The following is a 42,804-nucleotide window of genomic DNA, read 5'->3' as shown; positions in this document are numbered from 1 at the left end:
CTTAAATTGACAACTCAACATGTCCAAAACGTGCTGATGACGATATAAAAGCAAGTATTGAATGAAAAGTCGACAGACTATAAACGGAGGTATATCTCATGGAAAACAACCAAAGTAATATTACTAATCAAGCAATTGATAAAGTAAGGTATATTGATATTCCTACACATACAAAAGAAGATAATAAATTTATACAAGAACAACATAAAGCACTTCTAAAAGATGCCGAAGAAAACAATGATAGCAATGAAGTTGCATATTTATTAAAAGATGGCAAAGTTATAAAAGTATTTGGCAATGAAAATAGTGTTTCATTTTTGCCAGGTGAAAAGTCAACAGAATTATTGATTAATAGTAAACCTAGTTCAATAACTATGTTACATAATCATCCAGGCCAGTCAGGTTTTTCTTTGCATGATTTAACTATGTTTATAAAATTCGATTCTATTAAAACCATGACTATAGTGCCTAATGGCGGACAAATAAAATGTCTATCTAAAAGTAATGGTTACTCTAAAATAAAAATCTTTAAAATTTTTAAGGAAACATTCTTAAATATGGAAGAGGTTAAATTAGAAAAGAGAGATATTGATATTTTTTAAAAAAATATATATAATTTAGGCATCTTAAGCAAAAGGTAGTGGTAATTTATGGTAGTATACCAACTTGATGGACAAGGAACAGTTGATGAAATAATAAAAGATATTGAAAATGATATTAAATTAAAAGAAAAAAATTAGTAGCATCCTTTCCACCCATATAAATAGAAAGTGGTGCTATTTTTATACACTTTTTTAACCTTCTAAGGAAGGTTATTTTTTATGTCCAAAACGTGCTGATGACGTTATAAAAGCAAGTATGGAATGTAAAGTCGACAGACTAAAAACGGAGGTATATCTCGTGGAAGACAATCAAAGTAATATTACTGAAGAAGTAAAAAGCAATGAGAATTTAGAAACACCTAATGAACAAGCCCAACATAATGAGAAAACATATTCCCAAGAAGAAGTATCTCAAATAATTAAAGACCGTCTAGCTAGAGAAAGAAGAAAATCTGATGCAGTCTGGGACATAAATAATATAATAATGCTATCTAGCAAATTCGCAGTAGCTGACTGAACTGAGAAGGCGCTTAAATCAAGCTTTTCTCAGTTCTAGTCATCATTGCGGAGGTGGGCGGGGCCCCAACACAAAAAATCACGAAAGTGATTTTACAAGCTAAGCAAGTTGGGGTTACGACGAATTTAAAAGAATTCTGTCTCACTCCCATTCAAAAAGCTGAAAAACTGGCCAAGATGAATAAAGAGAAAAAAGTCAATATGAGATAGAAAAACTTTTGAAAGAGAATGAAGCATTAAAAGCTGAAAAGGCATTATCTCAAATGAGAAATGATACGCGTACAATGCTTAGTGAATCGGGTGTAGAAAATTTTGATGATCAAATCATTAATGTATTAGTGAACTCTGATGCTGAAACAACAAAGAAAAATGTTGAATCATTTACTAACTTACTGAATCAAATGGTTTAAAGTAACGTTGAGAAAGCATTACGATAAAATGCACCAATTAATACTCAAACAACTGGTATGACAAAGCAAGATAATTTGTCAATTAAAGACGATGTACAAAGGCAAAAGGCAATTGCACAAAATATAAATTTATTTTCTTAACTAAATGGAGGTTAAAAATATGGTAGCAGAAGAAAATGTGATTTTAAAAGAACAAGATATAATACTATTGCACCATGAGGCTCTTGAACATTACTTGACGAACAAGTACAATTATAGTTACGATATTACTCATTATAAAGTTAACTCCAAATATAACTATGAAACATTTATAAAAAGGAGTCTTAAAATGTTAAGTCTACATAAAGTTTTTGAAAACAAAGATTTTATAAAATACGAATATATTCCAGAATGCTTGATTGAAAATGGAACAGGTGAAATTGTTGTAAAAAAAACTAATAGTAAAGTTGAAAGTTTTAAATTATCTAACTTAGAATTAAAATTTAATAGCTTAAATTATCGTAATAAAGCTTTTATAGCTATTAAAGATTTTATTAAAGAAGATGATTTTCCTACTAATTATAAAATAGCTTGGTATTAATTTAGCATCCTTTCTACTTATATAAATAGAAAGTGGTGCTATTTTCATGCACTTTTTTAACCTTCTAAGGAAGGTTATTTTTTATGTCCAAAACGTGCTGATGACGTTATAAAGCAAGTATGGAATGAAAAGTCGACAGACTATAAACGGAGGTGTATCTCATGGAAAACAACCAAAGTAATATTACTGAAGAAGCAAAAAGCAATGAGAAATTAGAAACACCTAATGAACAAGCCCAACAAAATGAGAAAACATTTTCCCAAGAAGAAGTATCTCAAATGAATAAAGACCGTCTAGCTAGAGAAAGAAGAAAATCTGATGAGCGTATTAAAGACGCTAGTCAAGAAGCTGAAAAACTGGCCAAGATGAATAAAGACCAAAAAAGCCAATATGAGATAGAAAAACTTTTGAAAGAGAATGAAGCATTAAAAGCTGAAAAGGCATTATCTCAAATGAGAAATGAAACGCGTTCAATGCTTAGTGAATCAGGTGTAGAAAATTTTGATGATCAAATCATTAATGCATTAGTGAACTCTGATGCTGAAACAACAAAGAAAAATGTTGAATCATTTACTAACTTACTGAATCAGCACGTGTGCAGGCTGAATCACAGAAGCTAACTTATCTAAAAGAATTAGGTGAAGATGGCGAATATAAATATGTGGCCAAAATAGACAAAAAAACATCTAAAATATGTCACTCTTTAAATGGCAAAGTATTTAAAGTTAAAGATATAATACCTGGCATAAATGCTCCACCAATGTCCCTTGGTGCAGAAGTACTACAGTACCACATGTGGAAAACTGGTGGGATAAATTCTTTACTGAGCGTAAAGATAAGCATAAGATAGAAGATAAACAGAGTTTAATACGAAATACAGGAGCCTTAAACGACATCAATGACCCTTATCATTCAAAAAGAGATCAGCATGCAATAAATTATTATAAGTCAGTGTTAAATAGAAATAAAAAAAGAGAAATTGAAGTAATATCAAATAATACTGGATATAATCAAAAATTAATAGAAAGAGTTTATGAACATTTATTTGAAAACGTGTATGAATTAGGAAATAAAAGAGATAAATTTTTCCCGGACTTTAATATAGCTTTAAGTTGGCAACGTTTAAGGGAAGGAAAGAATATAAAAGAGCAGGATTTAATATTATTACGTCATGAAGCTCTTGAACACTATTTGATGAATAAGTAAAATTATTCATATACAAAAGCACATAATTATGTTGGGAAAAAGTATGATTATGCAAGTTTTATTAGTAAATGAGGTAAAACCTATGTTGATACTTAATAAAATAAATGAAGATGAGCGAATAATTAGTTATGAATATTTGCCACAAGATGATTTAAAAAAGGGGAAGGGAATAGTAACTTTGAATAAAAACAATTCAGAGGTTATTGATTTTATATTATCTAAAGATGAAATAAAAAATGATTATATGATATATAGAAACAAAGCATTTCAAGCAATTAGATATTTTATAAGCATAAATGAATTTCCAAGTGAATATTTAGTTGCATGGTATTGAAAATAGCATCCTTTCTACCAATATAAATAGAAAGTGGTGCTATTTTTATACATTTTTTTAACCTTTTACGGAAGGTTTTTTTTATGTCCAAAACGTGCTGATGATGTTATAAAAACAAGTATGGAATGAAAAGTCGACAGACTATAAACGGAGGTGTATCTCATGGAAAACAACCAAAGTAATATTATTTAAGAAACAAAAGCAATGAGAATTTAGAAAATAATGATGAACAAGTACAACAAAATGAGAAAACATTTTCCCAAGAAGAAGTATCTCAAATAAGAAATGAAACACGTTCATTGCTTTGTGAATCAAGTGGAGAAAATTTTGATGATCAAACCATAGACATTGTAAAAAACCTAATTTAATTGCTGAACTAAAATGTGCTTCAATATCTTGCAATAAAATTCAAATTACACTTATTTAATTATATTATAAAATTAATATAATATAATTAAATAAAAAAGTTGGTCTCGAAGTCTGAGAACTATCGACTCAAGTAAGACGTATGAAATAGTTAATAATTTATAAGGAGATGAATTTTATGAGTAGAGATATGAGAAGAAAGTTAACTTTTTATATTAATGTAGTTACTTTATTGTTAGCTATGGTTAATTTTTTTAAGAAATAAAAGGAGTGTTTAACAACATGAAATTCAACAGGGAGCAAATATCTCTATATTTAACTATAGGTATATTTATATTAGTATTACTGACTTTAATAACCAGCTTAATAAATTAACTTAAAACAATGAGTAATTTAAAATAGATGGAGTGAACAGTATGAGTAATATAACAATCCATATTGACGAAGATTTTATGCATAAATTGATTGAAGAGAACCTAGATAATATATTGCAAAATTATAAGAGACAATATGCTTCAGTAGGAATTAAAGATTTAGTAACTTTAACTGGATTAAGTAAATCAACGCTTCAAAATAAAATAGTCTGTGAACCTGAAATTGTCGAAGTAACTCGCCGGGTTGGATCTAGAGTAATTTATCTTTATCCACAAGTGCTTGAAGCTTATCAAAAAGTTATTAATAGAATAAGCGTATGATAAAGGGCAGTACTCTAAACTATAGGTGACTAATATAATAAAACAAGAGTCCGGGACAAAAATAATATAATGAAGCTATTTTGCAAATTCGCAGTAGCTGACTGAACTGAGAAGGCGCTTTAACAAAGCTTTTCTCAGTTCTAGTCATCCTTGCGGAGGTGGGACGACGAATTCAAAAGAATTCTGTCCCGCTCCCACTTAAAATTCAATGTTAACGTGGTAGTGAATGAGATTAACATGATTGCTTAAACTTTTATAAGGAGAATAAAAAGTGGAATTTAATATTAAAGTCACTATAGAAAAACGAGAACCATCTAAAAAAGAAAAAATTATAGCACTCTTTGGATTAATTGTAATTATAGCCGGTATTTATTATAAATTTCATTAAAAACAGGATTTCCTTTTAGGAAGTCCTGTTTCTCTATTATCAAATTAACTCTAATAACTTATCTACATTTTCTTCGGTAGTAGCCCAACTTGTCGCAAATCTAACAACACGATGATTATCGTCATATTTCTCCCAAATCGCGAACTTCACTTTTTGTTTCAACGCATTAATCTTTTCTTCACTAAGCACGAAGAATTGTTGATTGGTAGGTGAATCGAAGTAGAGTTGATAGCCTTTTTCAAGGAATCCTTTTTTCATTTTATTAGCCATATTGATGGCATGGCGGCTAATATCTAAGTATAAATTATTAGTGAATAATTCTAGAAATTGTACGCCTACTAAGCGACCTTTAGCAAGTAATGCACCATGTTGTTTGATTCGAGTGGTAAAGTGTTTTGGCTCATTATTTTTAGTAAATACGATGGCTTCACCACATAGCGCACCTATTTTAGTACCACCTATATAAAAGATGTCGCAATATTTAGCAATATCTTCAAATTTTATATCACTTTGATCACTCATTAAACCATAGCCTAAACGCGCACCATCCATAAATAAAGGTACATTATGTTCTTTACACACGTCAGCAAGATTTTTCAATTCCTCTTTAGTATATAAAGTACCGTATTCTGTAGGGTGTGAAATGTAGACCATTCCAGGAAAGACCATGTGTTCACGTTTGAAATCATTGTAAAATGTATCTAAATATTCATTCACTTCTTTTGGTCTGATTTTACCTTCATGTGATGGTATCGCTAACACTTTATGACCACTAAATTCAATCGCACCTCCCTCGTGTACGGCGACGTGACCAGTGTCGGCTGAAATTACACCTTCATACGGCTTTAATACTGAATTAATCACAACTTGATTGGTTTGTGTACCGCCAACTAAGAAACGTACAGTCGCTTCTGGACACTTAATGGCTGATTTAATTTTTTCTGCTGCTTGCTTTGAAAATTGATCATCACCATAACCAGAGGCCTGGATTAAATTGGTATCAAGTAATCGTTGTAATACGTTTTCATGTGCACCTTCAAGGTAGTCATTTTCAAAAGAAATCATATAATACCCCACAATCTAAATAGTTTAATTATTCTGAAAATTTAATAGAATGACTTTAGTATACAATAATTTAGCACTTATGTGAATTTAATATTTTAAATATAAAATTGTAAGCGTTTCAATTAAAAAGGTGAAGTCTAAATTTATTTGCGATTTAAATGTAAAAAGACTATGATTTAAACAAATAAGTTGAAATGGAGTGTTATAAAATGAACAAAATCAAATTTAAAAAAATTCAAGAAAAAACTTTGGATGAGCTAGAAAAAGAGATTAATATATTTCTTGAAAGTGATGAAGGTAGCCAATATGAAGTTTTGAATATTTCGATTGATAAAGTAGAAGAACGTAAATTCCCCAATAATGAAGAAGTACTTAACGCAATTATAATATTAAATGCCAAGTAATAAATTGATTGAATAGATAAATCCAAATTATGGAATTAAATAGGAGTATTATATTATGAAATTTATGTTCGGCCCAGATTTGGGGACGTTTTTTACGATTATATTAGCACTAGGGTTTGTGATAAATCTAATATTAGCGTTTATTATCATTTTTTTAGAAAGAAATAGACGTAGTGCATCATCAACATGGGCATGGCTCTTTGTATTATTTGTCTTACCATTAATCGGGTTTATACTCTATTTATTTTTTGGAAGAACAGTTTCAAAAAGGAAAATGGAGAAAAATAATGGTAAAGAATTGGATACATTTAAAGGTGTAGTAGATGAACAAGTTAAACAATTCGATGCATATCGTTATCAAACTCATAATCAGCAAGTATTGAAACATAGGGATCTTATTAGAATGTTATTAAACAAGCAAGATGCATTTCTAACAGAAGATAATCATATTGATTTATTTACGGATGGCCACAAGCTTTACGACAAAGTGATTGAAGATATTTATAATGCGAAAGACTACATTCATTTAGAATATTATACATTTGAACTTGATGGCTTAGGTCATCGTATAATAGATGCATTAGAAACAAAACTTAAAGAAGGTTTGGAAGTTAAAATATTATATGATGATGTGGGTTCTAAGAAAGTAAGAATGTCAAAATTTCATCATTTCCAATCACTAGGTGGCGAAGTTGAAGCCTTTTTTGCTTCTAAGTTTCCACTTATCAATTTTAGAATGAATAACCGGAATCATAGAAAGATTATAATTATTGATGGACAAGTAGGATACATCGGAGGATTTAATATTGGTGATGATTATTTAGGACTTGGTAAGTTAGGTTACTGGAGAGATACGCATATTCGTGTTGAAGGTAATGCCATCGATGCATTACAAATACGTTTCATTTTAGATTGGAATTCACAAGCGCATCGACCACAATTTGAATATGATGAGAAATATTTCCCTGCAAAGAATCAGCATAAAGGTAAATCAGCTATACAAATTGCTTCAAGTGGACCTGCTTTTGAGTTACATCAAATAGAGTACGGCTATACTAAAATGATTATGAGCGCCAAAAAATCTATCTATATGCAAAGTCCTTACTTTATTCCAGATCAATCCTATATCAATGCACTGAAAATGGCAGCGAATGCTGGCGTAGATGTACATTTAATGATTCCATGTAAACCAGATCATCCATTCGTATATTGGGCGACGTTTTCAAATGCTGCTGAACTATTAAATAGTGGTGTGAAAATTTATACGTATCAAAATGGTTTTATCCACTCTAAAGTTATGATAATTGATGATGAAATATGCAGTGTTGGTTCCGCTAACATGGACTATCGTAGTTTCGCATTAAATTTTGAAGTGAATGCATTTATCTATGATGAAAATATCGCCAAACAAATTAGAAATGCTTATGAAGAAGATATTAAAAAATCTAAATTATTAACATTAGACGCATATAATAAACGTTCACTTTCAATTAAAATAAAAGAAGATATAGCAAAATTAGTATCACCAATTTTATAGTATTCAGAATAAGAACATACACAAACTAATCTAATAAGATTACTTGTCGGTCATTGCCGGTTAAATGGAGAAGACATTTTGCTTCTCTATTAAATCTAATGGATTAAGTTATTTATGAGATTAAGCGACACTGAGTTGCTTAATCTTTTTTGCTATTTTGTCATCATTTTACTATGACAAATGTCATAGTAAAGTCATGACATTATGAACTAATTTCAGCTTCGATAAAAGAATAAGATAGATGTATAAATGATAAGGATGTGAGTTCGTAATGATAAATATCAACCAATTGAATAAATCGTTTGGCCTGAAGACTATATTAGATAACATTACTTTAAATATCGAAGAAGGAAAATGTACAGCTTTAATCGGGAAGAATGGCGCAGGCAAGTCAACATTAATAGATATACTAATTGGTCATAAACATGCGAATAGTGGATCAATTGAGGATACCTCAAACCTAATTTCGTCGAAGAATATGGGGATATTATTTCAAACTACACATTTGCCTAAGCTCATTAAAGTGAAAGAGTTATATCATTTATATGCACAATTATATCCAAATCCCATGACATTTGAAACGTTTCAAAGATTAACGCATTTTTCGGATGTCCAAATGAATCAATATGCTAATAAATTATCAGGAGGGCAAAGAAGAATATTAGATTTTGTACTCATTTTAATAGGAAAGCCTCAATTCTTAATATTAGATGAACCCACCACTTCAATGGATATTGAAACGAGAGAACATTTTTGGAATTTGATTAGTCATCTCAAACAAGATGGAATGACCATATTGTATACGTCTCATTATATTGAAGAAGTCGAAAGGATGGCTGACAAAGTTGTATATTTAGAGCACGGTAAGGTTAAACTTAATGATACACCGCATAATATCTTGTTTAGTCAAAATAATTCTATTATTGAAGTCATGAAATATACAGAAGACCAATATCATCAACTTTCAGAAATATACCATATAGATATTATGAATAATAATTTAAAAATACATTCAGAAAATGTTGAGTCAGTCATTATGAACTTAATTAAAATCCAAATAGATTTAAACCAAATTACAATTTATAAGAAATCTTTACTGGAACATATGTTTTCAAATGAATAAAGTGTGGTGCAATAGCTTATGTTAAAGACAATGACTTTACTCAATTTTGAATATAAATTATTGTTGCGACGTAAATTTTCGTCATTTATGGCATTTGTTTTTCCGCTTGCGTTCTACTTACTATTTACATCTTTAATTGATATGCCAGAAGATGCAAAAAAAGTTTTTTATAAAGAATATATGTATAGTATGACTGTATTTAGTTTAATGGGCTTCTGTTTAATGCAATTTCCATTAGAAATTATAGATGAAAGGAACAATGGATGGTATAAAAAAATAATATCTACACCCATCACTGTACTAAATTATTATTTAGCTAAAATACTTAAAACAATGACTTTATTTTTTATTTCAATTGTACTTTTATATAGTGTGGCCCATTTCTATAAAGGTGTATCACTTAAACCAAGTGAATGGCTCTTATCTGGTGTAACACTATGGTTAGGTGCTAGCATGTTTCTAACTTTAGGTTTAATTATTACGCAATTTAATGAAACACAGAAAGCGAGTAGTATAGCAAATTTACTTAATATTGTTTTAGCGATTATTGGCGGTTTATGGTTCCCAGTAAGTACGTTTCCAGATTGGATGCAAACCATTACTAAGTTAACACCAACGTATCATTTACGTCATTTGGCACTTGAACTAGGTAAAGGTCACGGCTTTAATCTTCAATCGTTCCTTATTTTAGGTATTTATAGCATTATTTTTTTAGGTATTGCATTATTAATTAATAAGAAGAAAGAGGTGGATTAAATGAAACGTAGTTTAGGCGCTAAAATGGGAGAAATTTCATCTTTAATTTACTTAATATTTCCTTATTATGGTTTATATTTAACGTGGAGACATGAAAGCTTTTTCATTAATCTTTGTATAGTCATCATTTTTACGATTGCATATGCAGGGTTAATTCTATTTCATGAAACATTGAGCCACCGAATGAACTTAATTTTGTTCATTATTCACTTTTTAGCGATTATCTATTTTGTATATGCATACAATCCGTCATTGAGCTTATTTTTCTTCTTCAGTGCTTTTGCAATACCATTTTTATTTAAAAAAGGGATTAAATCAATCGAATTTGTTTTATTAATAAGTTCAATGATTGCTTGTATCATCATCACAACTTTACATTCCAATCACTTATATGTTGTGAGTATTATTATATATTATATTGTTATTTTAGCGATATTGTTTGGTAATTTTAAAATTGTGAAAGAAAGACAATATCGTCAACAAATTGAGGAAAAGAATAAATATATTAATATTTTAATTGCTGAGAAAGAACGCAACAGAATCGGTCAAGATTTGCATGATACATTAGGTCATGTATTTGCAAGTTTAAGTGTGAAATCAGAGTTAGCAGCGAAACTGATTGATAAAGATCCTCAAGCCGCTAAGAAAGAAATTTTAAATATAAATGAAATGTCGAAAGAAACATTGGAGAAAGTAAGGCACATTATCGAAAATTTAAAAGTACAAAGTTTTGAAGAGGAAATTCAATCAATAGCGCAAATATTACAGGATGCGAATATTCACTTTCATTTTGAAAATAAAAGAGGCGCGAGTTCTCTTAATCCAACTAAACAAACCATATTATCTATGATACTTAGAGAAGCAGTTAACAATGTGATTAAGCATGCACAAGCCACTGAAATTAACGGGAAAATAGAAAGTAATGACATAGGTATTCAATTCACCATCAGTGATAATGGTATAGGTTTGAAACAACCTAATAAAGTGAATTTAAAAAGTATTAATGATAGGGTAGCGTTATTAAACGGTACTATTCATATCACTTCTAAACAGGGTACGACCATCGATATAATGATTCCGAGAGAAGGTATACAATGATTTCAATCGTGATTGCAGAAGATCAAAATATGTTACGTAAAGCAATGATACAATTAATTGAATTTCATGATGATTTAAAAGTAATCAATGATTTTGATAATGGTGTTGATGCATTGGAATGCATTACGCATAATCAGCCCGACATCGCTATTCTCGATATTGAAATACCAGGGATGACAGGCTTAGAGGTATTGTCGCAATTAAGAGAACACAAAGTTAAAACAAAGGTAATTATTGTTACGACTTTCAAAAGGCCTGGTTATTTCGAAAGAGCAGTTGCGAATGATGTCGACGCATATGTCTTAAAAGAACGCTCAGTCGACGATTTAGTTACCACCATTCACAAAGTTTTAAATGGCGAAAAAGAATATAGTACATCTTTAATGACATCTTTATTTAAAGAGGCCAATCCTCTAACGCATAAAGAGCAAGTAGTACTACGTGAGATTGGAGAAGGGTTAAGTAATAAAGAAATTGCAGATAAGCTTTATCTTTCAAATGGGACAGTAAGAAATTATATGTCTAACATTATTGATAAGCTCGAAGCGGAGAATCGTTTTGATGCTTGGAAAAAAGCGAACGATAAAGGTTGGATATAGTATTGGATTAATTTCATCAAATAGACTGCATAAAAGTGCAGAACATAAAACTTTGTTTAGGTTACTATACTTCAGTAACCGAAAACAGATGATTTTATGTTCTGCATTTTGTTTACAAATAATCGCGTACGTTGAAGTTGAGCGCGACATTTTAAATATATTACTTATTCTTTTCTTGCTCTTCTAAATTGTCGACATGAGTAGCTAATAAACGTAACACTTGCGCTACTTTATCTGGAGGGGTGTCTTTTGACAAGGTATGTTCGAATACATTGCCATTTTGTGTTTGAACTTTATATATTAGACCGTGATGATCTATAATGACGTCTATAATTTCCATAATGACACCTCGCTAATTGATTTGATGATGAGGCTTTTGTAGCTACTTGAAAATCCATCCATTTTTATAATTAATTTTATACAATTAAGGTATTTCTTATACATACCACTAATTTTAAAAATTAACCTTAAATATAAAAAAATTTGGGAGTTAGACAGAATTTAATTTGAATTCATAGTCTCGCTCCCAATTAGCTTTACTTCTAAAATGTTTCATGCAATTCTTTGTTGTGCCATGCTCGAAATGATAACTAAAGTTGAGAAAAACGAATATAATAGCTTTCTCAATTTAATTAGCCATTTCAAATATGATACGTCGCCTTAAAAATAATAGTGTTGTCATTGTTGTTATTATTTGTTTTTTCTTTTACGTACGATCGATTGAATAATATAAGCAATAAATCCTACTAACACGCCTAATAATATTGCTACTACGACAGATACAATAATAGGTAATTTATAGACGATTTGAAGAATCACACCGACAATAATAGCTATAATAACAGCTATAACTGTCACTAAATTTTCATTTTTCTCAGACATCTATGTCACTCCTAACGCATTTATTATAGCATGGTATGACTCAACAATTCACTTATTGCGTGTAAGATTGAGTCTAACTTTGTTCAATAAAATTAAGAAGCCATTGACGATTAATTTTAATTTATATATGATATTTATTATTGAAATTAAAAGTGTAGGTGACAACTGTGAATTCGAAAAAATCCCTTAGCATCATAGTATTAGCAGTTTTAGTAATAGGCGTTTTAGCTTTTCAATTTATTAATCATACAGGTCCATTTAAAAATAGTGGCACGCAATCTTCATCAACTTCTACTAATATAAAAGATAAAGAAAAAGTACATGTAGAACGTGTGGTAGATGGTGATACCTTTGTGGCAACTAATGAAGACGGCAAAGAAATTAAAGTTAGGCTTATAGGAGTAGATACACCAGAAACAGTAAAACCTAACACACCAGTTCAACCTTATGGTAAAGAAGCGTCAAATTATAGTAAACAACATCTAAACGGAAAAGATGTATACTTAGAATATGATAAAGAAAAAGAGGATCGTTATGGACGAACACTGGCGTATGTGTGGTTGAATGACAACACGATGTACAACGAAGAATTAGTAAAAAAAGGATTAGCACGTGAAAAGTACTTCTCACCAAATGGCAAATATCGTCATATATTCGAACAAGGCGAACAACAAGCTAAAAAAGATAAAGTGAATTTATGGAGTTAAAAATTTAAGCGATTGACACGTGTATCTGTAAAAAGATGGAATGTCAATCGCTTGTTTAATGCATTAATTATTAAAGCTATTTACAATTTTAGTCACTTGTTCTTCAGAAAGCGGATGCTTAGATAAATCAATTGCATTTTTGATTACCGCTTCAAGAGATGACTTAGTCGAAACAGTATCCACATATTGAGCTCTTTCATCTGAACCTTCAATGATATTGACACTACCATCACTAAAGTAAACGACACCGATACTTTGTACTTTATGGTTAAAGTGATTTTCAATACCGTCTTTTAGAATTTTAGAATTAATTGCTGCCTGTTCATATGGATCATGATCATAAAATTCATAAATGACACGGTTACTTTGGATTTTTTCGATGAAAGTATAAATCTCACTTCGTGGTGAATCGAACTGACTATGATATTGTTTGCTAACATAATGACCAACAATTTGATTGACATCAGTTGTGTCGATTTGCATATCATCGTCAACTGGTGCATCAAAGTGATAAAATGTCTTTTGTTTCCAGTTTTTGACATCAATATTGATTAAACCAACATCTGAAACGACGATATAATCAAACGTTCTAGCATATTCGAAGAAAGGATGCTTAGTAGCTAAATTACTTGTCGTTATAATATCATAGAATTTTAACTTTCCTTCGTCTTTATACTTATCAAGAATGCCAGTTAAAACGTGCTTTGCGTTTCGTTTAGCATGTGAGCTTACGTCATTATTAGAACTAAGCATTTGATTTTTGAGTTCTAAATTTTCATTACTAAGCGACGCATTCTTTGTTACCATCTGATTTCTCGCGTAAACTTCTGTATCAACTCTATCTTGCATATATCGTTGATTTAAGATGAACGCTAAAATAAGAATAACGATGATAACAACCAAGATAATTGTTAATGTCATAATTCATCACCTATGTTCGAATTTTTCATTTTATATCACTCATTTATTGTAATCTTAAAGATGTGAGTGATATGAAATAACATATAAATTATATCTATTATATTTGCGTAGTTCAACAAAATATAAATTAAGTTAAATTGTTAAATTAATAAAAATAATCTAATTATTAGTCATATCAATCATTTTTTTAACATCAATTTTAACGATACTTCACAATTCGTAAATTGAAAACTCAAATCAGTATATGTATAATTAGTGTATGAAAGCGTTTCCTTTGGAGGTAGTAATATGGAACATCAACAACATGTAGAAGAGCTAGTTAAAATATTAAAAAATAAATGTCGTACTTCATTCAAATTTCACGGGGAAGTCGCAATGCAGTTATTTTTAAGTGATAATTTTATTCTACCTTCTAGAGTCGACATTTGTGTAGAGCGCAAGCAACTCGTCGAAGTACTAAAAGTAATTCCTTCCACATATCAATTAAATTATTATGATAAAAATAATGTGTTAATGGATCGTGATCAACTAAGTGTGCCAGAAATTGCGCACATAGATATTACGTTTAACCAGCAATTGCTAATAAATATCTTCATTTATGATGTGGTGAATGAAGAATGGATATTTAGACTTGATAATAATATTCGTATTCCTATGAATAGCATATACTTTCATTCATTGACGTGGGGCGTAGATTATATTAAGCCAGAAATTGTATTAATGTATGATTTATTAGATAACCAAAACTATCATCAATTACCTAACTACAAAATGGTTTTAGACGCTTTAAGCTATTATCAATTTGTAATTTTGAAAGTAGTTGTCGGTGAGCAACGTATAAAAGAAGCTTTAGCCAATAATCATTCATAAAAAACATCTAATATTTAAGTAAAATGTAAATGAACATGATTACTTAAATACTAGATGTTTTTAATTATGCTCGCTTATTTAAGTTTTTTAAACAAACGCCGTGATAACAATATTCATATGTAGACAAAACAGTTTTATCTGCATCTTCAATTGAAATACCAAACATCATTGAAATTTCTGATGACCCTTGGTTAATCATTTTTAAATTGATATTGGATTCTGCTAAGGCATGCGTGATCGTGTTCGCTGTGCCAATCGCTTTATTCATACCTTCGCCAACAATCATTAATATGGCTAGATCATGCTCGATACTTAATTCATCGACATCACAACGTTTACGAATCGCATTGAGTACATCTTTCTCTTTACCTTTTAATTGATGTGTACGGAGAATGATACTGATGCTGTCAATATATGGTCGAATGAAATGTTATAGTCTTCTAATATTTCAAGTACCTTACGAGTGAAGCCAACTTGTCTGTTCATTAAATATTTTTTAATGTTAATTACAGTAAATCCTTTATCACAACTAATACCAATAATGACATTTTTATCACTTACATCTCTATCATGACGAATAAATGTTCCTTTATCTTGAGGGCGATTGGTATTTTTAATAACCACTGGAATTCTATGTTTATAAAGTGGTTGCAAGGCTTCATCATGGAAGACGCTAAATCCTGCATAAGACAATTCACGCATTTCACGATAGGTAATCTCTTCAATAAGATCGGGGTTTTGAATAATATTTGGATTCGCTTTGAAAATACCTGATACATCAGTGAAGTTCTCGTAAAGAGATGCTCTAATTCCTCTAGCAATAATTGCACCCGTAATGTCAGAACCACCTCTAGGGAAGGTAACAACGTAGTTATTCTTTGATACACCAAAGAATCCAGGGATAATAATTTTACCTTCAATATCTCTTAATTTACTTATCTGTTCATATGCTTCTTCTAAAATTTGTGCTTGCTGTGGTAAATCTGTTACTAGAATACCTGCATCTTTAGGTGAAAGATAAGTTGTTTTAAAACCTTGTGAATCATTATATGACGCAATTAATTGTGCATTAAAATTTTCGCCACAAGATAGAAGTGCATCATACAATCTTAAAGGTTCTTCTTTTAAAGTTGAAATAATCTCTTCTAATGTCTCGTCAATCACAGTTAATAACGACGTATCCATATCCAATTCTTGTAAGATATCAGCATATCGTTGAATAATTTCTTTCTTTTTATCCTGATAATTAAGGTTATTTAGCACTTTTTCGTATAAACGAACAAGAAGGTCTGTCGTTTTAACATCATCTTTGTGTCGCTTTCCTGGTGCAGATACAATGATAATTTTACGTTCTGGGTCACTATTTATGATATCTAGGACTTTTTTAATTTGTGTTGCATTTGAAACTGAACTACCGCCGAATTTTGCCACTTTCATATACCTAATCAACCTTTCTAAAAAATCAGAAAATTCTATTTAATTTTCTGATATCACGTGATAATATATAGCTAAGTATTTACATTTTATGCTAAAAAGTCCTATCAATTTAATATGGTTTAATAGTATACTAAAATAAAGTATATTTCAACAAGACAATTGTATTTCTCAATTATACAAATGGGGGAAGATAAAAAATATGAAAGAATTAAATATTGCTTTACTTGGTCTAGGAACAGTTGGATCAGGCGTAGTTAAAATAATTGAAGAAAATCGACAACAAATCATTGATACGTTAAACAAAGATATTGTTATTAAACATATTTTAGTACGTGATAAAACTAAGAAAAGACCTATTAATATTAGCCGATATCATTTAACTGAAGATGTTAATGAAATTTTAAATGATGATTCCATTGATATTGTCATTGAAGTTATGGGTGGTATCGAACCGACTGTAGATTGGTTGAGAGATGCGTTAAAGAGCGGGAAACATGTCATCACTGCAAATAAAGATTTATTAGCAGTACATTTAAAATTATTAGAAGATTTAGCTGAAGAGAAAGGACTTGCGTTGAAGTTTGAAGCGAGTGTTGCTGGCGGTATTCCTATTGTAAATGCAATTAATAATGGATTGAATGCGAATAATATTTCTAAGTTTATGGGAATACTTAATGGTACTTCTAACTTCATTCTTTCTAAAATGACGCGCGAACAAACAACGTTTGAAGAAGCGCTTGATGAAGCACAACGATTAGGATTTGCTGAAGCAGACCCAACTGATGATGTAGAAGGTATTGACGCAGCGCGCAAAGTTGTTATTACGTCTTATTTATCATTTAACCAAGTTATTAAATTAAATGATGTTAAGGTTCGAGGTATCAGCCAAACAACGCTATCTGATATCAATGTAGCTGATAAATTAGGCTATAAAATCAAACTAATTGGTAAGGGAACTTATCAAAATAGTAAAGTGAACGCATCAGTTGAACCAACATTAATACATAAATCCCACCAACTAGCTACAGTTGAAGATGAATATAATGCTATTTATGTCGTAGGAGATGCAGTAGGTGACACAATGTTCTATGGGAAAGGCGCAGGTAGCCTAGCTACTGGTAGTGCCGTTGTAAGTGACTTATTAAACGTTGCATTATTCTTTGAATCAAATACACATACATTACCGCCACACTTTGAACTGAAAACGGATGCAACACGAGAACTGATGGATACGGAAGATGTAGTATCCATTCAAGAGAAGTTAAATTATTATGTCGTTCTAAAAAGTGATTTATCAAAAGAAAAATTTGAATCATTATTGAAAGAAACGTTACCATTCCACAAATCACTACAGGTTGAACAGCGCGATGATCAATCTTATGGTGTAGTTATAGTTGGTCTAGATCAATCACCGGAAGACGTTTTAAGTAAAGCTGATTTTAATATCGAGAAAATTTATCCAGTTGAAGGGGTTTAATGTTTATGAAAAGATGGCAAGGTTTAGTAGATGAGTTTAAAGCATATTTACCAGTTAATAGCGACACACCAAAGTTAACTTTAAATGAAGGTCATACACCATTGATTCATTGTGAGAATTTATCGGACATGTTAGATATTGATTTATATGTAAAATATGAAGGTGCAAATCCAACAGGTTCTTTCAAAGATAGAGGAATGGTTATGGCTGTTACTAAAGCGAAAGAACAAGGGAAGAAAGTCGTCATTTGTGCATCTACTGGTAACACTTCAGCTTCCGCAGCTGCGTATGCAGCAAGAGCTGGACTAAAAGCAATTGTGGTTATTCCAGAAGGAAAGATTGCACTTGGTAAATTGTCACAAGCTGTAATGTACGGTGCTGAAATCGTTTCAATTGAAGGAAACTTTGATGAAGCTTTGGAAATAGTTAAGGAAATTGCTGAAAATGACGAAGAGATTGAACTAGTTAATTCTGTAAATCCTTATCGTATTGAAGGACAAAAAACAGGTGCATTTGAAATTGTTGAGCAATTAGAACAAGCGCCTGACATACTTGCAATTCCAGTTGGTAATGCTGGTAACATTACTGCTTACTGGAAAGGGTTTAAAGAATATCATGAGAAAAAAGGTAGTCAATTACCGCGATTATTCGGTTTTCAAGCAGAAGGTGCTTCACCAATAGTACAAAATAAAGTGATTAAAAACCCTGAAACAATTGCTACAGCTATTCGAATTGGTAATCCAGCTAGTTGGACTAAAGCTACTAAAGCGTTAGATGAGTCTAAAGGATTAATTGATAGTGTTACAGATGAAGAGATATTAGAAGCTTATCAATTAATGACATCTAAAGAAGGTGTGTTTAGTGAGCCGGCTAGTAATGCTTCAATTGCTGGATTAATTAAATTACATCGTGCAGGTCAACTACCTAAAGGTAAAAAAGTAGTGGCAATTTTAACTGGTAATGGATTAAAAGATCCTGACACTGCTATTTCAATTTTAGATAATCCAATTCAACCGCTTCCTAACGATAAATCAAGTATTATTGATTACATAAAAGGGGCTTTGTAAAATGAGCGAACAATTGCACTTAAAGATTCCAGCGTCTACGGCTAATCTAGGCGTTGGTTTCGATTCAATAGGTATGGCTATAGATAAATATTTGCATCTCTATGTGAAACGAATTGAAGGGGATAATTGGGAATTTACGTATCTGAATTCTGAATTAGCGTCACTTCCTAATAGTAAGGAGAATTATGTTTATAAAGTAGCGCAACAGGTTGCATCAAAATATAATGTTCAATTGCCTAGCTTAAGTATTACAATGAGAAGTGATATTCCTTTAGCACGAGGTTTAGGATCATCAGCATCAGCGTTAGTAGGTGCATTATATATTGCTAACTATTTTGGCAATATACAACTATCTAAATACGAACTACTTCAATTAGCAACAGAAATTGAGGGTCACCCCGATAATGTAGCACCTACAATATATGGTGGTTTGTTAGCAGGTTATTATAATCCCGAAACTAACGAAACGAACGTAGCACATATTGATGTACCAAACGTTGATATCATTTTAACTATACCTCCTTATGAATTAAAGACTGAGGATTCTCGTAATGTATTACCTGATCAATTTTCTCATAAGCGTGCGGTTCAAAGTAGTGCAATTAGTAACACGATGCTATGTGCATTAATTCAACATAATTATGAACTTGCTGGAAAAATGATGTCACAGGATGGCTTTCATGAGCCATTTCGTCAGCATTTAATACCTGAATTTAAAGAGGTTAAAGCATTAGCTCAACAATACGATGCCTATGCGACAGTGATAAGTGGTGCAGGGCCTACAATATTGACATTGAGTCGTAAAGAGAAGAGTGGGCAATTAGTTAGAGCGTTGAGACAACAAGTTGCGTCATGTCATTCTGAACTAGCTACAATTAATGAAATAGGTGTTGTAGAAGAAATTGTGTATCCTTCATAAATTTTATTGTAAAATATAAAAGAGTAAAATGTCGAAAGGAGTACACTTCAGATATGAGTAATTATAAAATGGTTGTCATGGATATGGACGATACATTAATTAATAGTGAAAATAAAGTAAGTCAAGAAACAAAAGATTATTTAATAGATATTCAGAACCAAGGATATAAAGTAGTGCTAGCTTCAGGAAGACCTACTGAAGGTATGTTGCCCATTGCTAAAGAACTTCAATTAGATGTACATGATAGTTACATCATTAGTTACAATGGTGGCAAAACAATCAAAGTGTCTACAGAAGAAGTAGAAGTGAGTCAAAGTGTATCGAAGAAAAATTTTGACCTTATTGCAGATTTTTGTCGTAAACACCATTTCTTAATATTGACTTATCAAGACGGATACATCATTCATGATGGTGATCACGAATATAGAGATATTGAATCTGAACTTACGGGATTACCTATGAAGCGCGTCGAAGATATTAAAGCATATATCAAAGAAGATGTACCTAAAGCAATGGGTGTTGATTATGCTTCGAATATCTCTAAAGTACGTGACGACCTGCATGGACATTTTAATTCGGAAATAGACGTGACTACAAGTAAACCATTCTTTTTAGAATTTATGGCTAAAGATGTTTCTAAAGGTAATGCGATAAAAGCTTTATGTGAGAAAATGAATATATCATTATCTGACGTGATTTGTTTTGGAGATAGTTTGAATGATCAATCTATGTTTGAAGTCGTTGGTTGTGCGATTGCAATGGGAAATGCCAATGAAGAACTTAAAGCGATTGCGGATAAAATAACGTTAGATAACGATTCTAACGGCATACCAAAGGCATTGAAAGAACTTTTATAGTACAAAATAAGGCATGAGAAATGAGTGTGGTGTATGTTCATCATTAAAACTATGACGAACAAGCCATGCTTATTCTCATGCCGTTTTATATTTATTTAGCAGTATGTGTCCATTCATGTTTACCTTTATAGCGCTTAACATAAGCATAAACTTGGTCCGCAGCATAATCTAAATTGGTATAGACTGTAATAGTAAACGCAGACTGATTTTCACCAAATGGCTCTGTACTAAATACATCCTTTAAATGCGTGAACAAATTCTCCATTTGGTCATGTTCAAGGCTAGGGTACTCTCTTAAAGTACGTTTTAGCAATTGACCATTTTTTTCTTCGAGAGATTGTACAACGATAACGAAACGTTCTTCACTTTTAATGACATCATCAAATAAGTTTGTTTGACCAACCATTTTGCTATTCACCTCTAAGTCATCATCTTTACTATTATTATACTAGATAACTGATTTTTCGAAAATAATCAATATATTGTAACTATAAAAAATGCGAGAAACAAAAAGCGGTTAATCCACTTTTAGTTTCTCGCATTCATTGATTTAATTAATCATTATGATAATGATGTGGTGTAATATCCATATCATTTAATTTTACAAATTTTGTTTTTCTGATTATTTTATGAGCTAAGAAAATAAGCCCTAAGATAATGATTGGCAGAATATTAACGAAGAATTTGCCTATATTACCATCAAATAAATCTCCAATAGAATTACCAAAATATAAGAAAATTAAAGTTGCAAATACTAAAATTGGTCCTAGTGGATATAAAGGTGATTTGTAAGGTAATAGTTCATTAATATCTTGACCTTGGCGTTTAATTGCCCTACGTAATCTAACTTGAGCCCACGAACTAGCTGCCCATACAATAATTACCAATGAACCTATAATATTCAATAAGCTAAACACAGCATTTGAATAGAAATTAGCAATAATGATAATTGCGACAATTAAAATATATGTTGTTACCAATGCACGTAATGGTAGTTTAGATTTATCATTTAATTTACTTAAGAATTTAGGTGCTTGTTTCTCATCACTTAAAGAGAATAACATTCTGCTTGTAGTGTAGACACCTGAATTTGTCGCTGATAATAATGATGTCAAAATAACAGCATTGATAACTGAAGCGGCAAATGCAACACCAATTCTATCAAATACAATTGTAAAAGGACTTTGTGAAACGGATTCATTCTCATTTAATAATAATGGATCTGTATATGGAATAATAGCCGCAATGACACCTATAGATAAAACGTAGAATAATAGAATTCTCCAGAATACTTGTTTAACAGCTTTAGGCATTGTCTTTTGTGGATTGTCAGATTCACCAGCAGTTACTGCAACAACTTCAGTACCACCAACTGAGAAGCCGGCTACTAATAGTACGCCTAAGAAACCAGATAGACCGCCTACGAATGGGGCATCACCTTTTGTATAATTTTCAAAACCATACGTGTGACCACCTAAAATACCGAAAATCATCAAGAAGCCAACAATGATAAATATAATAATAGTTACAACTTTTATGAGTGATAACCAAAATTCAGTTTCTCCAAAGGCTTTAACCGTAAAAATATTTAATAAAAATACAATAGTTATAAAAATTAAGCTCCAAGTAAGTGGACTAAAGAATTTGAATACATCCCAATAATAAAGCACATTTGAAGCTACCATTACATCTACGCTAGATACTAATGACCACATAATGTAATATAACCATCCCATAGTGAAGCCAAGAGAAGGGTCTACAAATCGCGTTGCGTAAGAACTGAATGATCCTGAAACAGGGTAAAAAGTTGCTAGTTCACCGATTGATGACATTAAAAAGTAAAGCATTACTCCGATTAATAAATAAGCTAAAATAGCGCCCCCAGGACCCGCTTGAGCAACAACACTACCTGTTGCTACAAAAAGCCCTGTACCAATTGCGCCACCTATAGCAATCATAGATATGTGTCTTGAGTTAAGACCACGTTTCATATTGTTATCTTCCATATGATGACTCCTAATTCTAAAATTTAAAATATACAAACCATTTTAATCCTTTTGAAGACAGTATTCAATAACTTTTGAACAATTTAGCTTAAAAATTTTAAATTTTCTGACTTTTTACAGATTATTGAAAATGTTTCAATTATAGGGCTTATGGGTTTATTAATAGTAGATTCTAAATTATAATTATTATAAATAAGTGAAAGGGGAATTAACTATGGCGAAAGATGATAAAAGATTGACTGGTTTGTTTGGGCACCCAGTTTCAGATAGAGAAAACAGTATGACAGCTGGTCCGCGAGGTCCTCTATTAATGCAAGATGCTTATTTCTTAGAGCAAATGTCTCACTTTGATCGTGAGGTCATTCCAGAACGTCGTATGCACGCGAAAGGTTCAGGTGCATTTGGTACGTTTACTGTTACAAATGATATTACAAAGTATACAAATGCTAAAATCTTTTCAGAAGTAGGGAAACAAACAGAAATGTTTGCACGTTTCTCAACAGTAGCAGGTGAACGTGGCGCTGCCGATTTAGAAAGGGATATCCGAGGATTTGCACTAAAATTCTACACTGAAGAAGGTAACTGGGATTTAGTAGGTAACAATACACCTGTATTCTTCTTTAGAGATCCTAAATTATTTGTGAGTTTAAACCGTGCCGTTAAAAGAGATCCACGTACTAATATGAGAAGTCCACAAAATAACTGGGACTTCTGGACTGGTTTACCTGAAGCGTTACACCAAGTTACTATTTTAATGTCTGATAGAGGTATGCCAAAAGACTTCCGCCATATGCATGGTTTCGGTTCGCACACATATTCTATGTACAATGATGAAGGTGAACGTGTATGGGTTAAATATCATTTCAGAACGCAACAAGGTATCGAAAATTATACTGATGATGAAGCGGCTGAAATTGTAGGTCAAGACAGAGAATCTTCTCAACGTGACTTATATGATGCAATCGAAAACGGCGATTATCCTAAATGGAAAATGTATATCCAAGTCATGACAGAGGAACAAGCTAAAAATCACCCAGATAATCCATTTGATTTAACTAAAGTATGGTACAAAGGTGATTATCCATTAATTGAAGTCGGTGAATTTGAACTTAACAGAAACCCTGAAAACTATTTCATGGATGTAGAACAAGCAGCGTTCGCACCAACAAACATTATACCTGGTTTAGACTTCTCACCAGATAAAATGTTACAAGGTCGACTATTCTCATACGGTGATGCACAACGTTATAGATTAGGTGTTAACCACTGGCAAATACCTGTAAACCAACCTAAAGGTGTTGGTGTTGAAAACATGTGTCCATTTAGTCGTGATGGCCAAATGAGATTCCTTGATGGTAACCAAGGTGGAGGCCCACATTACTATCCAAATAATAAAGGTGTGTATCAATCACAACCTGAATATAAAAAACCAGCATTCCCTGTAGACGGTGATGGCTACGAATATAATCAAAGACAAGACGATGACAATTACTTCGAACAACCAGGTAAATTATTCCGTTTACAATCAGATGATGCGAAAGAAAGAATCTTTACAAACACAGCAAATGCAATGGATGGTGTGAGTGAAGATGTTAAACATAGACATATCCGTCATTGCTATAAAGCTGATCCAGAATATGGTAAAGGTGTTGCCAAAGCCTTAGAAATTGATATTAATGATGTTGATTTAGAAGGTACTAACGACGAAACTTACGAAAATTTTAAATAGTACTGAAAAAATTCAATTGCGTTGAGCATTGTATTATGGTAAAATTTTAAATCGTAAGTATTCCTAGTTAAACAAGAAAGGATGTTAATTATGCGCGTTAATGTAACATTAGCTTGCACAGAATGTGGCGATCGTAATTATATTACTACTAAAAACAAACGTAACAATCCTGAGCGTATTGAAATGAAAAAATATTGCCCAAGATTAAATAAATACACGCTACACCGTGAAACTAAATAATATCTTATCTTTTAAATACGACAATAAAGATAAAGTTAACAATGGGAAGTAGGACAGAAACAATATTTTCTCAAATTTATTTCATTGTCTTCCCCAGGCTAGGTTGACTAGGATTGAAATAGCTTGAATTAAGCGTATTTTCAAATCATCAACTATTGCCAAAATGATAACAGAGGCTGAGACATTTTATTTTGTCTCAGCCTCTTTTTCTACGATTAGTTAATTACTTATAATATGGCAGTCTTATGAGGGTTCTCATTAGGCTGCTTTCTTAATTTGACGTAATAATTGCTAGGATGATGATCGTAAGAATACTGTCCATTTATAATAGTCATGATCACTCAAAATAAACGTTTTCTCGTTTTTAATAATCACGAATGTTTGCAATTAATTGATTAAATTGAGTTATTCGTCTTGTAAATTTAAAATCATATGTTATTATATAAAACGTAATAATTACGATTTATAAAAATAGGAGTGACTCAAATGGCAAAAAAATCTAAAATTGCTAAAGAAATGAAAAGAGAAAAATTAGTAAATCAATATTATGAATTACGTCAAGAATTAAAAGCAAAAGGAGATTATGAAGCATTACGTAAATTACCACGTGATTCTTCTCCAACACGTTTAACTCGTAGATGTAAAGTGACAGGCCGTCCAAGAGGTGTCATGAGAAAATTCGAAATGTCTAGAATCGCATTTAGAGAACACGCACATAAAGGACAAATTCCTGGTGTTAAAAAATCAAGCTGGTAAAATTCAAATCTAGTACTTTAGTCCATTTACAAGACAATTAAAACATTGTAAAGTATATAAGGGTGAGAAAATGAATGATTTTTAGTTTTAATATACTAAACGTTCGTTTTTACTTAATAAATATGATTGTATAGGGGCTAAAAAGTATGAAAATTTTTGATTATGAAGATATTCAATTAATTCCAAATAAATGTATCGTTGAAAGTCGTTCTGAATGTGATACAACTGTCCAATTCGGACCTAAAACATTCAAGTTACCTGTAGTTCCTGCAAATATGCAGACTGTAATGAGTGAAGAATTAGCGCATTGGTTTGCCAAAAATGATTACTTTTATATCATGCATCGCTTTGATGAAGAAGCTCGTATTCCATTTATTCAAAATATGCAAAAAGAAGGTTTATTTGCTTCTATATCAGTAGGTGTTAAAGCAAATGAATTTAAATTTATTGAAGATTTAGCTGACAAACAATTGACACCTGAGTATATTACGATTGATATCGCTCATGGACACTCAGATTCAGTTATTAAAATGATCAAGCATATTAAAAAGCATATTCCTTCATCATTTGTAATTGCTGGGAATGTAGGTACGCCAGAAGGTGTTCGAGAACTTGAAAATGCAGGCGCCGACGCCACTAAAGTTGGAATTGGGCCAGGTAGAGTTTGTATTACTAAGATTAAGACTGGTTTTGGTACTGGTGGTTGGCAATTAGCAGCCTTAAACATTTGTAGTAAAGCAGCACGTAAACCTATTATTGCTGATGGTGGTTTAAGAACACATGGTGACATAGCCAAATCAATTCGTTTTGGTGCGAGTATGGTGATGATTGGTTCTTTATTTGCTGCTCACGAAGAGTCACCAGGTGAAACAGTTGAATTAGACGGTAAACGTTATAAAGAATATTTTGGTAGTGCATCTGAATTCCAAAAAGGCGAACATAAGAATGTAGAAGGCAAAAAAATGTTTGTTGAACATAAAGGGTCATTAAAAGATACTTTGACTGAAATGCAACAAGATTTACAAAGTTCAATTTCATATGCAGGTGGAAAAGATTTAAAATCATTAACAACAGTAGATTATGTTATCGTACGAAATTCAATTTTTAATGGGGACAAAGATTAAAATTTGAGTGGCAGGTGTACATTATCAAAAAATTCTTTTTACTTTCATTGGTATTGTTAGCTGTAACTTTATTAATACCATTAAAAGAAAATCAAACACTAATTAATATTCAAAATGACGTTAGAAGTAAAGTTCAACAAGTAATGAACCAAGACTCAAGTGTTAAAAACAATGCACTAAAGACACCTAAAGATCAAGACTTTGCAATCAATAATATTCAAATGAATATGTCCAAAGACAAAGTTGAGCGTCAATTAGGTCAACCTAAAAGAGTAACATCTAACGAATATGGAACGAAATGGTATGCCTATTACAACAATGATTACGAAAACTTTATTATGGTTAGCTATATCGACAATAAGGTCAATGCATTGTATAGTAATCAGAATGTCATTACTTCTAAATCTAAAGTGAAATATAACACACCTAAAGATGTCGTAAATGAACGACTGGGTAAGCCGTTAAAAGAAATGGTTAAAGGCAGATATCGAATTGATATCAGTAGTGATGAATATGATGTTTTCCATAAAGATAATATTTATACAACTGTTTTTTATGATAAACATAATGACAATGGTGTTACCGCATTACTTCAAGTTAGTGATGCAATGGAAAAAAGATTGACTCAACATTATGGTGCACCATCCTCAACGTTAGAGCAGAGTTTTGAATATCAAAATTATGATTTAGTTAATGCAGAGCGAAAACAACATGGACTGAATACATTAAGTTATGCCAAAGATGTGTCTAATACTGCGAGGAAGCATAGTGAAGACATGGTAAAACAGAATTATTTTGATCATAACAATTTAGATGGGGCATCCCCATTTGATAGATTAAAGGCTGATAACATTGACTTTAACGCTGCAGGTGAAAATCTAGCTTACGGTCAACAAAACAGTATATTTGCACATGAAGGATTAATGAATTCACTTGGTCATAGAAAAAATATATTGAATTCTAATTTTAAAACACTAGGTGTAGGCGTTGATTTTAATGATGAGCGTCAGCCATATTGGACAGAAAATTATACTGGGTAAGTGTTTTAAGCCAACTTATTTAGGGTATCTTTTAGTTGATAAGGAAGTTGATATTATGACAACTAAAAATGCAAAAAAACTAGATATTCTAGACAAAGTTAAAGAAATTTTGAATAAAAAAGAAAATGAAAAGCAAAAGAACTAGCAAAGTCTACATTGTAAACTTTGCTAGTTCTTTATTTATTTCGATATATAAGAGAGAGGTAAACGTAAATTTTAAAATTTAGAACTACAATTCTCTATATAAACCAATCACTTTACCAATAACGGTTACGTTATCAAGATAAATTGGGCTCATTGTACTATTTTCAGGTTGTAATCTATAACGTGTTTTCTCTTTATAGAAACGTTTAACCGTTGCCTCATCATCTTCAGTCATAGCAACAATAATGTCTCCATTTTCAGCAATGGTTTGACTTCTAACGATAACTTTGTCTCCGTCTAAAATGCCAGCTTCAATCATACTTTCACCAACAACATTTAAAATGAAAATGTCACTATTGTGTGTAGATGTTAAATGCTCTGGTAATGGGAAATATTCTTCAATATTTTCTACTGCAGTAATTGGAATACCAGCAGTAACTTTACCGATTACAGGAACGTAAATCGTTTCTTCCATGTTAACTGAATCATTCGTTTGTTCGCTAACAATTTCAATCGCTCTTGGTTTAGTAGGGTCTCTTTTAATATATCCTTTTTCTTCTAGTCGTGATAAATGGCCGTGGACAGTAGAACTTGACGCTAATCCAACAGCTTCACCAATTTCTCGAACACTAGGTGGATATCCTTTCGTTTGTACTACATGTTTAATATAATCATATATTTCGCTTTGACGTTTAGTTAATTCTCTCATATATAGGCACTCCCTAGTTTTATTTAACTATAGTATAGCATTTATTTATTTATTGAACAAACATTTGTTCGTTTTTGTGTTGACTAGGAACAGATGTTCTGTTAAAGTGTGTATACAAACAAATGTTCTAGAGGTGGAAGTAATGTTTAATAAATATAAAAATAAATTAATAACGAATATAGCTGTTGTATCAATATCTTGTGTTGTTTTTATAGTATTTTTCATGAATTTATATCATAACGCTCAAACGGAACAAACGTACGAAATCACTGATCATACAATTTCTAAACAGGCAATAATTAAAGATGATAATAAGAACGTAAATAATACAAATGGGGAACAAGATGACTACAAAGTGTTCGCCTTTGTCAGATAAGTATCAATTTTGAGGTCTATCGAAGCTATAGAAATGTCTATAGCTTTTGCCTAGGCCTCTTTTTTGTTATATTCTATGAAGTAAAAGAGAATGAAATAGGAAAATATAGAAAGAGTGATAAAGATGCCTAAAGATAATTTGAATATAGATAGAATTAATGAACTAGCTAAAAAGAAAAAAGAGCAGGGCTTGACGGAAGCTGAAGCTAAAGAACAATCAAAATTACGTAAAAAATATTTAGAAGCATTTAGAAAAGGATTTAAACAACAAATTGAAAGTACAAAAGTAATTGATCCAGAAGGTAATGATGTTACGCCTGAAAAATTAAAAAAAATTCAAGCACAAAATAAAAAGTAGTAAATTTAAAGTAAGGTTCTTTGAGACTAAACGATTATCAATTACACTATTTTTAAGTTATAATATAACAAATATGATTTAAATAGAAGGGAAGTATTAGAGATGTTTAACGAGAAAGATCAACTAGCGATAGATACTATTAGAGCTTTAAGTATCGATGCAATAGAAGAAGCTAATTCAGGTCACCCTGGGTTACCAATGGGCGCTGCACCAATGGCTTACACGTTATGGACACGCCATTTAAATTTTAACCCTCAATCTAAAGACTATTTTAATAGAGACCGCTTTGTATTGTCAGCAGGCCATGGTTCTACGCTATTATATAGCTTATTACATGTTTCAGGTAGTCTTGAATTAGAAGAATTAAAGCAATTTAGACAATGGGGCTCTAAAACACCTGGACACCCTGAATTCAGACACACTGATGGGGTTGAAGTTACGACTGGTCCTCTAGGTCAAGGTTTTGCAATGTCAGTAGGTATGGCATTAGCTGAAGATCATTTAGCTGGTAAATTTAATAAAGATGACTTCAATATTGTTGATCACTATACTTACGTACTAGCATCTGATGGTGACTTAATGGAAGGTATTTCTCATGAAGCTGCTTCATTTGCAGGTCACAACCAATTAGATAAATTAATCGTATTATATGATTCAAATGATATCTCATTAGACGGGGAATTAAACAAAGCATTTTCAGAGGATGTAAAAGAGCGTTTTGAAAGTTATGGTTGGAATCACATTTTAGTTAAAGATGGTAATGATCTTGATGCCATTGATCAAGCGATTACGAAAGCTAAATCACAACATGGACCAACGATGATTGAAGTTAAGACAATTATTGGTTATGGTGCGCCTAATGTTAGCGGAACGAATGGAGTTCATGGTGCACCACTAGGTTCAGATGAAAGAAAATTAACATTTGAAGCATATGGTTTAGATCCAGAAAAACGTTTCAACGTTCCAGAAGAAGTATATGAAATTTTCCAAACTACAATGCTAAAACGTGCAAATGAACATGAAGACGCATGGAAAGCATTATTAGAAACGTATTCAAATAAATATCCAGAATTAGCTGATGAATTTAAATTGGCTATTAGCGGTAAATTACCAACAAATTATAGAGATGAATTACCACGCTTTGATAGCGATCATAATGCTGCAACTCGTGCTGATTCAGGAGAAATCATCCAAGCGTTAAGTAAATCTGTTCCTTCATTCTTTGGTGGCTCAGCTGACTTAGCGGGTTCAAATAAATCTAATGTAAAAGAAGCAACTGATTATGATAGAAATACACCTGAAGGTAAAAATATATGGTTTGGCGTGCGTGAATTCGCAATGGGTGCAGCTGTAAATGGTATGGCAGCACACGGTGGTTTACACCCATATGGTGCAACATTCTTTGTATTTAGTGACTACTTAAAACCTGCGTTACGCTTATCAGCTATTATGGGATTAAATTCAACATTTATCTTTACACATGATTCAATTGCAGTAGGTGAAGATGGTCCTACTCATGAACCAATTGAACAATTAGCTGGATTAAGATCTATTCCAAATATGAATGTTATACGTCCCGCTGATGGAAACGAAACAAGAGTAGCATGGGAAGTTGCGCTAGAATCAGAACAAACACCTACTTCATTAGTACTTACACGTCAAAATCTACCATATTTAGACGTTGATGAAGATACAGTTGAACAAGGTGTTCGTAAAGGTGCTTATGTTGTTTTTGAAACAGAAACTAAGCCTGAATACTTGTTACTAGCAACTGGTTCAGAAGTTAGCTTAGCTATTGAAGCAGCTAAAGATTTAGATAAACAAGGTAAAGGTGTACGTGTAGTATCAATGCCAAACTGGTTTGCATTTGAACAACAATCAGATGAATATAAAGCATCTGTAATTCCTAAAGAAATCACTAAACGTGTGGCAATTGAAATGGCATCACCATTAGGATGGCATAAATATGTTGGAACAGAAGGTAAAGTGATTGGTATTGATCAGTTTGGTGCAAGTGCCCCTGGTGATTTAGTTGTCGAAAAATATGGTTTCACTAAAGAAAATGTATTAAATCAAATTCGTACACTTTAATGATAGAAACATTAAAGCTTGGTACAAAAAGATAGTGGAAATATTTAGTTAATGCCTAGAAGTTAACTAATCTAAGATGGCGTTTGAACATGCTTTCTTAGTCATAGGGGCGGGACAATGAATTCAAATTGAATTTTGTCCCGCTTCATTTATTCGTGAAAATATATGATTGATCTTAAATTTTTATGTGTAAGTTTAAAAATAAGACTTACATTTGAGTAAGTATTTGTTATGATAACATTTGGATATAGATTTACTAACTAGCTCTTGAAAATAGAATCGTAATTTAGTAAAATTCAGTAGGATATAGAAAGTGGGTGAAACAATGGCAACGTGGTTAGCAATCTTATTAATCATTGTAGCGCTTATCGGTGGACTAGTTGGTGGTTTCTTTTTAGCACGTAAATACATGATGGATTATCTGAAAAAAAACCCACCTATTAATGAAGAAATGTTACGTATGATGATGATGCAAATGGGTCAAAAACCATCGCAAAAGAAAATCAATCAAATGATGACAATGATGAATAAAAACATGGATCAAAACATGAAAAGTTCAAAAAAATAATCTTCTAACGGATTGTAAGACCTTTAAGGTTTACAATCCTTTATTTTTATAGTAAAACATCTTTAGTGTTATTTAAAAAATTTAAAAAGATTTAAAATATCAAATTACTTTTAATTAAGTAATCTCTAGTAAGAGTTTATGAATATAAGAGGGTGTAACGTTGGCATATTTAGTTTTTTCAATTGTATTTGCATTATTTATGGGAATCGTGGTAATTTTTATCCGCATGAAAGCACAAAACTTTCCTGTTAATGAAAAGAAAATCATTTTACCACCATTTTTTATGGCTACAGGTGCATTGATGTATGTGATTCCGTACTTTAGATTAACTGGGATGGAAATCTTAGAATCAATCATACTCGGCGTTTTATTCTCTACAGTTCTAATATGGACAAGTCATTTTGAGATACATGGTACTGATATTTACATGAAGCGTTCTAAAGCATTTCCAATTATTTTAATATCATTGTTAATTATACGAACTGTAATTAAAATATTTATTAGTAGTCAAATTGATCCAGGTGAAATTGGCGGTATGTTCTTCTTATTAGCCTTTAGCATGATTGTACCTTGGAGATTAGCTATGTTGTATAAATATAAAAAATTGAAAAGTAAAATTGTAAAATAAGCTAGGGTTAGCATAGCGTTTTTGAAAGAATATAAAGATAGGTGGAAGACGACTTCTTAATGATATCGTTCCACCTTTTTTTAGTTTGAACTATGATGTAATTCAGGATATAATAAATACGAACAAATGTTCTTGATGGAGGAGTTAAAATGAAGATTATTCATACTGCTGATTGGCATTTAGGTAAGATTTTAAATGGTAAGCAATTTTTAGAAGATCAACGATACATACTAAACCAGTTTATTGAGAATTTGAAAGACGAGAAACCAGATGTTTTAATCATTTCAGGTGATATTTATGATACGTCTTATCCCAGTAAGGAAACAATTAAACTTTTTGAAGAAACGATTAAAACAATCAATGTAATCATGGAGATTCCGACGATTATAACGAATGGAAATCATGATGGTAGAGAAAGATTAAACTATGGTTCTACTTGGTTTGAGTTTTCACATTTATATATTCGAACGCAACTTCATTCAATGTCTACACCCATAACGATTAATGACATCAACTTTTACACACTCCCATTTGCCACAATTAGTGAAATTAAAGCCTTTTTTGATGACGATGAGATAAAGACATATGAGCAAGCAACCCAAAAATGTATCGAGCATATGTCAACGCAATTAGATCAAAATCAAATCAATATATTAATTGGCCATTTAACCATTAAAGGTGGTAAAACGTCAGAGTCTGAGAGACCTCTTACAATTGGGACAGTTGAGAGTGTAGAAAAGTCTAATTTTAAAATGTTCGATAGAGTGCTCTTAGGACATTTGCATCATCCGTTTAGTATCACCGATAATGTCATTGATTATAGTGGCTCACTATTACAATATTCATTTTCAGAGGTTAATCAAGCTAAAGGTTATAAGAGATTAACAATAAAATCAAAAAACAACATTGAAACTAAGTTTGTTCAATTGAAGCCATTGCGAGAATTAGAAGAAATTGAAGGGGACTATATGGATGTCGTACAAGGAAATGTTCCTGTGAAGAATAAAGACAACTATTTCCATTTTAAATTAAAAAATATGTCACATGTTACCGATCCAATTATCCACCTTAAACAACTATTTCCGAATACATTATCTTTAAGTAATATCACATTTGAAAGTCGAAATGATACCACTTATGCAAATTTTAAAACAACAGATGATCCTACAATCATTAAAAATTTCTATAAAACGATTACAGATGAAGATTTAACAGACTATCAAGAGAAAAAGATACACCAATTATTAAACCAAGTTATTTATAAGGAGGATTAAATCATTGAGACCAACTAAATTAATACTTAATAACTTCGGACCATTTATACATGAAGTGATTGATTTTCAACAAATAAATAATGAACAGTTATTTTTAATTAGCGGTAAAACTGGTTCGGGGAAGACGATGTTGTTTGATGCTATTGTTTATGCATTATTTGGAAAGGCATCAACAGAAGGAAGAAATGAGGGTGAGTTGCGAAGTCATTTCGCTGATGGTAAATCACCAATGAGTGTAGAGTATGAATTTAATATCAATGATAAGAAGTTTAAAATATATAGACAAGCTGGTTTCGTTAAAGATGGAAATTCATCGCCAACAGCGGGGAAACTTGATGTATTTGAATTTGATGAAGATAGTCAGTCATATGAATTGCGCGAGAGTAAAATTAGTTCAGGTAATAGTTATATTAAAGAACTATTAGGTATAAATGCGGAGCAATTTAGACAATTATTTATATTACCACAGGGCGAATTTAAGAAATTTTTAGTTTCAAACAGTTCTGATAAACAGAGTATTTTAAGAACGCTATTTAACAGTATACGTTTTGAAGAGATGCAGAATTTATTAATGAATCAAGTTAAAGATGAGAAAAAGCAAATTGAATCACGTTATGATCAAATTCAGATGCTTTGGGATGATGTTGAAACATTTGAAGATGATACATTAATTCAATTTAAAGATCTAAATAGTATGCAAACTAAAGAAATTGTTAATGCAATACCTCAATTTGAACAAGTAGGTCAACGCTTAGATGAGGAATATGAACATCTAAAATTACAGCATTTCGAATCACTTGAATCTATCAAACGCAAGATAGAGTCAAATCATAATTTAATTGATTCATTAAAAGAACTAGAACGTAATAAAAATGAAAAAATTCAACTTGAAAAAAATAAAGCGTATATTGAAGAATTAAAAAGTGAATTACATAAAATAATGGAAGTTAAACCCTTAAGTCATTTATACGATCAAAAAAACGCTAAAGAACAAAAGCTAAAAGATACGCAACAGAAGTTAAATACTATTTTAAAATATTTGGAAGAGCTTAATGCAAATTTGAAGAAACTCCAAAAAGAACAGAATAATTTAAATGAACAGTCTGAAATGGTTAGTGGTAAAGCAGCATACGTTGAAAAAACAAAACAATTTTATATGAATTTGAATAAATATCAGAAAGCATTTGAAGAAATTAAACAAAATGATGCGCATCTTAAAAGTAATCATCAAACACAAGAAGAAAATAGAGGGTTAATCAATAATTTAAATAAGGAAATAGCTCAAATAGATGTTAGTAGTGAAAATATTGAAAAACTTAACCAAGTTATATTTGAATTAAAAATGTCATATGATAAAAAAATGGCTTTAAAACAGAATAAAGATAAATTTCAATTATTAAATCAAAAATATAACGAAACTGAAATTAAAATTAGTAAGGTTAAAGAACAAATCTCAGATTTGAAAGTTGAATTAGAGAAAATAGATAAAACAAATATTGATTTGAATGATAAGCAAACGTTTATTCAAGAGATTCAAAATGCGCTTCATGTTGGAGACACATGTCCAATATGTGGGAATGAGATTGAATCACTTAATGAGCATATCAACTTTAATGAAATCGCTAGAAATCAAAGTTTAATAAAAAATGTGAATAATGACTTAAATTTTAAAGTGAATGAGTTAACAAAACTTGAAACGACTTCTGAACATATTAGTAAACAAATGAATGAATTAGAGTTTAATGAGGATGAAATTAACGACATTGGTGAAATAGAAGTCCAATTAACAGTAAAAAGTAAAGAAAAAGAAAATCTGCAGCTTCAATTAAAAGAACTTGAGCAATTAAAAAAAGAACTCGAAAAGCAAAAAGACATCTATCATAGTTTACAGATTAAACATGAAAAATTACAATCTTTGAAGCAATATTACGAAACATTAATATTGGATTTTAAAGATAATACCGACTACGAAGACATATCAAATTTTGAACAATGCTACATGCAATATGATCAAATTGTTAGTGAATATGTAACGAAGAAAGAAACTTTAGAGTCAGAATTAAATCAAACAAAGCAACAAATAGAAATTGAATCTAATAATTTAAATAATAATCAGCAAGGTATCGAGGAACTTAAACAAGAGCTAAATGATTATAGCGACAAGATTAATCAAGAAATGGAACGTATAGGATTAAATTCATATGAAGATGTTGCATCTTTACTTGCTAAGTTAAATAGCAAAGAACAAATTGAAATGAAGATTAAGCAATATGAACAAGATCACCAAAAATTCACATTAGAAATTGAGCGTTTATCTAATATTACGAAAGGTCAAGTACCTGAAGCGGTTGATCAGTTAGACGCTACTAAGACTGAGATTGAAAGAAAGTATAATCATTACATGGAAATGAGTGCTACAGTTCAATATAAAGTACAAAGTAATAAAGAAAAATTCAATAGTATAACGAACCACATTAATTATTTAGACAAAGAATTAAAAGAGCAACAAGAAATATTTGAATTATCTGAGGTATTATCAGGCAAAAATAGTAAGAAATTGACATTAGAAAATTATGTACTTATTTACTATTTAGAACGAATCATCCATCAAGCAAATATACGTTTAGAGCGTATGAGTGGAGAAAGATATCAATTAAAACGAAGAGAATCAATATCTCATGGTTATAGTGGTTTAGAAATTGAAGTGTTTGATTTTCATTCAAATAAATCAAGACACATTAGTTCGTTATCTGGTGGTGAAACATTCCAAGCATCACTCGCTTTAGCATTAGGTTTAAGTGAAGTGGTCCAACAGGAATCTGGCGGTATTACATTAGAATCAATGTTTATTGATGAAGGGTTTGGTACGTTAGACCAAGAAACATTAGAAACGGCGCTAGACACTATCGTTAAACTAAAAACGACAGGTAGAATGGTTGGAATTATATCTCATGTGAGTGAACTGAAACAACGCATACCATTAATTCTCGAAGTAACGTCAAATCAATATCAAAGTCAAACCAGATTTAAATGGAATTAAAAAAATACAATATGGCAACTTAATATCAGTACTATCGTTGCCATATTGTATTTAATTATCATTATTTTGCTCTTAATAAATCGCGAATTTCTGTTAATAAAACAGTATTTTCTTCGATTTCTTCTTCAGGCTCTTCTTTTTTCACTAATGTATTTGCTATTTTTACAAATATAAATAGTGCAATTGCCACAATTATAAAATCAATAATCGATTGAATAAATAGGCCATATTTAATTCCCCAGAATTCCCAATCTTTAGCAAAATCAACTGAACCGAAAATTTTACCAATTAATGGCATAATAATGTATGTAACTAAAGATGTAACAATTTTGTTGAACGCTGCACCCATAACTACAGCGATTGCCAAATCCAACACGTTACCTTTAAGTGCAAACTCTTTAAATTCTTTAAACATAAACTCAATACCCCCACATAATAATAAAATATATTATACAACATATAAATATTTTAGTAAATGTTTTATTTAAAAGAAATTTGCTATTGTATAAAGCCTTTGTTATCCTTTAATATAGCGTCTTAAATTACTTCATAGAATATTATCATATGTAGATTAAAATATAGTAAAGGAAAGGAGTAAGTAAATTATGAATTCTTCTTCAGAAGAAACAAAGCATAATAAGAAGTTTTCATCGGTTTTTATCTATAGTGCTATTGTAGTAGCTATTGTGGTATTAATCGGTGCGTTTTTACCGGATCAATTCGGTACAATTACAGGCAATATTAGTAGTTGGATTACTGAAAAGCTTGGTTGGTATTACATGATTTTGACTACAGTAATTGTGTTCTTTTGTATCTTTTTAATCTTTAGTCCAATCGGTAAACTTAAGCTAGGTAAACCAAACGATAAACCAGAATTTAATACTGTATCTTGGTTTGCAATGTTATTTAGTGCCGGCATGGGTATAGGTTTAGTGTTCTACGGCGCAGCTGAACCTATGGCAGATTTTGCTTCACCACCTAATGCGGATCCTAAAACTACTGAAGCATACACGGAAGCATTGCGTTCCACATTCTTCCACTGGGGATTCCATGCTTGGGCAGTATATGGCGTAGTTGCATTAGCATTAGCCTATGCACAATTTAGAAAAGATGAACCAGGATTAATTTCAAGAACATTACGTCCAATTTTAGGTGATAAAGTTGAAGGACCTATCGGAACAGTTATTGACGTTCTTTCAGTTTTCGCAACTGTTGTAGGTGTAGCTGTATCACTTGGTATGGGCGCGCTACAAATTAATGGTGGACTTAATTACTTATTTGGCATTCCAAATAATGTATGGGTTCAATCAATTATTATCGTAGTAGTAACAGTTTTATTTATTGCTAGTGCATGGTCAGGTTTAAGTAAAGGTATTCAATATTTAAGTAACTTAAATATTGGATTAGGTACACTTTTAATGATTATTGCTTTAATAATTGGACCTACTGTACTAATCTTTAATATGTTTACTAGTTCAACTGGTAGCTTACTCAATACATTCTTATTCAACAGTTTTGATACTGCAGCGCTAAATGGCCAAAAACGTGAATGGATGTCTTCTTGGACACTTTACTATTGGGGTTGGTGGTTAAGCTGGAGTCCATTCGTAGGTGTGTTCATCGCACGTGTTTCTAAAGGACGCTCAATTCGTGAATTTATTTCAGGTGTATTACTTGTACCTGCTATCATAAGTTTCTTATGGTTCAGTGTATTTGGTGTATTAGGTATCGAAACAGGTAAAAAACATCCAGAGTTATTTGATATGACACCTGAAACTCAACTATTTGGTGTATTCCACCACGTTCCATTAGGAATGGCATTATCACTTATAGCATTAGTGTTAATTGCTTCATTCTTTATTACATCTGCCGATTCAGCAACATTCGTACTAGGTATGCAAACAACATTTGGTTCACTTGAACCTTCTGGTACTGTTAAAGTAACTTGGGGTGTTGCGCAATCATTAATCGCGTTCATCTTATTATTAGCAGGTGGAGGAAATGGTGCTGACGCATTAAATGCGATTCAAAGTGCGGCAATCATAAGTGCCTTCCCATTCTCCTTTGTAGTAATAATGATGATGATTAGTTTCTATAAGGATGCAAATAAAGAACGTAAATTCTTAGGATTAACACTACAACCAAATAAACATAGACTTGAAGATTATGTTAAATATCAACAACAAGATTATGAATCTGATATTTTAGAAAAGCGTGAATCAAGAAGAAACGCTGAAAAATAATATTAGGTAATCGTAATTTAAGTTTATTGCCTTTAAGCACATAACCAGTGCTTGAAGGCAATTTTTTTATTGAGGCAGTTACAATAATTTGTATATCAATGAAAATCATTCTCAATTAATAATATTTACTTATAGTAGGTTGCTTATATGATAAGAATAACTTATATACACTGATTAAAAATGCGAAAGCTAAATCACGTGAAATATAAGTATATAGAGTTGTTTTGAAAATCATATAATTATACAATTTATTTAAAGGCATATAAATATGAATTTTTAATATTCAAGGGGGATATACAAATGACTTCAAACATTAAGCAACAAGCTAAAAAGACATTTGAAGCGAATGGCCAGTCATATACGTATTATGATTTAAAGAGTTTAGAAGACCAAGGCTTAACGAAAGTAAGTAAATTACCTTATTCAATTCGTGTTTTATTAGAATCTGTCTTAAGACAAGAAGATGAATTTGTCATTACAGATGAACATATTAAAGCTTTGGGTAACTTTGGTAAGGAAGGGAACGAAGGTGAAGTACCTTTTAAACCATCTCGTGTTATTTTACAAGACTTCACAGGTGTTCCTGCAGTAGTAGACTTGGCATCACTACGTAAAGCAATGAACGATGTTGGTGGGGATATTAATAAAATCAACCCAGAAGTACCAGTAGACTTAGTTATTGACCACTCTGTTCAAGTTGATAGCTATGCTAATCCAGATGCATTAGAAAGAAACATGAAATTAGAATTTGAACGTAACTATGAACGTTATCAATTTTTAAATTGGGCAACTAAAGCATTTGATAACTATAATGCTGTTCCCCCTGCGACAGGTATTGTTCACCAAGTAAACCTAGAATATCTTGCAAATGTGGTACACGTTCGTGACGTTGATGGAGAACAAACGGCATTTCCAGACACACTAGTAGGAACTGACTCTCATACAACGATGATTAATGGTATTGGTGTACTTGGTTGGGGTGTTGGTGGTATCGAAGCTGAAGCGGGGATGTTAGGCCAACCATCATATTTCCCAATTCCTGAAGTAATTGGTGTACGTTTAACTAATTCATTACCTCAAGGTTCAACAGCTACTGATTTAGCCTTACGTGTAACACAAGAACTACGTAAAAAAGGTGTAGTAGGCAAATTTGTTGAATTCTTTGGACCAGGTGTAACGGATCTACCTTTAGCAGACCGTGCAACAATTGCCAACATGGCGCCTGAATATGGTGCAACTTGTGGTTTCTTCCCGGTTGACGAAGAATCACTTAAATATATGAGATTAACTGGACGTAAAGAAGAACATGTTGAATTAGTAAAAGCATACTTAGAGCAAAATAATATGTTCTTCACTGTAGATAAAGAGGATCCAGAATACACAGATGTTATCGATTTAGATTTATCAACTGTTGAAGCTTCACTATCAGGTCCAAAGCGTCCACAAGATTTAATTTTCTTAAGTGATATGAAGAAAGAATTTGAAAAATCTGTTACTGCACCAGCTGGTAACCAAGGACACGGATTAGATCAAAGTGAATTTGATAAAAAAGCAGATATTCAATTTACAGATGGATCTACTGCAACAATGAAAACAGGTGATATAGCTATTGCAGCGATAACATCATGTACAAATACATCTAACCCATATGTTATGTTAGGTGCAGGATTAGTTGCTAAAAAAGCTGTTGAAAAAGGCCTAAAAGTACCTGAATTTGTTAAGACGTCATTAGCACCGGGTTCAAAAGTTGTAACTGGTTACTTACGTGATTCAGGTTTACAAGAATACCTTGATGATTTAGGTTTCAACTTAGTTGGTTACGGTTGTACAACATGTATTGGTAACTCTGGACCGTTATTACCAGAAATTGAAAAAGCAGTGGCTGAAGAAGATTTATTAGTAACATCCGTATTATCTGGTAACCGTAACTTTGAAGGTCGTATTCATCCATTAGTTAAAGCAAACTATTTAGCTTCACCTCAATTAGTAGTAGCTTATGCATTAGCTGGTACAGTTGATATTGATTTACAAAATGAACCTATCGGTAAAGGTAAAGATGGTGAAGATGTATACTTAAATGATATTTGGCCTACTATTCAAGAAGTTGCGGATACTGTAGATAGTGTTGTAACACCTGAACTATTCTTAGAAGAATATAAAAATGTATATAACAACAATGAAATGTGGAATGAAATCGATGTAACAGATGCTCCTTTATATGATTTCGATCCAAACTCAACATATATCCAAAATCCATCATTCTTCCAAGGTTTATCTAAAGAACCGGGTACAATTGAACCGCTTAAAGACTTAAGAGTAATGGGTAAATTTGGTGACTCAGTAACGACTGACCACATCTCTCCAGCAGGTGCTATCGGTAAAGATACACCAGCAGGTAAATATTTATTAGATCACGATGTACCTATTAGAAACTTTAATTCATATGGTTCTCGTCGTGGTAACCATGAAGTAATGGTAAGAGGTACATTTGCGAATATTCGTATTAAAAACCAATTAGCGCCAGGTACTGAAGGTGGATTCACAACATATTGGCCAACTGATGAAGTAATGCCAATTTATGATGCTGCTATGAAATATAAAGAAGACGGTACTGGTTTAGCTGTTTTAGCAGGAAATGATTACGGTATGGGTTCTTCTCGTGACTGGGCTGCTAAAGGTACAAACTTATTAGGCGTTAAAACAGTTATCGCTCAAAGTTATGAACGTATTCACCGTTCTAACTTAGTTATGATGGGTGTATTACCTTTACAATTTAAAGATGGTGATTCAGCTGATTCACTTGGTTTAGATGGTAGAGAAGCAATTTCAGTAGACATCGATGAAACTGTTCGTCCTCATGATATTGTTAAAGTTCACGCTAAAAAAGAAAATGGCGACGTTGTTGATTTTGAAGCAATCGTCCGCTTCGATTCTCTAGTTGAATTAGATTACTATCGTCATGGTGGTATTTTACAAATGGTTTTAAGAAACAAATTAGCACAATAAATTAATATGTGAAGCCATGCTGACTTTATGTTGGCATGGTTTTTTTATGTTAATATGAATTGTGAATGATATAGGAAAGAGGTACGAATGAATGATATACAGTATGACTGAAATTGAAGCTAGATATCAAGAAACAGATAAAATGGGTGTGATTTACCATGGGAATTACGCTACATGGTTTGAAGTTGCACGAACAGATTATATTCGTAAGCTGGGCTTTAGTTATGCAGACATGGAGAGAGAGGGTATCATTTCTCCGGTTGTAGACCTTCAAATTAAATATAAAAAATCAATTTTTTATCCTGAAAAAGTAACAATCAAAACATGGGTTGAACAATATTCAAGGCTTAAATCAGTTTATTGTTATGAAGTTTATAATGAAAATGGGGAGCTTGCGACAACGGGATCTACACAATTAATTTGTATGAAATCAAGTAATTTTCGTCCAATAAGGTTAGATCGCTATTTTCCAGAATGGCATAAAACATATAGTCACGTTGATAAATTGAATCAAGAAGAAAAAGATTTTGAAGTGACACAACCAAGCGATCTTGAAATTTAAATAAAATAAAAGACCATTGGAGTCCGGGACAAAAATAATATAATAAAGCTATTTTGCAAATTCGCAGTAGCTGACTGAACTGAGAAGGCGCTTAA

The 42,804-nt window shown here is 31.6% G+C and carries 43 protein-coding genes and 4 pseudogenes; 38 read left to right on the top strand and 9 right to left on the bottom strand.

All coding sequences use genetic code 11. From position 1 onward, the window contains the following. Positions 1 to 5: 5 nt before the first annotated feature. The 11 genes and pseudogenes from JVV30_RS13525 (at position 6) to JVV30_RS01985 (ending at position 4,709) form a co-directional block, all read left to right on the top strand. Positions 6 to 147: pseudogene (locus JVV30_RS13525) on the top strand (hypothetical protein). Continuing rightward, entirely contained in the window at positions 99 to 602 is a 504-nt protein-coding gene (locus JVV30_RS02025) for a head morphogenesis protein (protein ID WP_239469291.1), read from the top strand. Before JVV30_RS13525 ends, JVV30_RS02025 begins: the two are co-directional and overlap by 49 nt. Positions 603 to 900: 298 nt before the next feature. After that, positions 901 to 1,119, top strand: a complete 219-nt coding sequence (locus JVV30_RS02020) for a hypothetical protein (RefSeq protein ID WP_204193237.1) — start codon at positions 901 to 903, stop codon at positions 1,117 to 1,119. A 217-nt stretch (positions 1,120 to 1,336) separates the two neighbouring features. Then, on the top strand, positions 1,337 to 1,528 hold the full coding sequence (locus tag JVV30_RS13170) for a capsid assembly scaffolding protein Gp46 family protein (protein WP_239469290.1): 192 nt from the start codon (positions 1,337 to 1,339) through the stop codon (positions 1,526 to 1,528). 160 nt (positions 1,529 to 1,688) lie between these two features. Beyond that, entirely contained in the window at positions 1,689 to 2,108 is a 420-nt protein-coding gene (locus tag JVV30_RS13165) for a hypothetical protein (protein ID WP_239469289.1), read from the top strand. Positions 2,109 to 2,269: 161 nt separating this feature from the next. Then, the gene (locus tag JVV30_RS02005) at positions 2,270 to 2,728 is read left to right on the top strand and encodes a DUF4355 domain-containing protein (RefSeq protein ID WP_204193235.1); all 459 of its coding nucleotides are present in this window, start codon (positions 2,270 to 2,272) and stop codon (positions 2,726 to 2,728) included. Further along, a pseudogene (locus JVV30_RS13460) lies at positions 2,686 to 2,969 on the top strand (minor capsid protein); the annotation flags it as partial. The gene JVV30_RS02005 and the pseudogene JVV30_RS13460, both read left to right, overlap by 43 nt. Further along, positions 2,955 to 3,314, top strand: coding sequence for a phage head morphogenesis protein (locus JVV30_RS13455; RefSeq protein ID WP_343283845.1), 360 nt, complete (start codon positions 2,955 to 2,957; stop codon positions 3,312 to 3,314). The pseudogene JVV30_RS13460 and the gene JVV30_RS13455, both read left to right, overlap by 15 nt. A gap of 49 nt (positions 3,315 to 3,363) precedes the next feature. Continuing rightward, positions 3,364 to 3,648, top strand: a complete 285-nt coding sequence (locus JVV30_RS01990) for a hypothetical protein (RefSeq protein ID WP_481906314.1) — start codon at positions 3,364 to 3,366, stop codon at positions 3,646 to 3,648. 51 nt (positions 3,649 to 3,699) lie between these two features. Then, positions 3,700 to 3,856 (top strand): annotated as a pseudogene (locus JVV30_RS13160) (hypothetical protein). A gap of 574 nt (positions 3,857 to 4,430) precedes the next feature. Beyond that, positions 4,431 to 4,709 (top strand): hypothetical protein, encoded by a 279-nt coding sequence (locus tag JVV30_RS01985; protein WP_070855559.1) that lies wholly within the window; start codon positions 4,431 to 4,433, stop codon positions 4,707 to 4,709. 427 nt (positions 4,710 to 5,136) lie between these two features. Here the strand turns inward: JVV30_RS01985 and JVV30_RS01980 are convergent, their stop codons facing one another. Beyond that, positions 5,137 to 6,162, bottom strand: a complete 1,026-nt coding sequence (locus JVV30_RS01980; protein WP_070855560.1) for a threonine aldolase family protein — start codon at positions 6,160 to 6,162, stop codon at positions 5,137 to 5,139. A 209-nt stretch (positions 6,163 to 6,371) separates the two neighbouring features. On the opposite strand from JVV30_RS01980, the gene JVV30_RS01975 reads away from it, so the two are divergent. From JVV30_RS01975 to JVV30_RS01950, 6 genes are all read left to right on the top strand, one after another. Continuing rightward, positions 6,372 to 6,566, top strand: coding sequence for a hypothetical protein (locus tag JVV30_RS01975; RefSeq protein WP_070855561.1), 195 nt, complete (start codon positions 6,372 to 6,374; stop codon positions 6,564 to 6,566). A gap of 55 nt (positions 6,567 to 6,621) precedes the next feature. Further along, on the top strand, positions 6,622 to 8,103 hold the full coding sequence (gene cls / locus JVV30_RS01970; protein ID WP_204193230.1) for a cardiolipin synthase: 1,482 nt from the start codon (positions 6,622 to 6,624) through the stop codon (positions 8,101 to 8,103). A gap of 271 nt (positions 8,104 to 8,374) precedes the next feature. Then, positions 8,375 to 9,226: an ABC transporter ATP-binding protein gene (locus JVV30_RS01965; protein WP_204193228.1), complete on the top strand. Its 852-nt coding sequence runs from the start codon at positions 8,375 to 8,377 to the stop codon at positions 9,224 to 9,226. A gap of 18 nt (positions 9,227 to 9,244) precedes the next feature. Further along, positions 9,245 to 9,982, top strand: a complete 738-nt coding sequence (locus tag JVV30_RS01960) for an ABC transporter permease (RefSeq protein WP_070855564.1) — start codon at positions 9,245 to 9,247, stop codon at positions 9,980 to 9,982. Further along, positions 9,983 to 11,080: a sensor histidine kinase gene (locus JVV30_RS01955; protein ID WP_070855565.1), complete on the top strand. Its 1,098-nt coding sequence runs from the start codon at positions 9,983 to 9,985 to the stop codon at positions 11,078 to 11,080. It abuts the gene before it with no gap. Continuing rightward, positions 11,077 to 11,679 carry a response regulator transcription factor gene (locus JVV30_RS01950; protein ID WP_053029378.1) on the top strand — a complete coding sequence of 201 codons (603 nt, stop codon included), beginning with the start codon at positions 11,077 to 11,079 and terminating at the stop codon, positions 11,677 to 11,679. The genes JVV30_RS01955 and JVV30_RS01950 overlap by 4 nt, the downstream gene beginning before the upstream one ends. A 160-nt stretch (positions 11,680 to 11,839) precedes the next feature. Here the strand turns inward: JVV30_RS01950 and JVV30_RS01945 are convergent, their stop codons facing one another. After that, positions 11,840 to 12,019, bottom strand: coding sequence for a hypothetical protein (locus JVV30_RS01945; protein WP_053029379.1), 180 nt, complete (start codon positions 12,017 to 12,019; stop codon positions 11,840 to 11,842). 350 nt (positions 12,020 to 12,369) lie between these two features. After that, the gene (locus JVV30_RS01940; protein WP_053029380.1) at positions 12,370 to 12,561 is read right to left on the bottom strand and encodes a hypothetical protein; all 192 of its coding nucleotides are present in this window, start codon (positions 12,559 to 12,561) and stop codon (positions 12,370 to 12,372) included. A 167-nt stretch (positions 12,562 to 12,728) separates the two neighbouring features. On the opposite strand from JVV30_RS01940, the gene nucI reads away from it, so the two are divergent. Further along, on the top strand, positions 12,729 to 13,268 hold the full coding sequence (gene nucI / locus JVV30_RS01935; protein ID WP_053029381.1) for a thermonuclease NucI: 540 nt from the start codon (positions 12,729 to 12,731) through the stop codon (positions 13,266 to 13,268). Between the two features lie 63 nt (positions 13,269 to 13,331). Here nucI and JVV30_RS01930 read toward each other — a convergent pair whose 3' ends face one another. Then, entirely contained in the window at positions 13,332 to 14,189 is an 858-nt protein-coding gene (locus tag JVV30_RS01930) for a hypothetical protein (RefSeq protein WP_070855566.1), read from the bottom strand. A gap of 288 nt (positions 14,190 to 14,477) precedes the next feature. On the opposite strand from JVV30_RS01930, the gene JVV30_RS01925 reads away from it, so the two are divergent. Then, positions 14,478 to 15,059 (top strand): hypothetical protein, encoded by a 582-nt coding sequence (locus JVV30_RS01925; RefSeq protein ID WP_070855567.1) that lies wholly within the window; start codon positions 14,478 to 14,480, stop codon positions 15,057 to 15,059. Positions 15,060 to 15,123: 64 nt separating this feature from the next. On the opposite strand, the pseudogene JVV30_RS01920 reads toward JVV30_RS01925, so the two are convergent. Further along, a pseudogene (locus JVV30_RS01920) lies at positions 15,124 to 16,496 on the bottom strand (aspartate kinase). 199 nt (positions 16,497 to 16,695) lie between these two features. Here JVV30_RS01920 and JVV30_RS01915 point away from each other — a divergent pair. Genes JVV30_RS01915 through JVV30_RS01900 form a run of 4 tightly spaced genes read left to right on the top strand, consistent with a single transcriptional unit; the run spans position 16,696 to position 20,816 of the window. Continuing rightward, a complete protein-coding gene (locus tag JVV30_RS01915) occupies positions 16,696 to 17,973 on the top strand; it encodes a homoserine dehydrogenase (RefSeq protein ID WP_053029385.1) in 1,278 nt (425 codons plus the stop codon). Between the two features lie 5 nt (positions 17,974 to 17,978). Beyond that, positions 17,979 to 19,040, top strand: coding sequence for a threonine synthase (gene thrC / locus JVV30_RS01910; protein ID WP_053029386.1), 1,062 nt, complete (start codon positions 17,979 to 17,981; stop codon positions 19,038 to 19,040). A gap of 1 nt (position 19,041) precedes the next feature. Next, positions 19,042 to 19,959, top strand: a complete 918-nt coding sequence (gene thrB / locus JVV30_RS01905; RefSeq protein WP_070855568.1) for a homoserine kinase — start codon at positions 19,042 to 19,044, stop codon at positions 19,957 to 19,959. A gap of 53 nt (positions 19,960 to 20,012) precedes the next feature. Beyond that, positions 20,013 to 20,816, top strand: a complete 804-nt coding sequence (locus tag JVV30_RS01900; protein WP_070855569.1) for a Cof-type HAD-IIB family hydrolase — start codon at positions 20,013 to 20,015, stop codon at positions 20,814 to 20,816. A 91-nt stretch (positions 20,817 to 20,907) separates the two neighbouring features. On the opposite strand, the gene JVV30_RS01895 is transcribed toward JVV30_RS01900, so the two are convergent. Beyond that, entirely contained in the window at positions 20,908 to 21,222 is a 315-nt protein-coding gene (locus JVV30_RS01895) for a hypothetical protein (protein WP_053029389.1), read from the bottom strand. Positions 21,223 to 21,370: 148 nt separating this feature from the next. Next, complete coding sequence (locus tag JVV30_RS01890) at positions 21,371 to 22,822, bottom strand: amino acid permease (protein WP_070855570.1); 1,452 nt, start codon at positions 22,820 to 22,822, stop codon at positions 21,371 to 21,373. A gap of 214 nt (positions 22,823 to 23,036) precedes the next feature. On the opposite strand from JVV30_RS01890, the gene JVV30_RS01885 reads away from it, so the two are divergent. The 5 genes from JVV30_RS01885 to JVV30_RS01865 all read left to right on the top strand — a co-directional run bounded on the left by JVV30_RS01885 (position 23,037) and on the right by JVV30_RS01865 (position 27,711). Next, complete coding sequence (locus JVV30_RS01885) at positions 23,037 to 24,551, top strand: catalase (RefSeq protein WP_053029391.1); 1,515 nt, start codon at positions 23,037 to 23,039, stop codon at positions 24,549 to 24,551. A gap of 90 nt (positions 24,552 to 24,641) precedes the next feature. Continuing rightward, positions 24,642 to 24,791 carry a 50S ribosomal protein L33 gene (gene rpmG / locus JVV30_RS01880; protein WP_001265708.1) on the top strand — a complete coding sequence of 50 codons (150 nt, stop codon included), beginning with the start codon at positions 24,642 to 24,644 and terminating at the stop codon, positions 24,789 to 24,791. 486 nt (positions 24,792 to 25,277) lie between these two features. Further along, positions 25,278 to 25,547, top strand: a complete 270-nt coding sequence (rpsN, locus tag JVV30_RS01875; RefSeq protein ID WP_070855571.1) for a 30S ribosomal protein S14 — start codon at positions 25,278 to 25,280, stop codon at positions 25,545 to 25,547. Between the two features lie 146 nt (positions 25,548 to 25,693). Beyond that, entirely contained in the window at positions 25,694 to 26,671 is a 978-nt protein-coding gene (gene guaC, locus JVV30_RS01870) for a GMP reductase (RefSeq protein WP_053029394.1), read from the top strand. 14 nt (positions 26,672 to 26,685) lie between these two features. Further along, entirely contained in the window at positions 26,686 to 27,711 is a 1,026-nt protein-coding gene (locus JVV30_RS01865) for a CAP domain-containing protein (protein WP_070855572.1), read from the top strand. Between the two features lie 229 nt (positions 27,712 to 27,940). Here JVV30_RS01865 and lexA read toward each other — a convergent pair whose 3' ends face one another. Next, complete coding sequence (lexA, locus tag JVV30_RS01860; RefSeq protein WP_053029396.1) at positions 27,941 to 28,564, bottom strand: transcriptional repressor LexA; 624 nt, start codon at positions 28,562 to 28,564, stop codon at positions 27,941 to 27,943. Between the two features lie 142 nt (positions 28,565 to 28,706). On the opposite strand from lexA, the gene sosA reads away from it, so the two are divergent. The 7 genes from sosA to sbcC all read left to right on the top strand — a co-directional run bounded on the left by sosA (position 28,707) and on the right by sbcC (position 36,898). Continuing rightward, positions 28,707 to 28,940 carry a DNA damage-induced cell division inhibitor SosA gene (gene sosA / locus JVV30_RS01855; protein ID WP_053029397.1) on the top strand — a complete coding sequence of 78 codons (234 nt, stop codon included), beginning with the start codon at positions 28,707 to 28,709 and terminating at the stop codon, positions 28,938 to 28,940. 123 nt (positions 28,941 to 29,063) lie between these two features. Next, positions 29,064 to 29,297, top strand: a complete 234-nt coding sequence (locus JVV30_RS01850; RefSeq protein WP_053029398.1) for a DUF896 domain-containing protein — start codon at positions 29,064 to 29,066, stop codon at positions 29,295 to 29,297. A 102-nt stretch (positions 29,298 to 29,399) separates the two neighbouring features. Further along, on the top strand, positions 29,400 to 31,388 hold the full coding sequence (gene tkt, locus JVV30_RS01845) for a transketolase (RefSeq protein ID WP_070855573.1): 1,989 nt from the start codon (positions 29,400 to 29,402) through the stop codon (positions 31,386 to 31,388). Between the two features lie 325 nt (positions 31,389 to 31,713). Continuing rightward, positions 31,714 to 31,956, top strand: coding sequence for a YneF family protein (locus JVV30_RS01840; RefSeq protein WP_011275855.1), 243 nt, complete (start codon positions 31,714 to 31,716; stop codon positions 31,954 to 31,956). 160 nt (positions 31,957 to 32,116) lie between these two features. Continuing rightward, on the top strand, positions 32,117 to 32,584 hold the full coding sequence (locus JVV30_RS01835; RefSeq protein ID WP_070855574.1) for a CcdC family protein: 468 nt from the start codon (positions 32,117 to 32,119) through the stop codon (positions 32,582 to 32,584). Positions 32,585 to 32,733: 149 nt separating this feature from the next. After that, complete coding sequence (sbcD, locus tag JVV30_RS01830) at positions 32,734 to 33,858, top strand: exonuclease subunit SbcD (protein WP_070855575.1); 1,125 nt, start codon at positions 32,734 to 32,736, stop codon at positions 33,856 to 33,858. Positions 33,859 to 33,862: 4 nt separating this feature from the next. Next, on the top strand, positions 33,863 to 36,898 hold the full coding sequence (gene sbcC / locus JVV30_RS01825; protein WP_070855576.1) for an exonuclease subunit SbcC: 3,036 nt from the start codon (positions 33,863 to 33,865) through the stop codon (positions 36,896 to 36,898). A gap of 61 nt (positions 36,899 to 36,959) precedes the next feature. On the opposite strand, the gene mscL is transcribed toward sbcC, so the two are convergent. Further along, on the bottom strand, positions 36,960 to 37,313 hold the full coding sequence (gene mscL / locus JVV30_RS01820; RefSeq protein WP_033080045.1) for a large conductance mechanosensitive channel protein MscL: 354 nt from the start codon (positions 37,311 to 37,313) through the stop codon (positions 36,960 to 36,962). 190 nt (positions 37,314 to 37,503) lie between these two features. Between mscL and JVV30_RS01815 the strand changes: the two genes are divergently transcribed. From JVV30_RS01815 to menI, 3 genes are all read left to right on the top strand, one after another. After that, a complete protein-coding gene (locus tag JVV30_RS01815; protein ID WP_053029403.1) occupies positions 37,504 to 39,141 on the top strand; it encodes a BCCT family transporter in 1,638 nt (545 codons plus the stop codon). Between the two features lie 300 nt (positions 39,142 to 39,441). Next, on the top strand, positions 39,442 to 42,147 hold the full coding sequence (gene acnA / locus JVV30_RS01810) for an aconitate hydratase AcnA (RefSeq protein WP_053029404.1): 2,706 nt from the start codon (positions 39,442 to 39,444) through the stop codon (positions 42,145 to 42,147). A 91-nt stretch (positions 42,148 to 42,238) separates the two neighbouring features. Then, positions 42,239 to 42,709 (top strand): 1,4-dihydroxy-2-naphthoyl-CoA hydrolase MenI, encoded by a 471-nt coding sequence (menI, locus tag JVV30_RS01805; protein ID WP_053029405.1) that lies wholly within the window; start codon positions 42,239 to 42,241, stop codon positions 42,707 to 42,709. The last annotated feature ends 95 nt before the right edge of the window (positions 42,710 to 42,804 follow it).

The organism is Staphylococcus sp. GDY8P47P (assembly GCF_016892225.1).
GTDB lineage: Bacteria > Bacillota > Bacilli > Staphylococcales > Staphylococcaceae > Staphylococcus > Staphylococcus borealis.
This window is presented reverse-complemented; position numbering and strand designations above follow the sequence as displayed.

What these genes read in the sequence shown, in the direction of transcription:
- JVV30_RS01990 (WP_481906314.1), top strand. Translation starts at nt 3,364, where the DNA reads ATGCAAGTTTTATTAGTAAATGAGGTAAAACCTATGTTGATACTTAAT.
- sbcD (WP_070855575.1), top strand. Translation starts at nt 32,734, where the DNA reads ATGAAGATTATTCATACTGCTGATTGGCATTTAGGTAAGATTTTAAAT.
- cls (WP_204193230.1), top strand. Translation starts at nt 6,622, where the DNA reads ATGAAATTTATGTTCGGCCCAGATTTGGGGACGTTTTTTACGATTATA.
- tkt (WP_070855573.1), top strand. Translation starts at nt 29,400, where the DNA reads ATGTTTAACGAGAAAGATCAACTAGCGATAGATACTATTAGAGCTTTA.
- JVV30_RS01945 (WP_053029379.1), bottom strand. Translation starts at nt 12,019, where the DNA reads ATGGAAATTATAGACGTCATTATAGATCATCACGGTCTAATATATAAA.
- JVV30_RS01890 (WP_070855570.1), bottom strand. Translation starts at nt 22,822, where the DNA reads ATGGAAGATAACAATATGAAACGTGGTCTTAACTCAAGACACATATCT.
- JVV30_RS13165 (WP_239469289.1), top strand. Translation starts at nt 1,689, where the DNA reads ATGGTAGCAGAAGAAAATGTGATTTTAAAAGAACAAGATATAATACTA.
- guaC (WP_053029394.1), top strand. Translation starts at nt 25,694, where the DNA reads ATGAAAATTTTTGATTATGAAGATATTCAATTAATTCCAAATAAATGT.
- rpsN (WP_070855571.1), top strand. Translation starts at nt 25,278, where the DNA reads ATGGCAAAAAAATCTAAAATTGCTAAAGAAATGAAAAGAGAAAAATTA.
- JVV30_RS01955 (WP_070855565.1), top strand. Translation starts at nt 9,983, where the DNA reads ATGAAACGTAGTTTAGGCGCTAAAATGGGAGAAATTTCATCTTTAATT.
- menI (WP_053029405.1), top strand. Translation starts at nt 42,239, where the DNA reads ATGATATACAGTATGACTGAAATTGAAGCTAGATATCAAGAAACAGAT.
- JVV30_RS01985 (WP_070855559.1), top strand. Translation starts at nt 4,431, where the DNA reads ATGAGTAATATAACAATCCATATTGACGAAGATTTTATGCATAAATTG.
- JVV30_RS01965 (WP_204193228.1), top strand. Translation starts at nt 8,375, where the DNA reads ATGATAAATATCAACCAATTGAATAAATCGTTTGGCCTGAAGACTATA.
- lexA (WP_053029396.1), bottom strand. Translation starts at nt 28,564, where the DNA reads ATGAGAGAATTAACTAAACGTCAAAGCGAAATATATGATTATATTAAA.
- JVV30_RS01885 (WP_053029391.1), top strand. Translation starts at nt 23,037, where the DNA reads ATGGCGAAAGATGATAAAAGATTGACTGGTTTGTTTGGGCACCCAGTT.
- JVV30_RS01850 (WP_053029398.1), top strand. Translation starts at nt 29,064, where the DNA reads ATGCCTAAAGATAATTTGAATATAGATAGAATTAATGAACTAGCTAAA.
- rpmG (WP_001265708.1), top strand. Translation starts at nt 24,642, where the DNA reads ATGCGCGTTAATGTAACATTAGCTTGCACAGAATGTGGCGATCGTAAT.
- JVV30_RS01925 (WP_070855567.1), top strand. Translation starts at nt 14,478, where the DNA reads ATGGAACATCAACAACATGTAGAAGAGCTAGTTAAAATATTAAAAAAT.
- JVV30_RS02025 (WP_239469291.1), top strand. Translation starts at nt 99, where the DNA reads ATGGAAAACAACCAAAGTAATATTACTAATCAAGCAATTGATAAAGTA.
- JVV30_RS01950 (WP_053029378.1), top strand. Translation starts at nt 11,077, where the DNA reads ATGATTTCAATCGTGATTGCAGAAGATCAAAATATGTTACGTAAAGCA.
- JVV30_RS02005 (WP_204193235.1), top strand. Translation starts at nt 2,270, where the DNA reads ATGGAAAACAACCAAAGTAATATTACTGAAGAAGCAAAAAGCAATGAG.
- thrC (WP_053029386.1), top strand. Translation starts at nt 17,979, where the DNA reads ATGAAAAGATGGCAAGGTTTAGTAGATGAGTTTAAAGCATATTTACCA.
- JVV30_RS01940 (WP_053029380.1), bottom strand. Translation starts at nt 12,561, where the DNA reads ATGTCTGAGAAAAATGAAAATTTAGTGACAGTTATAGCTGTTATTATA.
- JVV30_RS01900 (WP_070855569.1), top strand. Translation starts at nt 20,013, where the DNA reads ATGAGTAATTATAAAATGGTTGTCATGGATATGGACGATACATTAATT.
- JVV30_RS01840 (WP_011275855.1), top strand. Translation starts at nt 31,714, where the DNA reads ATGGCAACGTGGTTAGCAATCTTATTAATCATTGTAGCGCTTATCGGT.
- mscL (WP_033080045.1), bottom strand. Translation starts at nt 37,313, where the DNA reads ATGTTTAAAGAATTTAAAGAGTTTGCACTTAAAGGTAACGTGTTGGAT.
- acnA (WP_053029404.1), top strand. Translation starts at nt 39,442, where the DNA reads ATGACTTCAAACATTAAGCAACAAGCTAAAAAGACATTTGAAGCGAAT.
- thrB (WP_070855568.1), top strand. Translation starts at nt 19,042, where the DNA reads ATGAGCGAACAATTGCACTTAAAGATTCCAGCGTCTACGGCTAATCTA.
- JVV30_RS01975 (WP_070855561.1), top strand. Translation starts at nt 6,372, where the DNA reads ATGAACAAAATCAAATTTAAAAAAATTCAAGAAAAAACTTTGGATGAG.
- JVV30_RS01980 (WP_070855560.1), bottom strand. Translation starts at nt 6,162, where the DNA reads ATGATTTCTTTTGAAAATGACTACCTTGAAGGTGCACATGAAAACGTA.
- JVV30_RS01915 (WP_053029385.1), top strand. Translation starts at nt 16,696, where the DNA reads ATGAAAGAATTAAATATTGCTTTACTTGGTCTAGGAACAGTTGGATCA.
- JVV30_RS01815 (WP_053029403.1), top strand. Translation starts at nt 37,504, where the DNA reads ATGAATTCTTCTTCAGAAGAAACAAAGCATAATAAGAAGTTTTCATCG.
- sosA (WP_053029397.1), top strand. Translation starts at nt 28,707, where the DNA reads ATGTTTAATAAATATAAAAATAAATTAATAACGAATATAGCTGTTGTA.
- JVV30_RS01930 (WP_070855566.1), bottom strand. Translation starts at nt 14,189, where the DNA reads ATGACATTAACAATTATCTTGGTTGTTATCATCGTTATTCTTATTTTA.
- JVV30_RS01960 (WP_070855564.1), top strand. Translation starts at nt 9,245, where the DNA reads ATGTTAAAGACAATGACTTTACTCAATTTTGAATATAAATTATTGTTG.
- JVV30_RS01895 (WP_053029389.1), bottom strand. Translation starts at nt 21,222, where the DNA reads ATGGTTGGTCAAACAAACTTATTTGATGATGTCATTAAAAGTGAAGAA.